The following is a 55,844-nucleotide window of genomic DNA, read 5'->3' as shown; positions in this document are numbered from 1 at the left end:
TCATTACCTAATGATTCTTCTAAACCTAAAAAGAAAAAATCCATAACTACTAAAAATATAAATATCTACGATATCTATATTTTACAAAAGTTCATAAGTTTAATGAAAGATTAAATCAACAGTCTTTTTTATTATATCAATTATCCTTATAATACTTTTCTAATGAGATAACAACAATGAAATCACAAGCAACATTAAAGCTAATAGTGCGTGAAAAAATAATTATAGAGTCTTTTTTATTAACTATATTATTAGGACTAGTCGATCTCATAAGCTATCTTCTTCTACCTAAAGTTTTTGTTAATAGTCTAGTAGGTATTACAGCCTTATGTGCAGCTTCAATCCATGGAGTATATAGAAAAAGTTATCTATATATTGTTATCGCTATTATATCTATAAGTGCAGCTATGATTATTGGAACTGTTGTATCACAATTACCTATAGTTGTACCTTTTTGTACACTCATAATGGGCGGCTTGACTTTTTATCTACCAACAAAGTTTAGAATAATGCCAGAGATACTTACGAAGTTTTGTTTTATTGGATATGTTTCAAGTGCTTTCGGATATAGCCATGTAAGTATAGGTATAACTCTAATTTGTGTAATAGTAGTAATTGTATTACTTGTATTCTATTATGCTTTGATAAATATACTGCTATATAGAGATCAGCCATACTCTAACCGCGAGAGGATTCAAGATAAGTATCATCATGTGATGATTATTGCTCTTGCGTCACTTGCTATAGGATACTTGGTAACGAAATTTATGACCATATACCTACCAAATACTAATCCATGGTGGATTATGATGACTATAGTTTTAGTTCTTGGCTACTCTTATGAAAAAGTAAAGATAACTGCACTTAAAAGAGGTTTTGCCAATATACTAGGCCCTCTCATAATCGCGATAGTAATGATTCCATTAAAAAATCATTACTATTTACAAATAGCTCTACTTCTGGTTCTTTTTTTCTTAGTTAACTGTTCTATATCATATTATCTACTATTGGCTCTTTTTATTTCATGCATGATTATTAGTTGGGATATAATCACCTTATCGTCAGCAACCCCATACACAATAGCACTAGACAGAGCCTTTGAAACATTTGTAGCTGTATTTATAGTTTTAATAATTAATGAGATATATAAAAGACTACTTTCTAAATATATAAAGAAAATAATAAACTAGGCTTCTCTAATACCAAAAAGGCTACTTCCTATCCTAACATCTGTACTGCCATACTGTATAGCTAATTTATAATCAGCGCTCATTCCCATTGACAGTCTCGATAATTTTAACTCATTAGCCAAACTAGCATTAATAGTGTCAAAAAATACCTTCATTTTTGCAAAGCTCTTTTCTGGAGAGTCTGATTTTGCAGGTATACACATTAGTCCAACCACCTTTAGATTACTGAATTTTTTCGCTTTAACTATAGCTTCAATAACATCATCTAACTGAATTGATTTAAAACCAGATTTACTGACATCATCATCTATATTTATTTGTAAGAAAACATCTATATGCTTATTTTCATTAATAGCAGCTTTACTTATTTTCTCAAGATGCTCTATTTTCTCTACACTTTGAATTGAATCAGCATACTTAACAATATGCTTTATCTTACGTGATTGCAGTGAACCAATAAAGTGCCATTTTAGATTTGGTAATTGCTGAGCTTTCTGCTCTAATTCTTGAAAATAATTCTCACCAAAATCTAATTGCCCAAGACTTGCTAAATATTCTATTTTGTCGATAGACTGATACTTACTGACAGCTAATAGCCTAGCCTTTGAGTCTATATTTTTGATGATACTACTATATGAGCTTTGAATAAATTCTTTATCAATCATTATTTTTTTCTCATTACAATAAGGTTTCTCTGAGCATTCAAGAAAGGAACTTTTATGCTATGCTTTTCAATATCCAGCGGCAAAGATACTAAGTTCTGCTCCTCAAGATCTGGACCTTTCATGGCTAGCATTTGATTATCTTTAGTTAAGAAATGCTTACATAATTCATAAAATGTATCAACTGAGCTAAATGCACGCGAGATAATATTATCAAAGCTACCATCTAAGTTTTCAATGCGTATATTTAATGGATTAATATTATCCAAGCTCAAGCTTTTTTTAACATTTTTGAGAAACATGATTTTTTTGCCAACACTATCAACCAGAGCAAACTGATGTTGCGGATATAGTATCGCCAAAACCACTCCTGGCAAACCTCCCCCAGTACCAACATCGACAGTTGAGCTACCTTTGATATACTTAGCTACAGCGAGACTATCAAATAAGTGCTTGACTAGCATATCATCAATCTTCTTAATAGCAGTCATATTATAAACTTTATTCCATTTCTCAAGAAGTTTTAAATACTCTAGCCATTGTTCAACCTGCTCTTCTGTTGCTAGAATATCAAGCTCAACCAAAGCTTGCCTAATTTTATCCTTCATACTATCCATTTTGTAGAAATAACAATCTTATCGGCTATAATAAATATATTATAAGCTTTAAATGGTAGAGTTGGGATTTAAAATTCCAGTTTTTTATACAATCTAATATGTTTTTATCAAGAAAATTTGGCGCAGCAATGATTATATCTGGCACATGTATTGGTGCTGGGATGTTAGCAATTCCTGCAACTGTAGCGAGCTGTGGCTTTTTTATAGGTTCTATTTTAATTATCAGTATATGGGCTTTGATGACATTTACAGCTCTGATATTAGCAGAAGTTAACCTAAAAATGGAAGATGGCGCTAATTTTGTAGAAATGACAAAACAGACCTTAGGTCCTGTTGGTGTCGGTATAGTTTGGATTTGTTATGTTCTTTTACTCTACTCTTTAGTAGCCGCATATACTGTCGGTGGTGGATACTTAATTTCAACAACACTAGGAAGTCTTGGTTTTAATATCTCAGAAAAACTCACAGGCATTATTTTTATACTGATACTAGGAGTTTTTATATATATCAGTACAAGGCTAGTTGATCATGTTAACAAAATTATGTTTACAGGCAAACTTTTAGCATTTCTACTACTAGTTGTTGTTCTTATTCCACACATTTCTACTGATCATCTAAATTATCAAATCAAGAATCCTAATTTTATTTGGGCAGCATTTCCCATACTTCTAACCTCATTTGGATTTCATCATATAATCCCCACATTAAGAACCTATGTGGGATCGAATAGAAGATCTCTACGCCAAGCTATTGTAATTGGTAGCACAATACCGCTGATTGTTTATATATTGTGGATTTTTGCAACTCTTGGTTCACTTCCAGTTGCAACGCCCACTGGTATCTTAGGTAAGCAATCTGGTGAAATCACATCAGTTATTATTGATCACTTCAGTACTAGCTCTGGATATATCTCGACAATATCTTTTCTATTTGGCTTCTTTGCCTTAGCAACATCTTTTCTTGGTGTTGCACTAGGGCTTTTTGATTTTAATAGGAATACTTATAAAATAGCTAAGAACTTACACAAACATAAAACGCTTGCTTTTGTAATAACATTCTTACCGGCTTATATTTATGCGATTGCCTACCCAGATGGCTTTAAAACAGCTCTTGGCTATGCAAGTATTTTTGTAGCGATACTTCAGGTTGCTTTACCTGTTATAATGCTATGGGTTATAAACTACCGTAAACAAAAAGCTCTAACTAGCTCTTCTCTAATAACTATGCTAATTGTGGTTATTGCAATTATTATTATTGCTCTCCAGATTCTAAACTCTTTTGGCTTACTACCAACTTTAAACTAGAGACTATGATTTTTAACCTTCATATTATAGGTTAGTAGAATCACGATACCAACAAAAATTGGTAATATGACTGATGGGAATAACATCAGGGTGAAGTAATCTCCTGTAATCTCAACCCAAATCACACCTACAGCATTACCAACGACAAACATTGTCATACATACAGCAAAAAATGGTATTTTCCATAAATTATCTGTTTTGCCTCGTAAGGCTCTACCAATTTCTATTCCCAGATCAGTAGTTGTACCCGTCATATGAGTTGTTCGGGCAAAACCTCCAAAAAATAGTGTAGTAAAACTATTTTGCATACCCATTGCCATAGCTAAAAATAAATCATCAATAACACGATGATTACTAAAAATATCTATCAATAAAGTACCTGTAAGCATTACAGCACTTTGTAGGACTAGTGTCTTAGTATGATCTTCAGAGATAACATAGGCATCTGTTTTCATAATGACCCCATTAACAGCAGCACCTACAACAAAGCCAAAAACAAGCACAGCTACTTTATACATAAATACCCAGTCACCACCAGCAATACTATGCCCTAAAATCCTCAAGTTACCCGACATAACTGCCACACTGGCACCAAAAGAATTATATAAGACTATACTATCAATCCAGCCAGAATTAAAAATCAATATAACTGTAATAAAATAAGTGAAAGCCATTTTTTTAGTAAACACTCTCTTATCTCCTTTTCTAGTGTTTAGAAACTATTATATAGCTTTGATAGTAAAAATCATTTTTTAATTTTCTTTTCTTCAGCATTCTTTGTACTAGCTTGAAAACCTTGTGGTTTCGAGCTAAGAGTTTTCGCTAGAGAAACTTTTTTTGTAAATACTCGCGCTAACTTCATACTTACCCTCCTTTTTATATACATTCATTGCCTTTTTCAGATTTGAAAATAGGGAACCAATGAATATATCAAATAATAATTTCTTTTGTCAAGTGTTTACAATAGTATCCTGCCTAACAACATTTGACTTTTTAGGTATTAAAAAATAAAGTATCATCAAAGCTTATGGTCTAAATTATAGATATAACAATTAATAGGTAAAACTTATGCAAATATCTGAAGCTATAAAAAATCGTAAGTGCGTTAGAGAGTTTCTTGACAAGCCTATAGACAAGAAAATACTAGAAAATCTTTTTGATACCACAAGGTGGACACCTTCTAGCAAAAACACTCAACCATGGAAAATTGCTATAGTAAGCGGTGAAAAGAAGATGGCCTTGATGAGTAAGATACTATCTGCATGTGATAACCGCGAACTTCCAAGAATGGAGTATGATTATGATAGCGATATTCCATTAGATGGAGAACTTAAAGAACGTGCTGTTAAGTGTGGTCATGACTTATATAATGCGTTAAATATAGCGAGAGAAGATAAAGAAAGACGTATTGAGCAATGGAAAAAAAACTATTTATCGTTTAATTCACCTTCAGCCATATTCATATTTAAGCACCCCAATACAGGAATTAGTGGCTATATGGACTGTGGTATGCTTATCCAATCAATAATGCTAGCTGCTCTAGACTTAGGACTTGCAACATGTCCTCAAGCCTCTCTAGGACATTATCCAGATATAGTCAAAAAAGAGCTACAAGGATTTGACGACTATACTTTGCTATGTGGTATAGCAATTGGTTATGAAGATACTAACGCTGCTGTAAATAACTATCGTACCGAAAGAGAGTCTATAGATAGTTTTGTTACATTCTTTTAGTGCTTTTGTAATACTTCTCATAATGATATTATAAATAGTAGGATTGACAAGTTTTTCTAATAAGATGAGTGGTATTAACAAAGATATTATTGAAGCTACACGCTACTTTCTAAAGTTAGTGGAGTTAGGGTCTTATAGCTCAGTTAAAAAGTGCTACTCTGTAGAACTGAATACTATAAAAAATAAGATAGATGTACTAGAAAAATACCTAGATCTAAAACTTATTAGAAATGTACAAAATCGTATATCTCCAACTAGTGATGGCATGAAATATTTTCACTCTTGCAATAAAATTGTGACAGATCTGGAAAATACTATCCAAAATGTAAAACAAAGTGGCTTTAGACAGCGTCAATCTATAAAAGTACTTGGTACTCCCCTATTTATCAAAATCATTATTGATTTAGCATTACCACAGATACAACAGATTAATAACGAAGCATTTAATTTTGCACTAGATAGTTACCAAGTAGATAATATTAATGGCAGCCAGTTCCAGTTTGATTCATACAATGTCATACAAATATTTAACAAGCATCTTGAGTTTCTTGATTTAGATGATTGGATAGTTTGTACATCTGTAGATGCCGTTAAGCTTCCTGCACACTTATACGGAAACAAAGAGTTTGTAAAAGATCTACATAACAAACCTGAAAAAGTTCTTGAAGCTCCTCTAGTATTTAATAGATATGACTTTTCTCAAGGCACAAATGAGTTTAAACACGATAATAAAAGCTACAAATTTAATCTTGATAAAATTAAATTTACGGTTGATAACGAGATTCAAAAAGCTAACTTATTGATGAGTGAAAATACTATAGGATTTATGCCAAAATTTTATTATGATGCTGTCCTCAAGGAGTGTGAGGATGTTGTCAAAATAGAAGGCTTTGAAATAGATTTTCCATTAGAGTCTCACTTAATACTTATATACAAGCACTCTAAATATAAAGACGAGCTTCTAAAAATTGTTAGAGAAGGTATCAAAAAAATACAAGTCCAATATCAGTAGCTTTTAAGCTCTTCTACTACGAATGATATAATACTCAGTAATTGCTACTATTGCATGTATAAATATTACAGCTAGCCCAACATATGCAAAAACTTCATGGATTTCTTTAAGTCTGACGACACTAGCTCTTGAGAGCACATCTGTAATAGCTGGCAAACCAAAAGGAATAACATAGGTTCCTTTTGCACTTATCAAGCACCAACCTAATATTGGCATAGTAATTAACCAAAAATATAAAAATATATGTACCAAATTAGCTACTATAGTTCTAAATCTATTATATTCAAGACGTCGTCCCATAAATGGAAAACTTACAAACTTTCTTATAGCCAACCTTAGAATAGTAATAAACAGAATCAAAAAACCAATATATAAATGAGATGTTTTCATTACATCATGAAATAGAGAATATTTACCAAATATACTTCTAAACTCTATTGATATAAAAGCTAGAAATATCAAGATAACCGTGGCCCAATGAAGATAAACCATAAACTTATTGATCTTTGTTTGCATTTAAGTATTAGGTAGTAAATTTAATTGCTTTGAATTATAGGCTTTTTATTTATTAAAAAAAGAGATTTATAGTAATTAACTTTTAGAAAGTACCAAAAATTTTAAAAAGAATAGTATATATAACACTAGTAACAATGATACACGCTGGAATTGTCAAAACCCATGCTGTTACCATTTTCTTAACAACTTTCCAGTTTACACCAGAATCGGCATAACCTGCCCCCATAATAGAACCCGATGCGACTTGAGTAGTACTAACTGGCAAACCTATGTGTGAAGCTCCTAAAACCAATATACCTGAACTTAATTCTGCAGAAACAGCATTTACCGGCTCTAGTTTTGATAGCTTTGCACTTAAAGTTTTAATTATCTTTTTACCTCCTGATAATGTCCCTAGCCCCATTGCAACACCACATAAAACGATAACCCAATTAGGAACCTGAGTAGTTTGCACAACTCCTGCACTTAGTAGCGCAAGTGTTATTATTGACATTGTTTTTTGAGCATCATTAGAGCCGTGAGAAAAAGACAATAAGCTGGTAGATAACACCTGCATTTCTCTTATGTATTTATTTGTAGTTCTAACCATAAAGAACCTCATAAAAATATTAAGCAGAATAATACATATTATAAGTGCTAAGAAGAATGCCATAATAGGTGAGCTTATCATTGGTATAATGACCTTATGAATTACTGTCACATAGTTAACATCTTGGTAACTAGAACTAATAATCACAGCACCAACTAATGATCCGATCAGAGCATGTGATGAGCTCGACGGTATACCAAAACTCCAAGTAAAAAAGTTCCAGCTAATAGCTCCTAATAAAGCAGATATTAGAACAATATCGGTAACAACACTTGTATCTACTAAGCCTTTTGATATTGTTGCAGCAACAGCTGTTCCAAAGAAAGCACCCAAAAAGTTAAAAAATGCTGCCAGACCAATAGCTTGATATGGTGTTAGAGATCTGGTTGCGATAGGTGTTGCAACTACATTTGCAGCATCGTGGAAACCATTTGTAAACTCAAAAAACAACGCTACTACAATGATGGCTATAAGCACTGATGTAATCATCTTTATTTACCTTGTTCGTTAAACTTCTTTTACATACAATCTCATAATTGATTCTGCTACGGATGTACACGTAGAGATAGCACTCTCTATAGCCTTATAAATATCTTTAACTTTCATGATAAATATTACATCCCCCTCATCATAGTGAGAGAATTTCTTAAGCGCATGACCTAGTTCTTCAAGTACATTCTCATCTAACGCTGTAATTCTAATATAGAAGTTTTTAAGTTCTTTATTATCTCCTTTGACAAAAGCTTTCATCATATCATCAAGTACTTTTGTCATTTTACGTAAAGTCTCGACACTAGTTGCTAGATATATATTTACATTACCACGCTCTTCTTCCATCAGTATCTGCATATATCTGTGGATTTTAACAATTCTTCTATTTAACTTTAGAAGTAAAGTAGTAATGTTATGTAACTCTACTCTATCAACAGGGGTTACAAAATAGCGAGCTAACTCATGATCCATTTTATTAGCTACTTCAACTGTTACAGTTCTTGTTAATCTCAGCTCTTCTGATAGCTCAGATATCGTTAGGTTATCTTCCTCTTTAACAAGTTTGTCAAGAATTCTAGCCGAATCTTCTACCGACTCAGTTGCTTCTATCATTAAATCAAAAAAAATTTTATCCTGACTTGGTATTAAAGTTTTAACCAGTTTACGTAGCATTTATGTGATCTCCCTAACTACAATGTTTCAACATCTATTTTAACATCACAAAGTCTACAATAAAAAAACAAAGAATAGCAATAAGAAATCACTTTAAAAAATATATCTAAATAAGCATTGCTTTTGCAACAACTCTAAAATAAAATATTGATCCCTTGATTCTAAAAACCAAGCTTTTTTATAAAAAGGCTAATATTATATAATAAAAATTCAAAAATATAAACACTTCACTTCTGAGCATTTATACAACTTCAATAACATAGATTCAGATAAATAACCATAATCCAAACAATTAGCTCTATTACAAAAGATACAAAAACCAAAGCTGAACCTGCATCTTTAGCCTGCTTTGCTAATATATGATAGTCAGTTGTCACTAAATCAACTACCCTTTCAATAGCACTATTTATAATCTCTGCATAAATTGGCAACATTGATACAATCTGTAAAACAAACTTTGAGACTATACTAAAAGGTAGTACCCAAATAGCTATTGTCAAAATCACAAAAAGAAGTAACTGCAGACGAAAAGATTTTTCATTTTTAAAAATATCTACTAAGCCATTTAGTGCATATGAAGTATTTTTAAAAAGCGTATATTTAGGCTTATTTAACATCTAATCTACCCGCGTTTCGACAATTTGCAAAAATATCTAGTTTTGGACTATATGCAGCTGTCTTGATATTCATAAGTCCTAAGAATGAGTCAAAAACATTGTCTTGAGAGAAAGTGTCTTCCCTCTTAGCTTCTTTAACTAAACAAGCTTTATTAAGCTTATTATCTTTTAAAAAATCTTTAGAGAACCACATAATCCACGGCACTCTTTTTTGATATAATGGAGCTATACCATAAGGTGCAGCATGAAGATATAAGCCGTCCTCTCCTAAAGACTCTCCATGATCAGATATGTAGACCATTGCACTATCATATTTAGTAGTTACTTCTTTGCTATCTAAAGTATCAATAACTTTTGATAATATATAGTCAGTATAACGTATAGTATTGTCATAAGTATTTACTAGTTTTTCTCTGCTACAGGCATTTATATCACCCTGGTCACATGTCGGAGTAAACTTCTTGAACTCTGCAGGATAACGCTGATAATAAGTTGGTCCATGACTTCCAACTAGATGTAAAACAATTACCTTACTTTTACCATCATCATTTTTTGCAAGATTCTCTTTTAGCTCTTTTAGTAACACTGAGTCATGACAGAATCCACCTGCACTATTACCCTTACAATCACTAGTATTGATATAGATATTTTCTATTCGCTTACATACCCCAGTATATCTACAATCATAACCATTATTATTATACCAAGTGACATCTAAACCTGCTTTTTTCATAATATCTAAGACATTATCTCTAGCAGCAGCTTGCCTTGCATTGTAGTCAACTCTTGGCATATTAGATAGCATACAAGGTACTGACAATGCTGTATAAGTACCACATGATGCTACATCTTGTAACGCAATAACTCCAAGATTTTTAGTATAAGGATTTGTGTCTCTATTATATCCATTATACTGATAATTCTGCATTCTCGCTGTCTCGCCTAAGACAAAAACCATTAGATTCGGCTTATCAGTATTTCTAACTTCTTTTGCACCATCACCAATTGGCTGGTACGGTAAAGGTGGAATAAACTTCTCTGCAATAATTGCTGAAGTGATACCTACGTAAATTATTGGATTAGGATAATCTCCTAATTCATTATGATTTCTAAAGAATGGGAAAATAGTTTTTACATTTGTAATTAAAATCATTATAACTAATATTAGGGTCCCTATGATATTAGCGATTCTAATCAAAGCGCTTTTACTAAATTTTGGGTATACTATTTTAACTCTGAGAAGTATAACAATTGGTAAAACACCAAAAAATATAAAACTAGCGACACTCCCAATAGATAAATAGGATAGTGCCTCATGTGTATTTGTATCAAAAATACTCTCTACCACACCATAGGTAAAAGTAATTCCTAAAAACATCTCCGAGTAAAAAACAATTGCTCCAATTGCAATCAAAACAATCATTAATGGCTTAAATATATAACGAAAATTAATCAGATTAAAAATCAGAAAAAAAGCTAAGAAACAAACTGCAAAACAGCTAATCACAAACCATAAACTAAATGTACTATCTTGAGCAACATCTTGGAAAAATTTTATAATAAGTGGGATATTATATACATAGCCAAACAGAAGACTTAATATAACTGTCGCTTTATAAACACCTATTTGCTTCGGGAATATTTTTTTTATCACGAGCACAATACCTTATATATTTTGACTTCTCTAAGAATAATATACTTGAATATGGAATCTTTAAAGGTTACTATATCAGTTTATACCCTACTAATAAGGCCTTTGAGAATATTATTTACTTCACAAGCCTCTTCTAAACTAACCAACTTAAACCTTACCTTAGATCCAGGAGCATACTGTGATAATTTATTAATATCTGCTTCTATAACATTTGCAATCCGAGGATATCCTCCTACCGTTTGTCGATGTCGTAACAATACTATCGGACCACTTGGGGCTAGCTGTATTGTACCATCTGTTACAGGCTGGGATATCATTTCAATTTTTTGTGTATCAAGAGAAACTCCATCTAAAGGTAACCCCATCTGACTTGAGTTTGTTGAAATAGTCCAACTACTCTCAAAAAAAGCACAATCTTTTAAAATATCATACTCAGGTCCCTTGATTACTCTTATGAAGCTATGACGATAGTTTTGACTTATATAGTCTTCTAATTCTAACGATCTCTGTTTGCCAACCAATCCGATAGTTTGTGATTGTTTTTTTATAGCAAAAACTATTGTGCGAAAGCCTTTTTTTGAACCTTTAAACTCTAATTTTTGACCTCTATTAAGCTCAAAAACTTGATTATAGTTTGCACAGATACTTTCATCAATAAAAGTATTTGGATAGCTAGCCCCACATAAATAAACCAATATATCATCAGTAGCTACAATCTCGCTGGGATAAATCATTTCAATAGCTTGAAAATCTACAGGCTGATTAAAAATATTATAAGCTGTCATAAAGCTTAATTGATCTTGAGCCCCTTTAGGAGATACTCCTTTATCTTGCTTACCATATTCCCGCAATGAAATTGGAAAAAGTAACCCTCCTTTAGTCGAAAAGATATTCTCCATAATTTTAGCCTCTAATATCGTACATCTGCTGCGCTAACTCTAAAGCTATCTCACTATCTGAATGTATACATACAGTTTGTGACTCAAATAAGATATCTTGATCATCTATCTTAATAAATCCTTGTTTAAGCTGATTATATTGCTCAACTGCCTCCATTACATTATGTATTTCAGCATTTGGTTGGCCTCGTGGTATTAGCATAGGGTTATTAACACTATCAAGCATGTAGCCTCTCTCTGCAAAACTCTCTTTAACTATTTTTATACCATTTTCTTTGGCATACTCAGCAACTATACCAAAAGGGCTAACAACCAACTCTTGAATATCGTTTTCAATACACCAGTCTATAAAAACCTTTGCTAGCTCTTGATTAACATTTAGCTCATTATATAAGGCTCCATGAGGTTTAACAGCCTTGATATCTTTATCAAAAAGTACAAACTGCTCATCAAAAGATGAACATAAAGTATCATAATCAATGTCTATAACTTTTCTACCAAAGTTTTCTTTATCTGGGTAGGAAATATGTGCTGTAATTTTGACATTGTGATCTCGACATAGACTCACATAGTAATCAACACTTTCTTTATTACCTGCATGACCACCACAAGCAATATTAGCAATATCTATATATTCAACTAACTTATCATCAATAGGATGAGCAACACCCCTCTCTCCTAAATCACAGTTTATCAAAAGCATCACTTCTCCCTAAAAATTATCTTATCACCAGCACTAAAGTTAGAGAAATCTCTAAAATTAGATACTCCTATAATATTCCAACCACTCGGCGATTGCTCAGGAAAAATAGTTGTTTGAGAACCTCCAATTGCAACAGATCCAGCAGGTATTCTATTTCGTGGTGTTGCTAAGCGAGGTGCACTTAAACTTTTGTCTAAACCAAGTAGGTATGGGAAATATGGCTTAAAACCTAACATCGCAATATGGTATTCAACTTGAGTATGTCTTTTTATAATCTCAGATATTTCTATTCCTAAAATCTCAGATATTTTGGGTAAATCCTCACCACTATAGTCAACCTCTATATAATGTGTTTTTGAATCAATAATGGCACTAAAATCTATAGATTCAGTTTTGGCTAGAATAGCTTCCTGCAAACAATCAAGATCTTTATAATCAAAATGAAACGCTATTGAATTATAAGATGGAACAATATCATAGATACCAAACTTTTGACAAAATGCTCTATTTCTAACAAAAGACTTATAGATATTTAAAATTTTGAGATTATCATCTAAAGATAATTTATTACTGATTTTGTAAATAAAGCAGTTTTCACTCAAAAAATAATAACTCATTAGCAACTACCTTAAAAAAACTCTTTGAGTACTAGTTATCGTTTATTATAGACTTTTTAAGGTTTTCTGGCTCGAATTTATATAGCGTTATCAAACCAACAAGCGCACTTATACAAATCATGCCCACAGCCATATAATCAGATATAGAGTAAGCTAAGAAGAAACATAAGAATGGCAATAAACCACCAAACACACCAAAACCAATATTATAAGCTAAAGCAAATCCAGTATAACGAATCTCTCTAGGCAAACATTCTGTAAACAACACCATAATATTGCCATAGAATATTCCAAATATTGCTCCCATAGTCACAAAGAAGACTATCAATAAGTCACTATTAGCCTTATATAGCGCATACATTGGTAATGACAATATAAGCATCAAAACAAGACCAAATGCAGTAATCGTTTTTATTTTAAAGTACTTAGTAAGTCTTGCAGCAATATTACATGTAATAATAAACATAATAATACTAATAGTTGTCAATACAGCGACATTAACGTCTGCTTGACCCAAAATCTTCTTAATTATATTAGGTAAAATTGTAATCTGGAAATAAGCAACAACTGCACCAGGAAAGCATAATAAAATCATATATATTAAGCTTTTATAATTTTTGAGTATTACTTTTGTTAAGCTCACATTTGATTTTTCAGGTTCTTTTTCATCACCACTATGCTTGATAAAGAATGACAGTACAACCAGTATAATTGCTATACCAAAAAGTATTCTCCAGCCACCATTTGCCATAGTCTCATCTGGAATTAAGTACCTAATAACTTGGAAAGTTACAATAGCTAACAATATCCCACCAAAGGCACTAGTAATAACATTTACACCAGCTTTAGCTTTACCAAATAGAGTTGATTCAGCTTCGACAAGAATAACAACTGAACCGCTATATTGACCACCTATAGCTATACCTTGTAAAATTCTAAATGCAACTAAAAGTAAGGGAGCAAAAACACCTATAGTTGCATACGACGGTAATAATGCCATCCCAACAGTAGGCACCCCCATAAAAAATGCTGCTAGTGCTAAAGCTGTAGAGCGACTTTTTTTGTCCCCAATATAGCCAAATATTATTCCACCAAGAGGTCTCGCTAAAAATCCTGCAGCAAATGCCCCAAAGGCAGCTAAAAATTTTATAAAATGATCACCTGGGAAAAATGCTGCACCAATATATCCTGCACAGAATGAATATACAGTAAACTCATACCACTCTGCTGAGCTTGCTAAAAGTACTAATAATTTTTTCATAAAAAGTATTTATTTTTTTGTCCGATTCTTTTATTTAAATATATTTTTCAAAAGAAATACACTTTTTTGAGTCTTTTTATGAGTTTTTTTAGAATTTAATTATTATGAAAAAAGAGAAAAACGGTAATTACTTAAGTCTTACAACCAAGACATCAACATTAGCTTCATGTAAGATACTATTTGCTGTAGAGCCTAAGAAAAATCTACCAATAGCACTTCTTCTGTGACTTCCCACAACTATCAAATCATTTTTATTTTCAGCTGCTTTTTCTAATAAACTGTTAGCGATACCACCAATCATCACAGACTTCTCTCCAGTGATACCATTTTTATCTGCAAACTTCTCTATTGCATGCTCAACCTTCTCTGTTTCATATGTCATTAAAGAAATACTATCATTTGGTATAACAAACGCAGTATCAATTTTTGAACCATACAGCTTTGCAACATCTTTTGCCTTTTCAACAACGGAACATGAGTCATTTTCAAGATCAGTAGGTACAAGAAGCCTTTGATAGTTATGCGCTTTACTTGCTTTTTTTTCATTCTCACTAACTCTCACCGTTAACACATCACATTTTGCTTTATGTAGAACAGCATTCGCTACTGAACCTAGAAGTAAATTTATACCATGAGTTGCATGAGAACCTAAAACTATCACATCGCAACTGCTCTCTTCAGCATAATCAACGATTTCAACTGCAGGGTTACCAACAAGTACTTCATGCTCAACCTTGATACCTGAAATCTTAGCTACAAGCTTATCTAAAGCTTCTTTTGCTTCTTGCTCTATAGAGTGTTGAAAATCAACTATAGATGGTGCAAATGGAGCTACACAATCAATAACTGTAACAACCTTTAAAACTTCTGTATTATTCTTTTTAGCGAAGTCTACTGCAGAGTTAATAACGATGTCTGCATTTTCATAAACATTCACAGCTAATAAAACTTTTTTGTATGCCATTAGGATTCTCCAAATTTGTTCTTCCTTCAATTTCCATTATAACAAACAAAAATAAAAAATCATTTAATTACGCATCAAATCTTGGTTTTATAAACAGCTTTAAAATAATGCCAAATCTCATTTGTTAGAGGCTTCTCTAACTCAAAGATATACTCAACAAACTTTTTTTCAGCAATTATTTCTTTAGCAACTAGACACTTAGCAACTATACCAAGATAAATATAACTATTATCTTTATTTACTCGTGCAAAAACATAGCTTTTATATCGATTTTGGCTAAGAGCATTTTCTAAACGATCACCAAGAGTCTTACTTTTTTTTGAGTAATATGAAAAGGCCTGTTTTGAGAGAAACTTATTATCATATATATCAAATTTTTTATTCTCATCAAATGTCATAAACAGTAGTACTTTATCTTCAAAAGATCTATATCCAGCAAGATTAACTCCTCCATTGGCATAATCTTGATTAAATAGATAGGCAATTTCTTTTTTAGAGTATTTTGCATATAACGATAATCCATGAGACTTATTTAGATTATATTTCTGAAAATAAACTAACTTGTTATACTCTATTAGATCCTTAATTTGCTCATACAAGAATCTGCTTTCATCGATAGCATCTGATATCAGTAGCCTAATCTCTTGTTCATCCACAGATATTAGAGGCTCATAATCTGCTCTACCGGCATTTACTGTAAATATTTTTAGAGACAAATGCTCTAGTGCATTTGCAAAACTTATAATATCAAAATCACCTAAACTATTACGTAACACTTTCTCTAAATAAGCCTTACTCATAGTTTTCGATTTCAAAAGCTCCTCTAAAATTAAAATTTCATAAAGCCTTTTTGCTGGGGTAAACTCTCTAGAAATAAACTTTATAATATTGTAGTGTCGTTGATTTAAACTCACTACACTTTCTTTAAAAGCCAACAAAATATCATAATAAGTATCTTTAGTCGATAGAATAACCTCTGGTGAGATAAAGTTATATTCCTGAAAGTCTACTAATCTAGGAATTCTACCTAGTTCTTTCTTTAACTGAACATAATCTTTTTTTATATTTTTTAGTTGCGAGAAGTTTGTCCTTTGAATATTTTTATAGATTATTTCCTTAGCAATATTACTAAAGGTAATTGTGCTTTCACCAGCTAAATAATTATATGGTGAGACTACAAACTTTTTAAGCTCGTCCTTGTCATAACTATTATCTCCACTTAATGCCACAGGAATGAGAAAATTGTTGTTATAATTTGCGATAAAGTCCAAAATCACAACAAAGTCTTTAGACTTATACTTACGCAGTCCACGCCCTAATTGCTGTATATAAACTATAGCGCTTTGAGTAGGCCTTAGAAGGATAACCTGATTAACACATGGAATATCAATACCCTCATTAAAAATATCTACTGTAACAATAATCTCAAGTAACCCACTCTCAAGTTCACCAATAGTTTCTTGTCTTACACGCTCTGAGTCTTGACTTGATAAAGCTTTAGCTTTGATACCTCTTTGACTGAGCTTAGTCGCAAGCTGTACTGCCTCATCAACATTACTAACAAACATTAAAGCTGATCGCGATTTGCCACTATAACCATAAAAATTAGCCTTATCAATAATATGCTCAACTCGTTGGTCACTAATTAATTTAGAAAAATCCTTCGCAAAAACCTGCTCTGATTCTAAATAAAAATCCTCTATAGCAAAATAGTGAAATGGACAAAGAAAATTATATTCTAATGCCTGATGAAGCCTAATTTCATAAGCAATGTTATAATCAAAAAGCTTAAAGATATCAGCATTATCACTCCGCTCTGGAGTAGCAGTCATCCCAAGTAAAAACTTTGGCTTAAAGTGTGATAAAACTTTTTTATAACTTTGTGCTTCTGCATGATGAACTTCATCAACTATAATATAGTCAAACTCATTTGTCTCAAAGCTTGCTAATGTTTTAAGGTTTTTTAGCGTTTGTACCGTAGCAAATAGATAATCTGCAGGACCTTTAACTTCTCCTGTATAAAGACCAAGTGTTTTATCTTTTATTACTTTTTCAAAAGTCTCTTTTGCCTTTATTGCAATATTAGTACGATGCACTATAAACAAACACCTTTTCGGCTTTACTTTTGCTACATCAAAAGCACTCAAAAAAGTTTTTCCAGTCCCAGTGGCACTAATTATTAATGCTTTATTTTTGCCTTTCTGTCTTAATTGATCCAGATTCTCAAGTGCATCTTGTTGAACCTTATTGGGAGATATTTTAGTGTCGATAGATCTATAGCTAGCAATATCACTACTTATTTGTTGATATATTTGACTGTATTCCTGAATGATATCTCTAGCATATTCTGCTTTAGCAAAAAGATAATCAAATTCTGCTAAAATTTGCTCCGTTGTTGAGTCATTATTAGAAGTTTCAAAAAGCAGATTCCATTCATTATTCACTGTAAGTGCTGACTGAGTAAGGTTTGAGCTACCAAGAATTATTCGCCAATTCTCCTTATTACGAAAAAAGAAACCTTTGGCATGAAAATTATCATCGCTAAGAACTTTTAGCTCGATGTTATCAAATTCCATAAGCTTCTCAAGGGCTTTAGGTTCTGTAAAATTCAGATAACATCCTGTTAAGATTTTTCCCTTTACGCCTTGAGTGTTTAATTGACGCAAAGTCTCTAAAATACAAATAACTCCACCTAAAGTCACAAAAGCAACACTTATAACAAACTCTTCACAATCTTCAAGTTGATTAATAATTTCAGTAAGTATCTTAGAACTTTTAGAGTTTGTAAGAAAGCGCTTTGTATCGTGAGGCATTTGTGGCTACATTTTTACAGGTACAGTTGAATCGAGATTTTTTTGACCATTTTGACTTTTACCCCAACAATATAGATCATTTGTATCTTTTTCAATACCACAGGTATAAGTAGTCGCCATGCTTAATCTGCTAAATTCGATATCTGTCTGGACTTTCTGTGGTTTATCAAAAAGATCTTTTTTACCATTACCAACCTCACCATTACTTCCATCACCCCAACAATATGCATGACCCTCTTCATCTAAAGCGCACGCATAGTGAGCTTTTGTATACACCTTCTTGAAGTTAATACTATTATCTATGTCTACTCTTAAAGGCTTTTTGACTTTTTTCGCACCAGTATCACTTCCTAGCTGTCCTCTCTTATTATCACCCCAGCAATAGACATCGTTATTATCATCAAGAGCACAGTTAAAGTCATCACCCTTACTCACACCTTTGACATCCTGAAGTTTTTTATAATGTCGAGATATCTTTTTAGCCACATCTTTGTCTTTAAATTTAGGGGTTTTAATCTGATAATCTCCGCATCTTACTTCTCCAGAGCTGGTAAAAGAACAATTATAATTTTCTGAATCATCCTTACTAAAATCATGATTATATATTTTTATTTTCGCATCATTTCGATAGCCCTGATTCTTGACCGCAAAGTTTCCTTCAGTCGAGTAATCATGGTCATCAAAAAAAGTTTGAGTAAATGTAGGATTAGAAAAGCCAATACTCCAAAAGAGCATTGAAGCCAACCAGAAAATTCTTTTTGTCATAAGTAAATTTTAATTTAAAGCTACTAATATAATATTAAGTAATAATCAAACAAAATACTAGTAATTACGCTTTAGGCGGAAATATTTTTTGCTCGCAATAGCGAAGAAAACCAAAGAATCTCTCTTCTTTTGTGTAATTATCTCTATCAACATAGGGACTAGTTATCAGTATCGGATAACAACCTGCTATCAAGCAAGCAAGACATCCTGTTAACAACCTATCATCAACAAGCGCTAACTCGCCAGGCTGGCAACCAACCAATTCTAGTATTTTATTAAGACCATCTGGATAAGGTTTTTTTGCAACACCAGATATAAATCTTATCTGAGGAAAATGTTTGTTAAAATATTTTAGTCGTTCTTGAGTAGGCTTATTAGAAAGAATAAAAACTCTATCTTCTGAAAATTTAGTAACAAATTTCGTAAGCCAACCCATAACTTCAGGATGCATTTCAGGCTTACCGTGACTTGCTAAAACCCCATCAAAATCTAAAGCAAGATATTTTACTCGATTCTTAACTAGCATCTCTGGAGTTAAATTTATTATAGTCTCCAAATGATTAGTATCTGATAGCCTAAGAGCTTTTCGCCATTTAAACATCTGACCTAAAGTATAAAACACGCGCTGTAGCATAATATTTTATTTTTATAGTTTTATATTTATAGTATAGCAACAAAACAATCTATTAGCACAAATGTGTTTTTGAATTTATGCTAACCAAAATTCTTAAAAATTTATATATATATCTAATTTGTATACTAAGCGTCTCCTTAGGTATCAGCTCACAAATAGAAAATACAAGCTCTCAAAACTATTTCAATAACGCTGTCAGTCTTGCAAAAGAACTCAAAGATAAAAACATCTGTGGTACGGATGAAAAATACTCTTTAGAAGACTTCTATAAAGGTCTAAGAGATAGAATAAATAATCAAGATAGTATTTCCTTAAAAGATTATGATACAGAAAAAGTTAGTTTCTCGATGGGGTATAGAACTGGTGAAAGTAGCCTTAAAAAAGGCTTCCTGTTTACTCCCAAACCGAAAAATGATCTATACAATCCACAAGCGGTTATAGCTGGAATATCTGATCATTATAATAGCGCTAAACCAAAATTTAAGCTTATAGAAAACACAAAACTCAGAGAAATACTAAAAAGCAATACTCAAGCTCTTCCTAAAGATATCAGCAAAGATCAGTTTAGCTATAGCTTAGGTTTTAATTTGTTTAAAATACCTAAAAATCATAATCCATCAACTCTAGATGAAAAATCATTTATTAGTGGCATGAAGGCAGGTTTAAATAACAAAAAATATACTCTTTCAAAACAGCAAGTAGCTGAGTTTAGTTATATCATGGGCGCATTCTATAGCACTAATCTAGAAAACCAGCAAGATAAAGACTCTTTTTTAAAAGGCTTTGAAAGCCAGCTTCCGAAGAATATTCAGAATCAACATGCTAAGAGTACAAATACAGAACTTCAAAACTAGTAAATAAACTAACCAGTTACTTCTTTTTTTATGACTAATGCCCTTTCGTATATATCATTCTTTTTTGCACCAGTTAGTTTAACTACCAGCTTCACTGCTTTTTTGACGGGAATATCTTCAAGCAGATCTTTTAGTAGGTCATCAATATCAACTTTTAAATTGCTTTGCTCGTCAACCTCGCCATTATTACAATCAATAATAACGACAAACTCACCTCTTACGACATCTTGATTATCCTTAAAAAACTTATGCACTTCTTCTACTGAACCAGCAACAAATTTTTCAAACTGCTTGGTAAGTTCCTTAGCAACAACGATATTATTATGAGGCATTATCTCTAACAAATCATTCAAAAGATATGTAATTCTATGTACAGACTCATATATTACTACTGTTGTATTTGCTTGTTGGAAGTCACGGATTTGCTGTTGCCTTTTAGCTTGTTTTGCTGACAAAAATCCTTTAAACATAAAACTATCAGACGGTATGCCTGCAGCAGATAGTGCTGTAATAACAGCACTAACACCTGGTATTGGAATTACTTTATAACCGTCCTTGCGTAAGCTCGCAACTATTTTATAACCAGGATCTGAAATTAATGGTGTACCTGCATCACTAACCAGAGCTACTCTATTATCTTCACTCAAAAGCTCTTTGACATAATCAACTCGTGACCCTTCATTAAAATCATGGCAAGAAATTAACTTCTGATTACCACGAATATTAAGGCTCGCCAATAGTTTAGCTGTCATTCGTGTATCTTCTGCTAGAATCACATCAACATCACTCAGAATGTTCATAGCTCTGTAAGTTATATCTTGTAAATTACCAATAGGCGTTGATACAACATAAAGAGCTCCTTTTTCTATACTATTCACCTATCATACCCACCAAATTTGTAATATCTCCCGCTCCTTGAATTAACACAACCGTATTATCATCCACAAGCTTCTCTAAGAGAGAAAGCACATGATCAAAACTATCAGCCATAAGCGCTTTTGGGATATTTCTGATAAGATCTTGGCTCTCAGCTCCCTGTATAACCTGCTCTCCCGCTGAATATGTTGGAAGTATTATTAGCTGATCGGCTAAAGATAAGGCTTTTGACCAGTCCGTTAACAAATCCCTATTGCGCGTGTATCTATGTGGCTGAAAGACATGTATTATTTTTTTATCCGGATACCTATCTCTCACAGCTCCAATGCTACTTACAACTTCTACAGGATGGTGTCCATAATCATCAACAACAGGAATCTCATGACCCAATATTCGCTTAGCATATATATCAAACCTTCTCACAACACCTTTCACAGTAATTAATGCTTTATAAATATCCTCATACCTAAACCCCAGGTCTAGACATGTTATTACACATGCTGCAGCATTTTGAACATTATATTTGCCAGGCAACTCTAATTTAAAATCATATTTGCTAGACTTATATTCAATAGAGAACGAGGTTAAGCTTCCATTTACCCTGTAGTCATATATTTGAGCACTTGCGTTTGTAGCAAACCCATAAGATACAATATTTCCTATTACTTGTGAACGATACCTCTCTAGCAAATCATTGCAACCATAATCATCAACACACAAATATATATTTTCGATACTTTCTTTCATCAAAAAATTTGCAAAGTTCTCAAGTAAATTGTCATAGCTATTTTTATATGTCGACATATGATCAAGATCAATATTCGTAACTATTGCGACATTTGGGTTTAGATATAAAAATGAAGCATCACTTTCATCTGCTTCTATGACTAATCTGTCGGTACCATTAACCTGAATATTAGAGTCAGCATATTTAACTACACCACCAACAACAAAACTACTAGTTGTATCAAGCTTACATAGCAATGTAGCTAAAATACTTGATGTTGTAGTCTTACCGTGAGTTCCGGTGACTGCTATGCTATATCTAAAATCTTTCATTAACAACGCCAGAAACATAGCTCTTTGTAAACACTGTACACCTAAAGCACGTGCCTTTGACAACAATGGATGGCTATCAAGAATTGCACTTGAGTATACTACAGTATCATAGACTGAAACATCAATACTAGTGGGACTTGAAAATATTGAAATACCTGAAGATTCTAGCTTAGCAGTTAGCTTATTCGGTACACTATCATAACCAGCAACATCTGCACCTAACCTTTTGGCTGCAATAGCCAGCGCTGAAACTCCAATACCACCGACTCCAAGGAATAATATCTTTTTTTTCAACTTAACCTTCAGAAGCAGTTATGCTAGTAGATACCACATAGAAATATTTTAGCACAATGACTACATTAGTCATAATCCTCGCCAATACTTAAATACTGCAAGACTAAGCTCTTTTAACATTCCTTTACCATCTGCAGCCTTAATACCGTTATCTTCGCACCATTTTGTAAAAATAGTCCCACCATCTGAACTATACATCAAATCATAAGCAAATGCGTTTCTATTAAAATTTGTTTTCTGTAAAGGAAGCAATTCACCATAAATACTTGATGATGTTGAATTAATCACGATATCAAATGATTCTTTGATATCATCAAAATCAATCACATCTATTTTATCATCTAACCCGAATAGACCTTTTACTGCATCTGCCTTTACTTTGGTTCTATTAGTAATACTCACAGATAATGGGAACTCTTTGATAACTGCTGCAATAACTGCTTTGGCAGCTCCTCCGGCACCCACAACAAGAACCTTTTTACCTACAAAACCTATTTTGTAGTTATTCTTAATATCATTAACTATGCCCAAACCATCATAGTTTAGAGCTATCATTTTACGATCTTCGGTAAAAACAACATTACTAGCAGCTTTAACAGCCTTAGCAGTATCATCTGCATCATCTGCCAAATCGTATACTTTTTCCTTATGTGGTACAGTTACACTTAACCCTTTAATTTGAGAATTATCACGGAACTCTTTAATCTTTGTTTCTAGATTCTCTGGCTTAATTTCAACAGCTGTAAAAAGTATATCTTGATGATATTGCTCAGCTAATTCCATCTGAATTTTGGGAGATAAACTATGTTTAACCGGATAACCAATTACATGATACAAATCTTGCATAAAATTAAAAAAACCTTGTAAATTTTGTATGAATTATATCATAGCAAGAATCATTAACTTGAATACTGGAAAGAAAATAAATATTATATGAGTTATATAAATTGACATACTTGTTATAAGAAAATGAAAAAAATATGTACTTTCTTTGTGGCTGCGCTGTATGTTTCTATTGGTTTTTCTGCAAATACCACAATAGACAATAGCTTAGCTAGTAGTGGCTCTAATGTTAACGTTAATCCTGCCTTAACGGAGGCTAACTCAGTCAAACCCAATGATCATGCAACACCTATGGCAATGAATGCTACACCATCTCCTTTAAGTAAGGAAGCTAAAGAGGGTAACATACCAGCCATAGACCAACCTAAGCAACAAGAACAACTAGTTGGCTCAAACTCCGCAACTTGGACACCTGCATACCTCAGCGTCAAAAAGTTCAAAAAATGTTTAGAGGTTGAAAACTATAGAGGATGGCAAGGTTACTGCTTCCCCTCTGAAAAACCTAAAAACTGTCCTGATAAATCTTGGAAACAATTATCAGAGATGAATCTAATACCATGCTCCAACTCTAGCAATTAGTATTTGACTAACTAAGGTTTTTTCTATAGAATACCGAAACTATTTCTGTAATGTATTAAATAAAGATTAGAATTTTAAAGAGGAAATTAAAATGAAAAGAACATTCCAACCTTCAAACTTAAAAAGAAAAAGAACTCATGGCTTCCGTGCTCGCATGAAAACATTAAGCGGAAGAAAAGTTATTAGAAACAGAAGAGCTAAAGGTAGAGCAAAGCTTGCAGCGTAACTTTTGCCTAACAAAGCAAAATATACTCGATAAAAGTGAGATTAAACAAGCCTTTGGTAATGTAGATAAAAAACTCAGCACACTACATTTCACATTCCTTTTAAGTCACAGAACTCATAAAGAGCCAGGTATTTGTGCAATCTTACCAAAAAAAAGCATCAAAAAGGCTACTAAAAGAAATCTTTGTAGAAGACTTATTAAAGAATCTTTTCGCTTACACAAAGATATCTTAGAACACAAATGCTTGATAGTTTTAAGTAAAAAACCAGCTGCTCAAGCGACTAAGGAAGAATTGTGGCACTCGATAAAAAATTTCGAAAATTTTTTAAAAGAATTACACTAGTTCCTTTTATAGCTCTAATCAATTTATACCGCTATTGTATAAGCCCCTTTATACCTGCTAGATGCAGATATTATCCTACTTGTTCAGAATATGCTCTAGAAGCTCTAAAAACTCATGGTATACTAAAGGGATTATATTTAAGTACCCGTAGGCTCTTAAGATGTCATCCGTTTGCAAAAAGAGACTACTACGATCCGGTTCCTTGTAAAAATAAAAAGGTTAATAATAAACAATGAAAGCTAATCATATAAGAATACTACTATTAGTCACGATAGCTATAATGCTTATCTCATTGATGGGTAGATGGGAGCAAACTTTCCCATCAAAAAGCAGTCAATCACAAACGACTCAAACTCAACAAGACAATAGTCACTATAATAGTGATACTCCTGCCACAACGAACGTGTCAACATCTGATGCAAAAGCATCATTAACGAAAACTACAAGTTTCTCAAAATATGATGATGCTAAAAGCGTAACTATTAACACAGATGTATTCAAAAATCTTAAGGTCAGCTTACTTGATGGTGCTATTATTTCAGCATCATTAGAAGATTATAGCATTAGTCTTGATGATAAAACCCCAATGTCTCTACTTACAAATAAGCAAGGTTCAGAATATATTGCCAAAAGTACTATTGTTATCAACAAAAAGCCTATTGATGTCAATTTTGAAAGCCAGGGAATCAAAAAAGAAAATGGAAAACAGGTACTAACTCTTACTGGAAATGTTGATGGGTTAGAAATAACTAGAACATATACTTTTGATGATGCTAAATACAATATATCTGTATCTCAGAATATTAAAAATACAACTTCAGCGCCTGTAAATGTTATTATTGATGACTCATTAGCTAGAGACTTTAATCCAGCGGGCGATAGCTTTAGCCTATTAAATGCTCACAGCTATACTTTTACTGGTGTCGCTTACTCAACAGCTAATGACTCTTTCAGAAAAGAATCTTTCAAAGACATTTCAAAAACTAACGGTCAGCCAACGGTTATAAGTAGTCAAGGTCTAGGTTGGGTTGCTTTCATACAGCATTACTTTATGAGCGCTTGGATTCCACAATCAAATGACTCAAAAATTTACTATAAAAACCTAAACAATGATGTATTTGAAGCAGGTGCTTACACTGGACTTTCGATCGCACCTGGTCAATCAGAAAATATAGACTCAGTACTATATAGTGGACCAATTATTAAAGCCAACTTAGTAGATTTAGCTCCTAGCCTAGAAAAAACTCTAGATTACGGAATGTTATCATTCTTCTCAGAAATAATTTTCTGGGTGATGAATCACATACATTCACTAGTAGGTAACTGGGGCTTAGCTATTATCCTTGTAACCTGCCTGATTAAGCTCATATTCTATCCTCTTTCTGCTAAGAGTTATCGCTCTATGGCAAAAATGAGAATGTTACAACCTAGAATCAAACGCTTACAAGAAACATATAAAGATGATCGTCAGGCTCTAGGTAAGAAAATGATGGAAATGTATAAAGAAGAGAAGGTAAACCCTCTAAGTGGTTGTTTGCCTATGCTTATACAGATTCCTATTTTCATTTCACTGTACTGGGTATTGCTAGAATCCGTAGAGTTAAGACAAGCTCCATTTATCTTCTGGATTCACGACTTATCTATGAAGGATCCTTACTTTGTGTTACCTATACTTATGGGTATATCAATGTTCTTACAACAAAAACTATCTCCAGCTCCTGCAGATCCTATGCAAGCTAAGATAATGATGTTCTTACCTGTAATATTCACATTCTTATTTGCTTCATTCCCATCTGGTCTAGTACTATACTGGTTAACTAACAACGTAATCAGTATCTTACAACAATGGATTATTACAAGACATTACCAAGCTACTCATAAAAAGTAATATGGATAAATCTCTACTTAAACCAAAATATTGGGGTTTATGGATTATAATCTGGATCGCTAAGGTTTTAGTAAACGCACTCCCTTACAGTGTGTTGATGCGAATTGCGTTAGGTATAGGTTTTTTGGCAAAACCTCTATTAAAAAAACGTCAACAGATTGCTATAACAAATCTTAAAATCGCATTCCCCGACAAATCGGATCAAGAGATAAAGAAACTGGCTAATGAGAGTTACAAATCTGCAAGTATGGCAGGGTTTGAAAGTCTAATATCCTGGTTTATGACTAAAAAAAACTTTAACAAAATTCCTTTTAACAATGACCTAAAAACATTTGATCAAATTCATTATGATAAAGATAAAACATTGTTAGTACTGGGTTTTCACTTCCATTGTCTTGAAATAGCTGGTAGATATATTGGTGAACACTATAGTCCATTTACCGTAATGTATCAATATCACAAAAATCCCCTAATGGAACACATAATCACCTCATCCCGAAAGAGATATGTAACTGAATGCTTCCAAAGGAAAAATATTATTTCTGTTATAAAAAGTTTGAAGAGAAAAGTGTCAATGTGGTATGCACCAGATCAAGACTTTAAAGAGCATGTAGTTTTTGCTCCATTTTTTGGTAAACTTTGCACCACTCTAACTGTAACACCGTGGTTAGCAAAAAAGACTGGCTCAACAGTAATCCCTGCATACTATATCAGAAAGCCAAATTTCTCTGGCTACAGTATTATAACAGGTGACCCAATCACATTTACTGGTGATGATTTTGAAGATGCAAAACTGACAAATAAAATTCTTGAAGATATCATAAAAAAACATCCTGAGCAGTATCTATGGCAACATCGTCGCTATAAGACAAGACCTCCAGGAGAAGAAAAGATTTATTAATGTTTATGATTAAAAAAGTGTATGTTAAAATAGGTTTAAGATTTTAATTTAAAGATACTGATGAATAGTAACAAGCTTAAACCGAAGAACTGGGGTATTTGGGTTATTGTAGGTATAATGAACTTTGGCTCCAAGTTACCTCTTTTTACTCATAAGTATATAGTGCTTGCTATTGGTATTGTTATTAAACCATTCTTAAAAAGCAGAAATCGAATTGCTCGAGAAAATCTAAAGATTGCATTCCCAGAAAAGTCTTTGAAAGAAATAAATAAACTTGTTGATAAAAGCTATTATTCTATGGTTCTATCAGGAGCTGAAACTACTGCCGCTTGGTTTTTATCAAAAAAAAGGTTCAGTGAAATAGAGTTTGAATGGGAAGAAAACTCATTAGAGATTTTTAAAAGATATCATGAAAACCCGAATACAAATGTTATATTCCTAGGTTTTCACTTTCACTGTATAGAAATAGTTGGACGTTATGTAGCAGAAAATCATCCTCCTCTTACAGTTATGTACCAAAAGAACACTAATGATCTTCTTGAAGAGCTAATCAAAAAATACCGTGAAAAAAACATCTATAGATGTCTAGATAGTAAAAACTTAATAAGTGTTATTAAAAGCTTAAAAAGAGGCTACTCTATGTGGTACGCCCCAGATCAAGACTTTGGTTTAGAAAGCACTGGGCTTGAAAACTCTATTTTTGCTCCATTTTTTGGAACTTTATGTTCAACTTTGACAGTAACTCCATGGTTAGCTGAAAAAACAGACTCTGTAGTATTACCTGTATATTATGTTAGGGAAAAGTGCCTAAAAAAATATAAAATAGTAATGGGAGAACCTCTAGAGTTCACAGGAGATGCATATAAAGATGCTGAAATAACAAATAAGTTTTTAGAGGATGCTATAAGTAAATACCCAGAGCAATACTTATGGCAACATCGTCGCTATAGAACTAGACCAAATGGCGAACCTCAAATATATTAAAGTAGTGTTGATATGCCGATAAATAATAAAAAAAAAGGATTTTCATTAGTTGAGTTAATGGTTGTAATCGCGATAATAGCAATTCTCGCATCAATTGGCATACCAATGTATAACAACTATATACTGAGAAATCACCGAACTGAAGCAACCTCTGAGCTGCTTTCAGCAGCTAGTGCGGCTGATAATTTTGAAATCCGTTTTGGGTCTTTTCCTTCTGGTAGTACGATAAGTAGCTTTTATCATGAAAATACTCAAAATAATTACTATCGCCTTACATACTGCTCTGGTGAGCCGGAGTGCCCAGAAGTTAGCTATGTATTAACGGCAATTGCTCAGAATTCACAAACAGCTGATACTCCATGCAGAAATATAGAACTTGAAGTTGATGGGGGTATTGTAAATAAGACTCCTCAAGAATGTTGGAATTAGAATGTTGGAATTAGAATCTTACTAAACTAAATAAGGATTTAAAAATGGCTAGTTATAGTACTAATGAGTTTAAGGGTGGCCTGAAAGTTTTAATTGATGGCAACCCAATGGTTATTATTGAAAATGAATTTGTAAAACCAGGTAAAGGTCAGGCATTTAATAGGGTTAAACTAAAAAACCTATTAAATGACAGAGTAGTTGAAAAAACTTTTAAATCTGGCGAATCTGTTGAGGCTGCAGATGTTGAAGAATTATCTGCTGTTTACTCATACTTTGATGGTGAGTGCTATGTCTTTATGCATCCAGAAACTTTTGAGCAATATATGGTTTCCCAAGATGCTCTTGGTGAAACAAAAAAATGGCTCAAGGATCAAGATGAATATCAAGTAATTCTTTTTAATGGCCAACCCATCTCCATCATCCCTCCGAACTTTGTTAACTTAGAAATTATTGAGACAGATCCTGGTCTTAAAGGTGATACTGCAGGCACAGGTGGCAAACCAGCAACACTATCTACTGGTGCGGTAGTTAGAGTACCTCTTTTTGTACAAACTGGTGAAATCATAAAAGTTGACACTAGAACTTCGACCTATGTATCAAGAGTAAAGGATTAAGTAAATGCAATCTACAGATAACTTGATCTGGATTGACCTTGAAATGACGGGGTTAGATGTTGATAGTTGCGCAATTATTGAAATAGCTACAATTATTACAGATAAAGACCTAAATATCATTGCAGAAGCAGAGCCAATAGCAATCCACCAATCAGATGAAATTCTAAATACAATGAATGAGTGGTGTATAAAGGTTCATGGAGAAACAGGTCTAACTCAGAGAGTAAAAGATAGTAAGACTTCATTAAAAGAAGCTGAGCGAAAAACCTTAGATTTTATAAAACAATATGTCCCTTATCAAAGTTCTCCTCTATGTGGTAATTCAATATGGCAGGATAGAAGATTCTTAGCAAAGTATATGCCTGATATAGACGACTACTGCCATTATAGAATGCTTGATGTTACAAGCTTAAAGCTTCTCAATGAATATTGGGGTGATGGCGAGAGCTTCTATAAAAAATCTACACACCAAGCTCTAGATGACATTAGAGAGTCTATTTCTGAGTTAAAGTTCTATAGACAAAAACTTTTATCTGTTTAATAGTCCATTACTGAATTTCTAAAAGTTTTTTAAATACATCACAAAAAATCTTTAACCTAGCTCAGCAAATGTGCTATGATGAAGATTAGGTATACTTGAGAGTATGCTTAGTTTCAAATTAATTTTATGAAAAACTTGAGAGGAGTTTTTATGTCGAAATTTGTCTATGCCTTTAGCGAAGGTAATAAGTCTATGCGTGATTTGTTAGGTGGTAAAGGAGCTAATCTTAGTGAGATGCTTAATAGTGGATTGCCTGTACCAGATGGCTTTACAGTAACTACAGAAGCATGCCTAAAATACTATGATGACCGTCAAAAACTGAATGATCAGGTTAAAGAACAAATTTTTGCAAATGTTGCAAATTTAGAAAAAAGAACAGGCAAAACTTTTGGTGGAGGAAGTAATCCACTACTTGTATCCGTGCGTTCTGGTGCTAGAGTTTCTATGCCAGGTATGATGGACACAGTTCTAAACCTTGGTCTAAATGATGAAGTTGCAAGAGCTATGGTAGCAAAGACAAATAACGAGCAGTTTGTTTATGACAGCTACAGAAGATTCATAATGATGTTTGCAGATGTTGTTATGGACTGTGAGAAAAAACCTTTCGATAAAATACTTGATGATAAAAAAGAAAAGAGAAATGTCAAAAATGACTGCGATCTAAGTGCTCAAGACTATAAAGATATTGTTGCAGAATATAAGAAAGTCTACAAAGATCTAGTTGGCAAAGAATTCCCGATAGATCCTGTTGAACAACTTCTAGCAGCTGTAGAGGCTGTATTTAGATCATGGAATGCTGAAAGAGCAATCATATATAGAGAAATCAATAATATCTCGAATAACTGGGGTACGGCTGTTAACGTCCAAGAAATGGTCTATGGTAACTCTGGAAATAACTCTGGTACAGGTGTTGCTTTTACAAGAAACCCTTCCACTGGAGAGAATGAACTTTTTGGTGAATATTTGATCAATGCTCAAGGTGAAGATGTAGTTGCGGGTACCAGAACTCCTGCACATATCTCAACTTTGAAAGACAAAATGCCAGAAGTGTTTAATGACTTTGTAAAAATTGCTAAAAATTTAGAAAATGTCTACAAAGATATGCAAGATATGGAGTTTACTATCGAAGATGGTAAGCTTTTCATGCTGCAAACAAGAAATGGTAAAAGAACTGCAAAAGCAGCTTTGAAAATAGCTGTTGATATGGCTAAAGAAGGCCTAATCACAAACGAAGAGGCTGTGATGATGGTTGAACCTCACTTGCTAGAGCAACTACTACATCCTAAATTTGATGAAAAAGCTCTTGCTTCTAAGCGCCCTCTTGGTTCTGCATTAGGTGCTTCACCGGGTGCTGCAAGTGGTAGAATATATTTTGATGTTGAATCTTTGCTAGCAGCTAAGGCTCGTGGTGAGGAAAAAACTATCCTAGTTAGAATTGAAACTTCTCCTGAAGATATAGCAGGTATGAATGCTTGTAATGGTATCTTAACTCTACGTGGTGGTATGACATCTCACGCTGCTGTAGTAGCTCGTGGAATGGGTAAATGTTGCGTATCTGGATTAGAAGCAGCTAGAATCGATGAAGATAAAAAAACTATTACTTTTGAGAGAGGTCAAGTTTTCTCTGAGGGTGATTATTTATCTCTTGACGGTACAAAAGGTACTGTATACAGAGGTATTATCAAAACTGTTGATCCTGAAGTTACTCAAGACTTTGAAGAGTTTATGAAATTTGTTGACAATGTTCGTAAGCTTCGTGTTAGATGTAATGCTGATACATTCAAAGATGCTTCTGTTGCTAGAGCGTATGGTGCTGAAGGTATCGGACTATGCCGTACAGAACACATGTTTTTTGAAGAGGATCGCATATCTTATGTTAGACAAATGATCTTAGCTAAAGATAAAAAAGAAAGACAAAAGGCTTTGGATAAGTTGCTTCCAGTACAGCAACAAGACTTTGAAGAGCTTTTTGAGGCTATGGATAATCTAGCTGTAACTATCAGATTTATAGATCCTCCTCTACATGAATTCTTACCTCATGAAGTTGATGAGATTGATGATCTAGCCCGCGAATTTAATATTAGCTACAGTGAGTTAGAAGCTCGTATAGAAGCTTTAAATGAAATGAATCCTATGATGGGTCATAGAGGCTGTAGACTCGCTGTGACATATCCAGAAATCATCGAGATGCAAACTAAAGCTATCATCTATGCGGCAATTTCAAGCAAACGTATGGGAATTGAAGTTAAACCTGAGCTTATGATTCCATTAGTTAGTACTCTTGGAGAGTTCAAATTACTAAGCGGTATAGTTAGAGAAGTTGCTAACACAATTCTTAAACGTGAAAAAATAGATATCGACTATAAAGTTGGTGTAATGCTAGAAACTCCTCGTGGAGCTATTGGTGCAGGCCTGCTTGCTGAAGCTGGCAGTGAGTTCTTCTCATTTGGTACAAATGATTTAACTCAGATGACTTTTGGCTTTAGCAGAGACGATGCTAATAAATTCATTAAAGACTACCTTGAAAAGGGTATTTTAAGCTTCGATCCATTTGCTAGACTAGATCCTAAAGGTGTAGGTAAACTGATGGAAATAGCTAAAGAAGGTGTCAAAGCTGTTAATCCAAATGCTAAAATGGGTATATGTGGCGAGCATGGTGGTGAGCCATACTCTGTTGGTTTCTGTCATGATTTGGATCTTGACTATGTATCTTGCTCTCCTTTTAGAGTTCCTATAGCAAGATTATCAGCTGCTCAAGCAAAAATTTATGCTGATCGCAGATAATTAACTCTCTTTTAAATTCTTCCCTTTCAAAAAATTTCACTAGTTAAGCTAAATCAAGGTTTACTCTAAAATATTATATGGCTACAATAACTATATTGAGTTTTATATAGTGGTATTTTAAATAAAATATCCTTTAATCAAAAGCTAAGGGAAAATGCATAAAAAAGTAGATTCATGTATGCAGATACGAAGACAAAAAGGGAGTAATTTCTCTATAGTCGAAGCAGTTGGTAGTGGTAAAACAGCCACTGCTATGTTTTCTCAAAAAATCAAATCTCAAAGTAACTCTTCTCAAGCACTCCTCTCCCTCAGCACAAAACTCCTCTGTCTATAATTTTAGACATTGTTGCATAAAAATATATTTTAAATAATTACAAAATATCGAGGGTCAATATGATAGATAAAATTTGGAAAAATGGCGAGATAATCTCCTATGAAAAGGCAAAAGTTGGTATAGATACTCACTCTTTGCATTACGGGTCATCTGTATTTGAAGGTATAAGAGCCTATGATACTCCTAATGGTGTAGGTGTTTTAAAACTAAAAGAGCATATGCAAAGATTTATGTACTCGATGAGTGTCCTAGGCATGACGTGTAAATATACCCTTGATGAACTATGCCAAGCTGTATTAGATACTATCAGAGCTAGTGGTAAAAAATCTTGCTATATAAGACCGTTGGCATATTTTGCTGAAGGAGGAGTTAGTGTTTTACCAGCGAAAGATCACCCTGTTGATATCACTATCTATTGCATAGATATGGGTAAATATATGGCTGCTGATAAAGTAGATATCAAAGTTAGTAAATATATAAGAATTCATCCTCGCTCTACTGTCTGTGATGCGAAAATTGGTGGTCACTATGTCAACAGTATATTAGCTTCTAGAGAGACTCTTGGTACGCATTACCATGAATCTCTGCTTCTAGATGCTGATGGCAATGTGGCTGAAGGTGCTGCCATGAATGTATTTTTTGTCAAAGATAATGAAGTTATAACAACTCCATTAGGAACTATACTAGATGGGATAACTCGTAAGCTTATAATCCAAATTGCTAAAGATTTGGGCTATAAAGTTACAGAACGCTTGTTTAAAGTTGATAAGCTAATAAATGCAGATGAGGCTTTCTTCTGTGGAACTGCTGCTGAAATCACTCCTGTGGCAAGTATAGATGATAATAAGTTAAAAAGTAATGACCACACAATAACCAATCAAATAAAAGAAGTCTTTGAAAAACTTAAAAAAGGCGAAGCTTATAAAGATGCTTTAACTTATGTATAGGAGCCAGTGAAATGGATAAAAAGAAAATTTATATTTTTGATACAACTCTTAGAGATGGGCAACAGTCTCCTGGAGCTGGAATGTCTTTTGAAGATAATATTGCGTATGCAGATCTTGCAGATAAGCTAAATATCGATGTCCTAGAAGCAGGTTTCCCTTCAGCAAGTAATACAGATTTTGAAATAGTAAATACTATCTCAAAAAGAATGGCTGAGAAAAACTCTAATATGGTTATTGCTGGACTATGTCAGTTAAGAAAAAACCAAGTAGAGATCACAATGGATGCATTACGTCCATCATTAGCAATAGGTAAAGCTAGAGTTCATATGTATTTGCCTGTAGATCCAAATCTAGCTCAAGCTAGTCTTGGTAGCAAAAATGATAACAAGCAGAATATCAAAAATGTTTATGAGTTAATTAAGCTAGCTAGTGATCAAGGCTTTGAAGTCGAGTTTAGTGCAGAAGGATATTCAAGACTAGGTGATACTTTTGACTATGTTACTGATGTTTTTAGGGCTGCAGTATCTGCTGGTGTTACAGTTATCAACTGTCCTGACACTATTGGTGGAGCTTGTGAGCGTGAAAATGATAACTACTTTGTCAAAAATATGACTAAACATGCTGAAATCATCAAAAAAGAATTCCCTGATAAAAATATAATCTGGTCAGCACATTGTCATAATGATTTGGGATTAGCATTAGAGAACTCTATGAACGCTGTATTTGATGGTCCTGCAACACAAGTAGAGGGCTGTATCAATGGTGTTGGTGAAAGAGCTGGTAACGCATCATTAGAACAATGTGTGATGTTTATAAACCTTTTTGGTAAACAAAAAAATTGTCATTATTATAATGATATTAATATTGCTAATTTTAAAACTATTTCAGATTTTATTGGCAAAAGAATGTTATCAAGACAACCTCACCACCCTATCACAGGTCTAAACTCAGCACGACACACTTCTGGTGGGCACACCAATGCGATACTAAAAAATCCTCTAGCATATCAGCCATTCCACCCAGAATCTGTCGGTAATGAAATTAGCTTTATTTTTGGTCCATTATCAGGTGGTAACCATGCTAAGAAAATTATCGAAGAAAATGGTTATATTTGTGATGATAAAGAAAAAGCAGCTATAGCTCAGCAAATAAAAGATATTTATCATGAGCGTAGAAAAGGTATCACAGATGAAGAACTAATACAGGCTTATAAACAGATTAAATCTCCTATTAATGTATCAGCTATAGACTACGGTAAATCTAATGGTGAAACCTATGTTGAGCTTAAAGGAAAATTCTTTGGAAATATAGACTATAGAATTACTGATAATGGCGATAACTCAGCTCTTTCAGCACTATTAAAAGGTATACAGGAGCATATACCAGAGATAAATATTTCAGATTACTTCTCTAGGTCATTAAAAGATGCTGGGATTAACTCCAAATCTGAAACCACCATTATAATCAAAACTGGTGAAAATAGTCCGGTCGTTGAAGGGATTGCTGTAGATCAAGATATTGAGATATCCTCACTTAAAGCATTAATAACAGCAACTAATAAGCTATATATAGAAACAAACTATAGGAAATAAAATGGCAAAAAATATTATTGATAAAATCTGGGATGCTCACGTTGTAAAACATATACCTGACTTTCCTGATATTTTATATATAGATAGAATGCTTATGCATGAAGTAACATCTGCTCAAGCTTTTGATAAAATTAGAGAGTTAAATATACCTATCAATAATCCGAAATCGATTATTGCGACTGTAGATCATAGTATATCAACATCACCAATCAATAGATTAGAGATGAAAGATAAAACTGCTCAAGCTCAAGTTGAGAAATTACGGAGCAATGTTAAAGAATTTGGTATTGATTTTTATGATTTTGAAAGCCAACACCAGGGGATTGTCCATGTCATAGGTCCAGAGCTTGGCTTTACATTACCAGGTATAACTCTTGTATGTGGCGACTCACACACCTCAACTCATGGGGCATTTGGTGCTTTGGCATTTGGGGTGGGAACATCTGAAGTTGGACATGTACTTGCTACTAACTGTATTTTGCAATATAGACCAAAGACAATGAAAGTAGAGTTTGTTGGTAAGCCGTCAAAATCAGCTACGGCTAAAGATATTATCATGAAGCTAATCGCTAATATTGGTATTGGTGGTGCTGGTGGTTATGTCATCGAGTATGTTGGTCAAGCGATCAAAGATATGACTATGGAAGAGCGTATGACGCTATGTAATATGTCGATAGAATGTGGTGCAAGAGCTGGTTTAGTTTCTCCTGATGAGAAAACCTTTAGCTATCTAAAAGGTAAAAAATATGCGCCTCAAGGCAATGATTTTGACAAGTCTGTAGAATATTGGAATAGCTTCATCAGTGATGAAAATGCTCACTATGACAAAACTATCAAGGTCGACATTGAAGGACTTGAGCCAATGGTTACATGGGGAATAAACCCTCAACATGCTATCAGTATCTCAGCTAAGATTCCAAGCTTGAAGGATATACCTACTCATCAACACAAGCTAGCTCAACAAGCTTATGATTATACTAAATTTAATGCCGATGAAAATATCTTTGGTAAAGAGATTCAATGGGCATTTGTTGGTAGTTGTACCAATGGCCGCATTGAAGATATGCGTGCTGTAGCTAATGTTCTAAAAGGCAGACAAGTTGCTAAAAATGTAACTATGTATATAGTTCCCGGCTCAGAACAAGTGCGAAATATCGCCATAGCCGAGGGTCTAGATAAGATCTTTGCTGATGCTGGTGCTGAATTCAGAATGCCTGGTTGCTCAATGTGCTTGGCAATGAATGATGATAAAGTTCCTGAAGGTCAAAGGTGTATTAGTACTTCAAATAGAAACTTCATCGGTCGTCAAGGTAAAGGAAGTATAACCCATCTTGCTTCACCACAAACAGTTGCTGCTAGTGCTGTTATGGGTAAAATTTGCAGTGTTGATAAACTATAAGGAGTCGTAAGAAATGCAAGCTTTTAAAAAACTAACATCTAGCGCAATTCCTTTATGGCTAAGCGATATTGATACAGATATGATTATTCCTGCTAACTTTCTAACTCAAACGACAAAAGATGGTTATGGTAAAAGTTTATTCCATAACTTAAAGGAAAAAGATAGTAGTTTTGTTTTTAATAACCCTGACTATTCTAATTCTGAAATTTTGATTGCTGGAGATAATTTTGGCTGCGGTTCATCGAGAGAGCATGCTGTTTGGGCATTAACTCAAGCAGGTATCAAAGTTATAATTGCGCCATCATTTTCTGACATATTTTTCAATAATGCTGCTAAAAATGGCTTATTGTTAATCTCATTAGACAAAGATACTGTCAAAGAATTATGTGATAAGGCTGAAGATCCAAAATTTAGTATAACTATTGACTTACAAGAGCAAACGGTTAGTGCAGATGGTGATACTTATAATTTTGATTATGACCCTTTCCGTAAAGATTGCCTTATCAAAGGACTTGATGACATGACTTATCTTATTGAACATCTAGATATAATCAAACAATTTGAACAATCACAAAGAGGCTAAAATGGAAAAAAATATTGCTATATTAGCAGGTGATGGAATCGGACCTGAAGTAATGGAATCAGCAATCAAAGTTCTTGATTCTATTGCTAAAAAATATAATCATAGATTTAACTATATAGAAGCTCTTGTTGGTGGTGCTGCTTATGATAAATATAAAAGCCACTGTCCAGAAGAAACATTAGAAATATGTAAAAACTCTGATGCAATACTTTTTGGCTCTGTTGGCGGACCTGTTGAAGCTCAAAATGAAGAAAAATGGCAAGGCTGTGAGGCTAATAGTATCCTAGCTCTTAGAAAACACTTTGGTTTTAATATAAACATCCGTCCTAGCCAGATTTTTCCAGCACTCAAAGAAGCTTGTCCACTAAAGGATAGTCGTATTGCAAATGGTGCAGATATTGAAATCTTTAGAGAGTTATCTAGAGATATCTACTTTGGTGAGCATAGAACTTTTACAGATGAACATGGTGTAAGATGTGCAACTGATATTGCTGAATATGATGAACATACGATTAGAAATATTGTCGTACAAGCATTTGAAAGAGCCACTCAACGCTCAAATAGACTTACATCTGTAGATAAGGCTAATGTCTTAGATACATCAAGGCTATGGAGAAATATTGTCAATGAAGTGGCTAAAAATTATCCAAACGTAAATGTTAATCATATGTATGTTGATAATTGTGCTATGCAGATGGTTCTAAATCCAAGCCAATTTGATGTTATGGTTACTGGTAACCTTTTTGGCGATATTATTTCAGATTTAGCTTCTGTATTACCAGGTTCTATCGGCTTAGTACCATCTATAAGCCTAAATAAAGATGGTTTTGGGTTATATGAGCCTTCTGGTGGTTCTGCTTACGATATCAAAGGTCTGGGCAAAGCCAATCCAATTGCACAGATTTTATCTGCATCATTAATGCTTTCTTATTCATTTGGCTTAGTAACAGAAGCTGAAGCTATTGCAAGTGCTATCAATAAGACTCTTGAAGATGGCTTTAGAACTTCAGATATATACACTCAAGGAACTAATTTAGCTTCTACGATAGAGTTTACCGATGAGATTATAAATAGACTATAAAACTATTATTATTTTATCCTAAAGAAATGTTATTCTTCTTGGCTATACTAGTAGCTAGTCTAGCTACCAAAGCATATACGATACCTAAAATGATAGTTATTACACCTAACCATAAAAAGTAATTTTGATAGATATTTAAACTCATAACAGGATCAATCTTACCTTCTGGCATAGCTACAAGCTGACCTAGTTTACCAGATAATGCGCCGCCAAAAGCTAATGCAAGCATAAAAAAGCCCATGCCTAGCGTAACTATCTCTTTTCTAAAATAAATCGCTATCAAAGAAAAACCTAAAGCAGCAACTAACAATTCAGCTAATGCTCCAAAGAAGAAGTAGATAATCATCCAATTACCATCAATAAAGCCATTTTTCTGCGTTAGCATAATCACTAAGTATAATGTTAATGGGGCTATCCCAGCTATCACTGTACCTATAGAATATTTATAAGGGATTGATAAATGACTCACACTCTTCTTATACAGTATTGCCAAAATAGGACTTAGAACTACTAACCAAAAAGAGTCTAGTGCCGCATAAGTTGCTGGAGAAACATTAAATCCAATCAAATTAAGATTTACATTATGGTCAGCAAACAAAACTAGTGTAGAAAACATTTGGTTATAAATAATAAAATAGATAACTGCTTCAATTACTAAAATCACACCGATTATCTGTAGTATTTTTTCTTTTTTACTCGAAGTATTTTTTGCGTCATTCAGCATGTACAAAAAAGTTAATAAACAGACAACTATTATCAAATACAGAGATATATCGGTCATCTGAAATAAAGCATAACAAATAGCTATTTGTAATAAACATACCAATGAGACTAAAGCTTTAGTTTTATTGGTTATTTTTTTATTCTCTGGTTCAATATCTTTTAATAATCTTGCACGCCAAGCATAATTTGATAATGCTAAAATCATACCAATAACACAAATTATAAAAGCATATGAATAACTAGTATATTTTGCAATAATAGGAGTAAATGCTATTGCTAAAAAACTCCCTATATTTACACCCATATAATAAAGTGTAAATGCTGAATGTGACTGTGAAGGATTGTCATTAAAAATCTTTGAAATTAACGCTGTTGGAGCAGGCTTAAATAAACCATTACCAACAATAATTAATGATAACGCCCAGCTAATATGCTTAAGATCATTAGACATTGCTAATACAACATAACCTAATAACAGTAGAATTGCACCAGTAACTAAAGCATTTTTTATGCCGATAACTTTATCAGATATATATCCACCTATGGTTGGCGTAATATAAATTAATGAAGCAAATATCCCAAAAATTAGATACCCTTGTGACTCACTAATATGACTAGCTGTTATAAAAAGCATAAATAAAGCTTGGAAGCTATAAAAAGCATATCTCTCCCATAACTCTATAAACCACAATACCGAAAACTGCCTTACCTTTATATCTTTTATCAAAATCAATTCTCTTTACTAAATTTATAACAATATAATCTATAACACATTGTGCAAAATAGTAAGCCTAATTTTGTTTTAATGATTATAAATTGACTATAGATATTTAGTCACTTAAACTTTTCTTATATACTTCTTTATTGTTTTGAAAATGCTTATAACAAAACTCAATGAAAATTCTTTTAGCCTAAATGTCAAAACTAACTGTGTAATATCTTTTGACTATAATACCAATCAGCATGGGCAATTTAAGCTCTATCACAATGACATAGTTGTAGAATGTCATCCAATCCAAACAACCACACTAAAAACTAAGTATTATCATATTGAGTGGTTACTAGAAGCTGATAAAGAATACACTCTAAAAATTGTTTGTGATACTCAAAATGTAAGTATAGAGAACGGTTGGCTGTATGATGATTCTTTGCTTGAGCAGGGAGGTATCTGCTTTAGTCTAAAACACGGTAAATGGCAATCATGTCATTCTCATGATAATTCAAATATAAGAAATACTGAGCGTCTACAATATCACTTCACTGCAAAAGAAGCTTGGTTAAATGATCCAAATGGCTTAGTTTACTTCAAAGGTAAATATCATATGTTTTATCAACATTATCCTTATGGTAAGCATACACCAATGCTACACTGGGGACATGCAGTATCTGAAGATATGATACATTGGCAACATCTACCTATTGCTATTTACCCACAAAACGATCTTGATGATAGATATATTGGTGGCGCCTTCTCAGGAAGTGCTACAGTTGTCAATAATGAGCTTTTTCTGACTTACACAGAGCATTTTGAAGATTTAGACAACACTCCAAATGTTTTTATAGAAAAACAAAATCTCATCAAAAGCAAAGATGCTATTCACTTCTCAAAACCCAAAACAGTAATAAATCATAAGCCAGATTTTTGTTCTTATGATTTTAGAGATACTAAAGTATGGTTTGATGAAAAATTTGGCTGTTACTACCTAATTATTGGCACCTATGCAAATGGATATCCAAGCGTTGTACTGTATAGATCTGATGATGGTGAGAGCTGGGTTTATCATAGTATCTTATTTCAAGAGAAAACTCTCTCGGGTAGAACATTAGAGTGTCCAGATCTATTTTACCTTGATGGTAAATATGTTCTTATTTTGTCAATATTTGAAACTAAAGATAAAAAGGATTTTAATTATCAATCGTATTACTATATTGGTGATTTTGATGGCAAACATTTCATACCTAAGACTCCTCTTAGATATATAGACTCAGCGAAGGAATTTTATGCTCCACAAACTTTCGAAGCTAATGGTAATAGATATGCCATAGGCTGGATGAACTGTTGGGAAGATTTTAAAAATCGAGCAAAAGAAGATTCTGCAGGTGCTATGAGCTTAATGAGACAGCTTAGAGTGAACAAAGGTAAGCTTTTATCTTATCCTATAGATAATTATAAAAACCTTAGAAATAAAACTATAGAAATCAGAAACTTCGATCAAGATATTACTCTGCCTTCAAATCTAATAGAACTAAATTTAGATTTTAGCTCTAAAGAGCAATGGCAACTAAATCTTCTAAAAACTAATCAAAATCATGTCTTTAATATTAGCTATCAAAATAATCAGTTAACTATAAAAAATAACTTCTCGGAGATTATGACAGAGGCTTCTATAGTAGATATATCATCTCAAAATGTAAGTGTAGATATTTTCTTAGATACAACTAGTATAGAGCTTTTTGTTAATAAAGGTGAAGAGTCTATTACGATGCGATTTGATCCTTCTAATATAATAGAAAATACATTACAGATAAATGTAGCTAATAAAAGTGATATAACTGTCAAGCTACATGAGCTTAGTTCAATATGGGAATAAAAAAACAGAGAGTATAGTAATGGCATCAATTAATACAAGTAATCAATTATCAACTTTTATAGTCCCAGAAAACTTAAAAATAAAAGCCGTAAGTATTTGTTTCATAGCCGCTTTTATTACAGGTGGTTTTGGAGCTATATTAGGACTAGTATCACCCCAGATTTCTAGTCATTATCATGTAAATGTATCACATATTGTCTATATTGATGTGTTGAATATATTAGGTCTCTTGATAGGTAACGCCTTAAGCTCAAAAACAATGAGCTCTTTAGGTTGCAGAAATACCTTATTAATTGCCTTGATAATAGGCCTTATCGCTCAATTTACCATAGCAGCAGGATTTCCTTTATATATCTATGCTTTGTGCGCTCTTTTAAATGGTACTTGTGTAGGCTTTTTAGTTCCTGCTGTTAGTCAGACTATTCATGCAGCATACTCTAAAAGTGGCAAAAGTGAATCGCGCCTAAATGTTCTAAATTTCTTCTTTGGCGCAGGATCTGCATTTGTACCCTTTATTGGTGGTCATATAGTTGAACACTTCTCATGGCGTGCAGTATTTATAGGCATGGGATGCTTATACTTAGTGTTATTAGTAATTATATTTTTGACTAAATTTGAAGATAAAAGTTCTATCAAAATTGATAACGTAGATAACAAGCTCGAATCATCTAAACCAAAACTTCTAAATCTTAGTGTAGTGCTGATTGCATTAGCGATAATGATTTATGTATATATCGAATATATTGTTTCATATTGGTTCTCACCATATTTACAAGAAGCTAAGCATCTAAAAGTCACAGATGTCGGTCTTATTATCGGCTTATTTTGGGGTATTATTGCCATTTCAAGACTGATTGTAGGACTATTCGTACTTACAAGAATTAAGCCTGCTGTTTATATTATGATAAGTTCATTTATTACTTTGATAGGATTTATAATATTCTTGATTGCTGATAGTCTTTATGGATTTATATTAGGTGGTGTAGTGTTAGGATTTGGATGTGCGGCGATGTTCCCTACACTTCTAGGCTATGGTATAAATAATGCTAATTACTCAAGTCCTAAAGTGTCTTCTTTCTTGATAATGTCTGGCTCAATCGGCGCTTCAATCTGCTTATTTATTTCTGGATTCTTAGGTCAACATATAGACAAACAGGTTCCTATTATACTTGGACCAATTTTATGTGTAATTATTATAGTTATAATTTTTATGGTGCATATAAGAAAGCTTACTTCTCAACAAAATAGAACGTAAAAGGTTTCTCTTGAGGTTTTATTTTATCTACTAATTGCACATTTTGGCACTTCTTATATATAACCTTATAGCCGAGTGTTTTGATATCATTATCTATATAACCATATTCACCACCACAGCCAGGGAAAACCATAACCATAGGGCCTTTAGAGCTTAACTTGTACCACTCTCTTACAAAGTTAGGATGCTTACTCATAAATGCTGTCAGATAAAGTCCATAATCCCAGCTTCCTGATGCATACTCTGGGTAAGCTAAATGATTATCTTTAATTAAATTATCGGCTACTACGGCAATACCATTGCCAATGTTATTATGCTCTATCTTATTATTTGTGAAGGTACTAATATTAAATGCAATAAAATAAATTAAATTCACAACTAAACCAAATACCGCTATCTTGTATAGAGAAATATTAATAGTTTTTAGTCTAAATAATATATATATAGCTGGAATAAATAATGCTGTAGCACACACCAACCACTCTGTTGGTAATGCTCCATTAAACATCTCTAATAAACAAAAGATTATATATGGCGTTACTCCTATATAAACTATAGCTTTTTGGTTATTGGATAATTTAGAGTAGACTCTTATTATATTTTTTCTAAAAGCTAAATATACAAGAATAACTATAGCAACAGCAAAATTAAGTAGCTGAAATATACTATCAAATAAGCCATTAAATATGTTAAAAAGCATACTAGAATTAGGCTCAGCAACTCTAGCTGCCGCATAATGTATAGTGATAAAGTTAAGTTCATACAAAGAAACCATACCTGGTATTAGTAATACAAAACCAAATATAGCTGATAACAAAATATTCTTAGAGTAACAAGCTTTATAATTAAATATTAAATACGCCAGCATTGCTACTGCTACTATAGCTATTTGAAACTTAGCATACACTGCTAAAGCAACTATTAAAGCAGTTAAAAGCCAATAGATAGTTCTATTAGAATCTATAGCTTTTATAAAAAAATAAGCACTTGCTGTCCAAAATGGTAGCAGTATTATATTTTGATTATATTGAAGAAAAAATTCTCCCATATAAAAAAAGCTTAATAATGATAGCAAGGTAACAAAGATAGCTTCTTTATACTCAAGATATAGCCTCATTATCTTATATACATAGAGCCATGTAACAACTATACAAATAGATGTTGCCAATAGATTCGCTAATAATGGTGAAAAAAGTAATACAAATGGCTTGAGGAATAGTGCTCCTAAACCAGGATGCTTATCATACATTAAACTTGGATGCATACCCCACATAATATTTTCTGCAGTATCAGGAGAAATACTATAGGGAGAATGAATCAAAAGAGTTAGTCCATCCCATATCAAAAGATACAAAACGACAAAAAGAACCAGAGGAAATATTTTTTTCATTTAGAGATTTTATTTAACAAATATTTTTGTAAGAGTATACAGATGTTTTTGATACAATTTAAGGATTGATTTAACAAAAACAATATATTGATATGCTTAGTATCATACAAAGAGTAAACTGCGCAAATGTAGTAGTTGATGGTCAAAAAGTTGCTGATATAAATAAAGGTATCTTAGCACTAGTGTGTGTTGAGAAAGAAGATACCTGCCAAAACTTCGAAAAAATGACTGATAAAATCATCAAGTATCGTATATTTGAAGATGAGGCAGGCAAGATGAACTTATCTCTAGCAGATATTGATGGAGAGATAATTCTTGTACCACAGTTTACACTTGCTGCTGATACAAAGAAAGGTAATAGGCCAAGCTTTAGTAGTGGTTGTCCTCCTGAAATAGCAAAAGAAAAATTCAAAGAGTTTGTTGATATATTCAAGAATAAATATGATAAAGTCCAAACAGGAATATTTGGTACTGATATGAAAGTGTCTTTGACAAATGATGGTCCTGTAACTTTTAGTTTTAAGGTATAAAATGCAAAAGTCACATAAAGTTAATAGATATTTTTTTTCAAAATGTGGTGCTGGTAATCGTGATTTCAAAAAATATGTGTTAGATTCTAATTCACCTAGTATTTTTATAAATTATGAGGTTGAATCAAAAGATAGAGAAAGCTTTCTAGCAAAAAATAGCGCAAAATCTCAAGGAAAATATTTTTTTGAATGTTCAGATAACTTAGATACTTCTTTTATCATATCTATTTATGAGCAAAAAATATATATTATGAAACCTATATCAGAAGTTCAATTTGTTTATAACGAAGATGTAAAAGGATATTTAAAGCATTTACCTATAAAGATTATCGAAGAATTAGAATTAGCTAAAATACCATCAATTCTTGCTGGTATAATGTGTAATAGACACTACTCTTCTGGCACATTTAGAGAAATTAAAAATTTTGGAAATATTCAAGCAATAAAAAAGATACTTGGTCAAGATATTGATAAAAGCTGTTATAACTATCTAGATTGTCTGGGCAGCGTAGAATTTGAAACATTAATAGCAAAAATTTTTGAGGAAAAAGGATTTTATGTTCCTGCATATAGGGGTGGTTATATAAAAGACTACGATTTAATCGCTAAAAATATTAGCAACAATGTGATTTCTATATTTAATAAAAAAATTAAACCAAATGATTTTTCATATATACAAGTAAAGTTAAAAACTAATAAGCTTTGTGGTGAAGATCAAAAAAATATATTAAACATATCTTTATATGACCATAAAAAAATACTGAAAGAATTACAGAGTCTTAAAAACACATATGAATGGCTAAAAAGAGCCTTATCATGGATAGAAAAATAATTTATCTCAAATTTAAAGGATAATTAAATGCAAAAAAGAATTTGTATAATTGGTGGTAGTGGTGAAATGGGTCAGATGACTCAAAATATCTTTAGCAAATTCCTACCTGAGTATGCACTAACTATTTTTGATGAAAGTGATTGGCAAACCCCCGAGCAAAAACTTGTTAATCAAGACATTGTTATATTATCTGTACCAATATATTTAACTGATGAAATTATCAAAAAAACAATACCCTATCTTTCTGAAGGCACTATATTAGCTGACTATACTAGTATCAAAAAAGAACCTTTAGATAGTATGTTAGCTAATTATGATGGTCCTGTGGTGGGTCTACATCCCATATTTGGTCCAACTATTAGCTCTCCCGACAATCAAGTAATTGTAGTCTGTGATGGTAAACAGCAAGATAAGTATCAATACTTTATCGATGATCTAGCAAGAATTGGCTTTAGTATCGAAAAAATGACTGCCGAAGAGCATGATGAAGCTATGACTTTTATCCAAGGTATTGAGCATTTTAGTGTCTACTGTCTAGGTCTATTTCTTAAACATAAGAATGTTGATATCCAAAAAATGCTAAAGCTAGCAAGCCCTGTATATAAAATGGAACTCAATATTGTTGGTAGACTTTTTAGCCAAGGTCCAGGCTTATATGCTGATATTATTATGTCAGATAAGCAAAGACAACAAACTATCGCCGAATTTGCTGAATTTGTAAACTCTAATGCTGAAAAAGTATCTGATGGTGATAAACAAACATTTATCGAGAACTTCAAAGCAGTTAAAGAATGGATGGGAGATTTTGCCCCGCAATCATATAAAAATACAGATAAGCTACTGCTTAAAAAGAAAGGTTATGAATAAGTATTCAGAGCACTATATATAATAGGTATCTGCCAAATTAGTAACCCTAAGATCAATACTCCTCTCATAGCATTTTTTCTAGTTAAATTCTTAGATGTCAAAAACTCCCAAGTATGGATAACTGCCGATAGAGTAAAAAAGGTTAAGCAACATAGTAGTACAGTAGCATCAGCATAGATTCCCCATTGCATATACCAAACAAAACTAGCAACTAAAGCTACAGATAAATTATTAACACCAGATTGTAGTTGGTAAGGTCGATTTGTTTGCCTACCTAAAGATTTTGCTGATTGTTTACTAAAAAATATACCCTCTAATCCAGAGAGTCCTGATAGTGATATAACAATAATCAATGTATTATAGTGCAGTAGCTCTATAGAGTTTTGGTTAAACAGAAAGGAGACCACAAAGCCACCAACAACTATTATACCAATCCTTGTAAACTCTATAACTTTTGAAATCATAAATTAAAAGCCAAACTTCCTGACAATCTCTTTTACTAGCTTTTTACCTCTAATAGGATTAAACATTATAGAGCTTAGAGATAAGTGATCTGCCCCTGCATCTATATATTTTTTAGCATCTTCAAGAGTATAAATACCGCCTCCACCAATTATAGTAATACTATCACCAAATTCTTCTTTAGCTTTCTTGATAGCCGGCAAACTGTATTCATGTAAGGGATAACCTGAGATACCGCCCTTATCTGTAGGGATAGTATTACATAGATGAAAAGTTGTAATACCTACTGCAAGATACTCTCTAATCTTAGCATTATGATCTACAGTTGGTGGCATTTTGATACTGATATTTCTACCAGCAAATATCGGAGCTAGCTCAGCTGGAAAATCAACAATACTAGCGTTAGGACAACCTATATTTATCTCAATATTCTTATGATTGGCAAACTTTGGTAACTTTAAAGTCTCTGCAAAACTATGCCAGTCTGACATTTCTAATGCTGCCAAAGATATAATATCTTGCGACCTTTTCGGTGGCTTTGCATTTGCCAACCCAGGATTACGCAAACCAATCTTATTACGCCAAGCATTTTTATCTATTTTACGGATAGTTTTGAGAGCTTGTTTGATAAGCCCCCAGCGTCTATTAACTGTAAAAGAACCATAAACATTAGAGGTTTCGGTAAATTTAAGATATTTGCCAAATGGTGGCGAGATTATTATTCTTTTAAGATCTTGATTTTGCATCTTAACACTCAAATTCTTTTAGCTTCTCAACAATATCATCTGCACGTAGAAGAGGTCTACCTACGATAATGTAGTCAACACCTAGCTCTTTAGCTTTTTTAGGTGTCAAAGCATTAAAGTGATCATCACTTAAGTCACTTTCAAGTCGTACACCGGGTACATACAATTTGATTTTATCCCCAAATTTTGCTCTAACATCTGCAACTAAGTGTGGATGACATATAAAGTTTTCCACACCTAAATCCACACATCTCTGAAATTTTGCTAGACTCTCTGTCTTATCAAAATTAGCATCACTACTAAGAGTAATCACAGCTAATGGTATTGCTTGAGTATCTGCTATAAGTGCTGCCTTGACCATTTCATCACTAGCAGTACCGTGAAATGTGAAGTATTTAAAATTTGGGATAGCTTTTGAGTAGTTTTCTATTGCGGTTTTAACTGTATTAGGAATATCGTGTAATTTAAAATCCAAAAAGATATCTTTATCGCCAACTAATTGATGAATTTCTTTAAATGATAGAGTTGAACATAAAATATGACCAATTTTAACACAGTCAACATACTTTGAAACAGCGGCTGTTTTCTCTAAATCTGATTTAGAGATACCATCTGCTGAGAACATTATTTTCATTAAATTTTTCAAATGATTAATCGATGTTGAAACTATATATTAGTTTAATTTACGGTGATAGTAAACCATATTTTAACTTTGTTATTTCAACATATATCCAATCATGACAATTGAATATGAAAGCTTATAGTAAATTAGGTTTTCATATTTTTTATTTTGATACTATCTATTTTTTTATCTCTAGAAACCAACTTACTTTTCATAAAATCCTTAAAATTATGTATTATTAGATTATATAGATGATTATTTTTATCTATGTATCTCATTACAGAAGCATAAAAGGTAGGTTTATTATGGCTTTAAAAGTAGTTATTTCTCATAAAACTCAATATAAGTACGATAAGAAAATTTCATTATCTCCTCATATAATAAGATTAAGACCAGCTCCGCATAGCAGAACACCGATAGAATCTTACTCACTTAAAATTAAGCCAAATAGCCATTTTATTAATTGGCAACAAGACCCTTTTGGAAACTATCTAGCAAGATTAGTCTTTCCTGAACGAACTGATGAGTTTAGTATTGATGTTGAGATTATTGCTGACATGATTACCATTAATCCTTTTGATTTTTTTGTTGAAGAAGGAGCAAAGGACTACCCTTTCCAGTACAAAAAAGATTTGAAAAAAGAGTTAGCACCATATCTAGAGTTAGAAGATGATTCAAAAGAATTAAGAGACTTTGTTGCATCAGTAGATAAGTCTAAGAAACCTATAATAGACTTCTTAGTGGAAATAAATCAAAAAATATACGACACTCTTGATTATACTATCCGCCTTGAGCCAGGTGTACAAACACCTAAAGAAACACTTGATAAGAAACTAGGTAGCTGTCGAGACTTCTCTTGGTTATTTGTACAAGTTCTAAGGCATCTTGGACTTGCAGCAAGATTTGTATCTGGTTATTTAGTACAACTAAAGGCTGATGTTGAATCATTAGATGGACCTAATGGACCAGAAGAAGACTTTACAGACTTACATGCTTGGACAGAGGTTTATGTACCTGGAGCTGGCTGGATTGGTCTAGATTCTACTAGTGGGCTGTTTGCTGGAGAGGGTCATATTCCACTAGCTTGTACACCTCACTACAATAGTGCTCATGCTATCGAGGGTGCTACTGATGTCTGTGAAACAGAGTTCTTTTATGAGAACAAGGTCACAAGAATATTTGAGTCTCCAAGAGTTACCAAACCATACACAGAAAACCAATGGCAAGATATCTACAATTTGGGCTTCAAAGTTGATAGAGATCTAGTTGAAAATGATGTACGACTAACAATGGGCGGTGAGCCAACTTTCGTATCTATAGATGATATGGAATCAGCTCAATGGAATACAGAGGCCGATGGTCCACACAAAAGAGAACTAGCTAATAAATTAGCTAGAAAATTATTATCATCTACAACTAATGGTGGATTGTTACATCATGCTCAGGGTAAATGGTACCCAGGAGAACCTCTTCCAAGATGGCAAACTACTGTTTATTGGCGAAAAGATGGCAATCCAGTATGGAAAAATCCTGAACTATTGGCAGATATGAGCAAATCATATCCATATAAAACTGCTGATGCTAAAAAATTTCTATCTACACTATCTTTGATTTTGGGAGTTAGCGATCAAAATATCATAGCTGCTTATGAAGATCCTATCTACTACATAATGAAAGAAGCTGAGCTTCCTGTAGATGTCGACCCAATGAAATATAATCTCAAAGATCCTTTAGAAAGACGTACTATAGCTGAGAAGTTGAGTTTTGGATTAGATGAAGAAGTTGGTTATGCCTTACCCTTAGATTTTGGTAAAACAAAATGGATAAGCTCCAAATGGGAGTTTAGAAGAGGAAATATGTTCTTATTAGCAGGTAATTCTCCGCTTGGCTTTAGACTTCCTCTAGACTCATTAATCCTTAAACCTCATGTCGAAATTGAGAAATCTGTCGAAACAGACTTGTTTGCATCATACCCTAACCTTGGCGACTATATAACACCGGTTGAGCAAAGAGCAAAAGAGATTAACTCAAATACTACACCTCATAATACTTACAGTGCATTTGTAAGAACTGCTATTTCTACAGAAATTAGAAATAATAAGCTATGTATATTCTTACCACCAATAAATGATACTGAAGTATTCTTAGATCTGATAGCCTCTATAGAAGCAACGGCTAAAAAGCTAAATATGGCTGTTATTATAGAAGGTTATGAGCCTCCTCAAGATAATAGAACAGATAGAATAAAAGTAACCCCAGACCCGGGTGTTATCGAAGTAAATATCCAACCAGCACACTCATGGAAAGAGCTAAGTGATAATATACTTGGATTATATGAAGATGCTAGACAGTGCAGACTTGGCACAGAGAAATTTGCAATTGATGGTAAACACACAGGTACCGGAGGTGGTAACCATGTCACTCTAGGAGCTGCTAAGCCAAGTGACTCGCCACTATTAAGAAGACCTAATTTGCTTAGAAGTTTGATAACTTTTTGGCAACATCATCCTGGTTTATCATACCTATTTAGTGGTGCATTTATTGGTCCTACTTCTCAAGCACCAAGAGTTGATGAGGGAAGACTAGAAAATCTATATGAATTAGAAATAGCCTTCTCACAGATACCAGATGATGACTCAAATGTACCATTCTGGTTAGTTGATAGATTGTTTAGACATATGTTGACTGATATTACTGGTAACACACACAGAAGTGAGTTTTGTATCGATAAACTTTACTCTCCAGATAGTAGCTCAGGTAGGCTAGGTATTTTGGAGCTTAGAGCATTTGATATGCCTCCTCACTCTCAGATGGCACTGCTACAAATGCTATTAGTAAGAGCATTGGTATCTTGTTTTTGGAAAAAACCATACAAGCATGACTTAGTACGCTGGGGGACAAGACTACATGATAAGTTCTTATTAGAGCATTATGTAAAAGAAGATATTAGAGAAGTTGTACAGTTCCTAAATGATGAAGGCTATGAGTTTAAACTTGAATGGTTTGATCCATTCTTTGAATTTAGATTCCCTCTATACGGTATGACTACTATCAACAATATGCACTGCGAAATAAGAGCTGCGATAGAGCCATGGCATGTATTAGGCGAAGAGTCTAGCTCTCAAGGAACTGCAAGATATGTTGACTCTTCTGTAGAGAGATTACAGCTGAAAATCGAAAACTTTAACGATGAAAGATATGCTGTAACATGCAATGGTGTACAAATCCCATTATCAAAGACAAATGTTGAAGGCGAGTATGTCAGTGGTGTTCGATACAAAGCATGGCAGCCTTGGTCAGCATTACATCCAACTATTGGTGTTGATACTCCATTAACTTTTGATATCGTTGATAAATGGAATAATAGATCTATAGGTGGCTTTAACTACTTTGTTTCTCATCCAGGCGGTAGAAGTTATGAGACATTCCCTGTTAACTCATACGAAGCAGAATCACGTAGAATTAATAGATACTGGGATTTCAATCATTCACAAGGCGATCTTGTTGAAAATGATCCTGTTGTATCAGCTACTGGTAATACTGCTTACAGTAATGAGACTAATAGAGTTATTGTAGATAAAAAAGGTAGCTCTAAACAGTTCAAGTACCATCAAATGCCTAAGAATAAAGAATATCCATTTACTCTAGATTTAAGACAAAAATGGATAAAAAATAACTAACCTTAAAAAAGATATTCTTAGCGTTTTGACTTATTCTATACTTTTGCTACCAAAGCAACTCATTCTTCGATGCCACCTAAAAATTATACCAACCAAACTGTTTTCCAGATAACCCATCCTTCATGAGACTTTTTATCTATATAAAGATCATAGTATGGTTTATCTACAACTAATAAAAGCTCATGCTTTTTTTTATCAAATATTGCTCGTTGAGATTCTGGACTATCTTGAAACTTTAAAGAAACCTTATTATTACCATATTCCAAAAGTCTTGTTTTAGTATCTCCTTCATACCTTGTCATATAGCCGTAAAAAGGAGTTGAACTTAACTCATTTGAGACAAAAGCAGAATATGGAACTTGGCCTAAAGAATAAAATTTCTCAATCTTATACTTATTTTCGATACTATAAATATCAACTGTCAATCCATAGAATATTGGCTTTTCAAACTCAGTTTGTAACTGTTGTATATTACCAACTCTTGCACTAAATATAAAACATACAAATAATATAGGTATCAAAACCATTTTAGCTAAGTTACTAAAGCTATATTTAGTAATAAGATAAATAAACATTACTACTATTGGAAAATACATATAAACTCTAACCTGAAAAAAATCAAGTTGATATTTTAGTAATACCATCCCTCCAAGCGAAGAGATAATGATAAATAGCAAAGCAATAATAAAGCCAACTATTAGTCTCATATTTCTATCATAAAACATAATTTTGAATAAAGATACAATCATCAAAATAAGCGCAGGTAATATAAATATAAAATTTATCTCCCAAAATGATAAAAATGGCTCGAATGCATGAATATAGTTTTTAAGCAAATTATATGGAAGCGACCATGATATATCTAGAATGCTAGTCCTTCCAGATGTGACATGAAGAAACAAAGCCTTCTCAAAAAGATAGATAACTGAAGCAAAAATAAATATAACTAAATTACTAACAATACTCTGTCTAATAATCTTTGTATGATATTTACAATGGAACATTAATACTATTTCAATCGCCATTAATCCTAAAAACAAATTGCTCGCAGGCTGATAAAAGTTTATGCAAATAAGTAACAATAGTATTCGTAAAATAAAAAATTCTCTCTTTACACAGAAGCTAGAAATACAGAACAATATAGCTAATGACATTCCTATACTATCAAACCTATAAAGCATATTTTGAATAAAAAAAGGATTAATTATAAATATGCTTGCTAACAAGAATGATGATTCTTTATATTTACTTTCAAAATATATATAAATGATTTTTGCAGACACCCCAATCACTGTAATGGCAAAAATCCAATTAAAAGGAGTAGGATCAATAATATACGTATGTGTTAAAGTATAAATTTTTGCAATTAAATATGCTAAAGGTCTTCCATCAGCTAGCCATAGAAATTGTCCTGTTTTTAATCTATATAAATCATCTGCATAAATTGCATGAGCATATAAAATAGGATAGAAAAAAAGCAATGATATTAAAATAAAGATAGCCGTTTTTTTTACACTAAACTCACTCCAGTCGAAAATATTCTTTATATAGTTTTGTAATTTAGTTTTTATACACATAAGTTTTACCGTTACTAAGCATAGTGATATTATTACGCAAAATAATGCTAACAGTAAATACTTTAATTAAGAATATCCATTTACTCTAGATTTAAGACAAAAATGGATAAAAAATAACTAATATCTTAAGATTTTCTCTTTTTAATTCTTTAAATCAACTTATTGAACTTTTAATACTTTGCAAACTATTTGCTAGTAATTCTATATAGTTTGGATTTTGAGGAATGCCTTTGATATTTTGTTTTTTCACAAGCTCACTAAGCTTTTTAGTTAAGTCTTTATCTTTATTAATTTCATTAATATTTTGACTTATCGACGGATAGAGTTGCTCATCAACTTTTTTAATCTTATCTCGATAAATAGACAAACAATCTAAGCTTTGTTGCTCAAGCTGTTGCTGAGTTGCATTTTTTGCATAATAATCTTCTATTTGCTTAGATAAATCCATTTGTAATTGGATAAAAATCAGAAATGAGTTAGATTCTAAATGATTCTTTTTTGCTAAAGCTTGAGCATTTTGTAGTACTCTAAGCTCTTGATCTGCATCATATAGAGGACTATTAAGCTTATGCTTACATATTCCGACACCTTGCATCAAAGAAGCTCTTTCGACCAAAAGATTAAGTGGCTGTTCAACTGAAGCATAAGAGGCTCCTACCATAACAGCAAGTAGCGCTATTATTTTGAGTAATTTAGTCATATTTAAACCTTATTCTATTTAAGTTTTGCACAATTATAACAACTTAACCTTACAAAACTTTAACTCTTAGATAACCATATTGTGATTTATAATGATAAGTATAGATATCTTTTACAGCAAATTCTAAGGAGTGTAAGATATGTTAAAAAAATCTTTATCGGTACTATCCGCTTTAGCATTATCATCTTGTAGCATAGTTGGAATTAATAATACTCCTCAAGCTGAATATACAAATATTAAGACAGATGATAATTTCTCTGTTAGAGTTTATGCTCCTCTTACTGAAGCTCAAGTAACTGTCGAAGACTCTGACTATAAGTCTGCTGTCAACAAAGGTTTTGGCTACTTGTTTAGATACATAACTGGTGCAAACATTGCTAAACAAGATATACAAATGACTGCTCCTGTCAAAATAGAACAATCTTCACGAAAAATTCAGATGACAGCTCCAGTAATGATAGCTGGAGACGATAAATCATGGACTATAGCTTTTGTACTACCGGCTCAATATACTCTACAAAATGCTCCAAAACCAACTAGTGATAAAATCAAATTGGTTGAGAAACCTGAAACTAAAATGGCGGTAGTTACATTTAGTGGTTTCCTAGACAAAGACTCTATAGATAGCAATATGACTAAACTTAAAACATGGATAAAAGCCAACAGCTACGAGATAGACGGTCAACCTGAGGCAGCTGGGTATAATCCACCATGGACAATACCATTCTTACGTACTAATGAAGTTATGATACCGATAAAATAGTCTCTTATATTTCAGATATAGTTAGTCCGAAAGAAAATATGTCATTCTACGACTTGATCGTAGAATCCAAGTTTAAAGCTCATAATAAGTGGATCCTATGGTCAAGCCATAGGATTGTAAGTTAAATCCCTAGTATAATTTTACCTAAGGAGTCAAATTAAAGTGAAAAGCTTTAGTTATAAGCTAAGCGACCGTCGTAGGATAGATTTACACAATCGTCGTCATCAAGGTACTTAGGTT

Annotated in this window: 54 protein-coding genes; 28 read left to right on the top strand and 26 right to left on the bottom strand. The window is 32.9% G+C overall.

Going from position 1 to position 55,844, the window contains the following annotated elements:
* Positions 1–176: 176 nt before the first annotated feature.
* Positions 177–1,190, top strand: a complete 1,014-nt coding sequence (locus tag F3D57_RS04705) for an FUSC family protein (protein WP_150465379.1) — start codon at positions 177–179, stop codon at positions 1,188–1,190.
* On the opposite strand, the gene F3D57_RS04700 is transcribed toward F3D57_RS04705, so the two are convergent.
* A complete protein-coding gene (locus F3D57_RS04700) occupies positions 1,187–1,855 on the bottom strand; it encodes a YggS family pyridoxal phosphate-dependent enzyme (RefSeq protein ID WP_150465378.1) in 669 nt (222 codons plus the stop codon). The two genes, F3D57_RS04705 and F3D57_RS04700, sit on opposite strands and share 4 nt — an antisense overlap.
* Positions 1,855–2,469 (bottom strand): 16S rRNA (guanine(527)-N(7))-methyltransferase RsmG, encoded by a 615-nt coding sequence (gene rsmG / locus F3D57_RS04695; protein ID WP_150465377.1) that lies wholly within the window; start codon positions 2,467–2,469, stop codon positions 1,855–1,857. Before rsmG ends, F3D57_RS04700 begins: the two co-directional genes overlap by 1 nt.
* A 98-nt stretch (positions 2,470–2,567) precedes the next feature.
* Here rsmG and F3D57_RS04690 point away from each other — a divergent pair, with 98 nt between their 5' ends.
* Complete coding sequence (locus tag F3D57_RS04690) at positions 2,568–3,773, top strand: amino acid permease (protein ID WP_150465376.1); 1,206 nt, start codon at positions 2,568–2,570, stop codon at positions 3,771–3,773.
* Here the strand turns inward: F3D57_RS04690 and F3D57_RS04685 are convergent.
* Positions 3,770–4,462, bottom strand: coding sequence for a YoaK family protein (locus tag F3D57_RS04685; protein ID WP_146421616.1), 693 nt, complete (start codon positions 4,460–4,462; stop codon positions 3,770–3,772). The two genes, F3D57_RS04690 and F3D57_RS04685, sit on opposite strands and share 4 nt — an antisense overlap.
* A 379-nt stretch (positions 4,463–4,841) precedes the next feature.
* On the opposite strand from F3D57_RS04685, the gene F3D57_RS04680 reads away from it, so the two are divergent.
* Entirely contained in the window at positions 4,842–5,507 is a 666-nt protein-coding gene (locus F3D57_RS04680; protein ID WP_150465375.1) for a nitroreductase, read from the top strand.
* Positions 5,508–5,571: 64 nt separating this feature from the next.
* Positions 5,572–6,519 carry a LysR family transcriptional regulator gene (locus tag F3D57_RS04675; RefSeq protein WP_150465374.1) on the top strand — a complete coding sequence of 316 codons (948 nt, stop codon included), beginning with the start codon at positions 5,572–5,574 and terminating at the stop codon, positions 6,517–6,519.
* A gap of 3 nt (positions 6,520–6,522) precedes the next feature.
* On the opposite strand, the gene F3D57_RS04670 is transcribed toward F3D57_RS04675, so the two are convergent.
* The 13 genes from F3D57_RS04670 to F3D57_RS04610 all read right to left on the bottom strand — a co-directional run bounded on the left by F3D57_RS04670 (position 6,523) and on the right by F3D57_RS04610 (position 19,715).
* Entirely contained in the window at positions 6,523–7,035 is a 513-nt protein-coding gene (locus F3D57_RS04670; protein WP_150465373.1) for a cytochrome b, read from the bottom strand.
* Between the two features lie 82 nt (positions 7,036–7,117).
* Positions 7,118–8,113, bottom strand: coding sequence for an inorganic phosphate transporter (locus tag F3D57_RS04665; protein ID WP_150465372.1), 996 nt, complete (start codon positions 8,111–8,113; stop codon positions 7,118–7,120).
* Between the two features lie 18 nt (positions 8,114–8,131).
* Entirely contained in the window at positions 8,132–8,788 is a 657-nt protein-coding gene (locus tag F3D57_RS04660; RefSeq protein WP_013921870.1) for a hypothetical protein, read from the bottom strand.
* Positions 8,789–9,039: 251 nt separating this feature from the next.
* Positions 9,040–9,405 carry a diacylglycerol kinase gene (locus tag F3D57_RS04655; RefSeq protein WP_150465371.1) on the bottom strand — a complete coding sequence of 122 codons (366 nt, stop codon included), beginning with the start codon at positions 9,403–9,405 and terminating at the stop codon, positions 9,040–9,042.
* On the bottom strand, positions 9,395–11,059 hold the full coding sequence (locus F3D57_RS04650; protein ID WP_150465370.1) for a phosphoethanolamine transferase: 1,665 nt from the start codon (positions 11,057–11,059) through the stop codon (positions 9,395–9,397). Before F3D57_RS04650 ends, F3D57_RS04655 begins: the two co-directional genes overlap by 11 nt.
* A gap of 80 nt (positions 11,060–11,139) precedes the next feature.
* The gene (locus F3D57_RS04645) at positions 11,140–11,958 is read right to left on the bottom strand and encodes a hydrolase (RefSeq protein ID WP_150465369.1); all 819 of its coding nucleotides are present in this window, start codon (positions 11,956–11,958) and stop codon (positions 11,140–11,142) included.
* 4 nt (positions 11,959–11,962) lie between these two features.
* Entirely contained in the window at positions 11,963–12,661 is a 699-nt protein-coding gene (locus F3D57_RS04640; RefSeq protein ID WP_150465368.1) for a 5-oxoprolinase subunit PxpA, read from the bottom strand.
* Positions 12,661–13,278 (bottom strand): 5-oxoprolinase subunit B family protein, encoded by a 618-nt coding sequence (locus tag F3D57_RS04635; protein WP_150465367.1) that lies wholly within the window; start codon positions 13,276–13,278, stop codon positions 12,661–12,663. The genes F3D57_RS04640 and F3D57_RS04635 overlap by 1 nt, the downstream gene beginning before the upstream one ends.
* Positions 13,279–13,309: 31 nt before the next feature.
* A complete protein-coding gene (locus F3D57_RS04630) occupies positions 13,310–14,539 on the bottom strand; it encodes an MFS transporter (protein WP_150465366.1) in 1,230 nt (409 codons plus the stop codon).
* A gap of 127 nt (positions 14,540–14,666) precedes the next feature.
* Complete coding sequence (locus tag F3D57_RS04625; protein ID WP_150465365.1) at positions 14,667–15,503, bottom strand: universal stress protein; 837 nt, start codon at positions 15,501–15,503, stop codon at positions 14,667–14,669.
* 74 nt (positions 15,504–15,577) lie between these two features.
* Positions 15,578–18,316 (bottom strand): DUF3427 domain-containing protein, encoded by a 2,739-nt coding sequence (locus F3D57_RS04620; RefSeq protein WP_150465364.1) that lies wholly within the window; start codon positions 18,314–18,316, stop codon positions 15,578–15,580.
* 6 nt (positions 18,317–18,322) lie between these two features.
* Entirely contained in the window at positions 18,323–19,081 is a 759-nt protein-coding gene (locus tag F3D57_RS04615; RefSeq protein WP_150465363.1) for an RCC1 domain-containing protein, read from the bottom strand.
* A 64-nt stretch (positions 19,082–19,145) separates the two neighbouring features.
* The gene (locus tag F3D57_RS04610) at positions 19,146–19,715 is read right to left on the bottom strand and encodes a YqeG family HAD IIIA-type phosphatase (RefSeq protein ID WP_150465362.1); all 570 of its coding nucleotides are present in this window, start codon (positions 19,713–19,715) and stop codon (positions 19,146–19,148) included.
* Between the two features lie 77 nt (positions 19,716–19,792).
* On the opposite strand from F3D57_RS04610, the gene F3D57_RS04605 reads away from it, so the two are divergent.
* Positions 19,793–20,569 (top strand): hypothetical protein, encoded by a 777-nt coding sequence (locus F3D57_RS04605; protein WP_150465361.1) that lies wholly within the window; start codon positions 19,793–19,795, stop codon positions 20,567–20,569.
* Between the two features lie 8 nt (positions 20,570–20,577).
* Here the strand turns inward: F3D57_RS04605 and rsmI are convergent, their stop codons facing one another.
* From rsmI to F3D57_RS04590, 3 genes are all read right to left on the bottom strand, one after another.
* Positions 20,578–21,447 carry a 16S rRNA (cytidine(1402)-2'-O)-methyltransferase gene (rsmI, locus tag F3D57_RS04600; RefSeq protein WP_150465360.1) on the bottom strand — a complete coding sequence of 290 codons (870 nt, stop codon included), beginning with the start codon at positions 21,445–21,447 and terminating at the stop codon, positions 20,578–20,580.
* Positions 21,440–22,798 (bottom strand): UDP-N-acetylmuramate--L-alanine ligase, encoded by a 1,359-nt coding sequence (gene murC / locus F3D57_RS04595; protein ID WP_150465359.1) that lies wholly within the window; start codon positions 22,796–22,798, stop codon positions 21,440–21,442. The genes rsmI and murC overlap by 8 nt, the downstream gene beginning before the upstream one ends.
* 69 nt (positions 22,799–22,867) lie before the next feature.
* On the bottom strand, positions 22,868–23,644 hold the full coding sequence (locus tag F3D57_RS04590; RefSeq protein ID WP_150465358.1) for a shikimate dehydrogenase family protein: 777 nt from the start codon (positions 23,642–23,644) through the stop codon (positions 22,868–22,870).
* A gap of 123 nt (positions 23,645–23,767) precedes the next feature.
* On the opposite strand from F3D57_RS04590, the gene F3D57_RS04585 reads away from it, so the two are divergent.
* The 16 genes from F3D57_RS04585 to leuB all read left to right on the top strand — a co-directional run bounded on the left by F3D57_RS04585 (position 23,768) and on the right by leuB (position 38,866).
* Positions 23,768–24,220, top strand: coding sequence for a hypothetical protein (locus tag F3D57_RS04585; RefSeq protein WP_150465357.1), 453 nt, complete (start codon positions 23,768–23,770; stop codon positions 24,218–24,220).
* 91 nt (positions 24,221–24,311) lie between these two features.
* Positions 24,312–24,446, top strand: coding sequence for a 50S ribosomal protein L34 (gene rpmH, locus F3D57_RS04580; RefSeq protein ID WP_003014180.1), 135 nt, complete (start codon positions 24,312–24,314; stop codon positions 24,444–24,446).
* The gene (rnpA, locus tag F3D57_RS04575) at positions 24,436–24,789 is read left to right on the top strand and encodes a ribonuclease P protein component (protein ID WP_146421596.1); all 354 of its coding nucleotides are present in this window, start codon (positions 24,436–24,438) and stop codon (positions 24,787–24,789) included. The genes rpmH and rnpA overlap by 11 nt, the downstream gene beginning before the upstream one ends.
* Positions 24,741–25,025 (top strand): membrane protein insertion efficiency factor YidD, encoded by a 285-nt coding sequence (yidD, locus tag F3D57_RS04570; protein WP_013921850.1) that lies wholly within the window; start codon positions 24,741–24,743, stop codon positions 25,023–25,025. The genes rnpA and yidD overlap by 49 nt, the downstream gene beginning before the upstream one ends.
* A complete protein-coding gene (yidC, locus tag F3D57_RS04565; protein WP_150465356.1) occupies positions 25,022–26,677 on the top strand; it encodes a membrane protein insertase YidC in 1,656 nt (551 codons plus the stop codon). Before yidD ends, yidC begins: the two co-directional genes overlap by 4 nt.
* 1 nt (position 26,678) lies before the next feature.
* The gene (locus F3D57_RS04560) at positions 26,679–27,578 is read left to right on the top strand and encodes a lysophospholipid acyltransferase family protein (protein ID WP_150465355.1); all 900 of its coding nucleotides are present in this window, start codon (positions 26,679–26,681) and stop codon (positions 27,576–27,578) included.
* Between the two features lie 60 nt (positions 27,579–27,638).
* A complete protein-coding gene (locus tag F3D57_RS04555; protein WP_150465354.1) occupies positions 27,639–28,562 on the top strand; it encodes a lysophospholipid acyltransferase family protein in 924 nt (307 codons plus the stop codon).
* 12 nt (positions 28,563–28,574) lie between these two features.
* Entirely contained in the window at positions 28,575–28,991 is a 417-nt protein-coding gene (locus F3D57_RS04550; protein ID WP_013921846.1) for a type IV pilin protein, read from the top strand.
* Between the two features lie 44 nt (positions 28,992–29,035).
* Positions 29,036–29,605 carry an elongation factor P gene (gene efp / locus F3D57_RS04545; RefSeq protein WP_013921845.1) on the top strand — a complete coding sequence of 190 codons (570 nt, stop codon included), beginning with the start codon at positions 29,036–29,038 and terminating at the stop codon, positions 29,603–29,605.
* Between the two features lie 4 nt (positions 29,606–29,609).
* Positions 29,610–30,146, top strand: coding sequence for an oligoribonuclease (gene orn / locus F3D57_RS04540; RefSeq protein ID WP_150465353.1), 537 nt, complete (start codon positions 29,610–29,612; stop codon positions 30,144–30,146).
* Between the two features lie 150 nt (positions 30,147–30,296).
* Entirely contained in the window at positions 30,297–32,930 is a 2,634-nt protein-coding gene (gene ppdK / locus F3D57_RS04535) for a pyruvate, phosphate dikinase (RefSeq protein WP_150465352.1), read from the top strand.
* A gap of 393 nt (positions 32,931–33,323) precedes the next feature.
* Positions 33,324–34,211 (top strand): branched-chain amino acid transaminase, encoded by an 888-nt coding sequence (locus F3D57_RS04530; RefSeq protein ID WP_150465351.1) that lies wholly within the window; start codon positions 33,324–33,326, stop codon positions 34,209–34,211.
* Positions 34,212–34,222: 11 nt separating this feature from the next.
* Positions 34,223–35,803 (top strand): alpha-isopropylmalate synthase regulatory domain-containing protein, encoded by a 1,581-nt coding sequence (locus F3D57_RS04525; RefSeq protein WP_150465350.1) that lies wholly within the window; start codon positions 34,223–34,225, stop codon positions 35,801–35,803.
* Position 35,804: 1 nt separating this feature from the next.
* Positions 35,805–37,202: a 3-isopropylmalate dehydratase large subunit gene (gene leuC / locus F3D57_RS04520; protein WP_150465349.1), complete on the top strand. Its 1,398-nt coding sequence runs from the start codon at positions 35,805–35,807 to the stop codon at positions 37,200–37,202.
* A 13-nt stretch (positions 37,203–37,215) separates the two neighbouring features.
* Complete coding sequence (gene leuD / locus F3D57_RS04515) at positions 37,216–37,785, top strand: 3-isopropylmalate dehydratase small subunit (protein WP_150465348.1); 570 nt, start codon at positions 37,216–37,218, stop codon at positions 37,783–37,785.
* A gap of 1 nt (position 37,786) precedes the next feature.
* Positions 37,787–38,866 carry a 3-isopropylmalate dehydrogenase gene (gene leuB / locus F3D57_RS04510; protein WP_150465347.1) on the top strand — a complete coding sequence of 360 codons (1,080 nt, stop codon included), beginning with the start codon at positions 37,787–37,789 and terminating at the stop codon, positions 38,864–38,866.
* Between the two features lie 13 nt (positions 38,867–38,879).
* Here leuB and F3D57_RS04505 read toward each other — a convergent pair whose 3' ends face one another.
* Positions 38,880–40,316: a peptide MFS transporter gene (locus F3D57_RS04505; RefSeq protein WP_150465346.1), complete on the bottom strand. Its 1,437-nt coding sequence runs from the start codon at positions 40,314–40,316 to the stop codon at positions 38,880–38,882.
* Positions 40,317–40,464: 148 nt separating this feature from the next.
* On the opposite strand from F3D57_RS04505, the gene F3D57_RS04500 reads away from it, so the two are divergent.
* Positions 40,465–42,180, top strand: a complete 1,716-nt coding sequence (locus tag F3D57_RS04500) for a glycoside hydrolase family 32 protein (RefSeq protein WP_191092350.1) — start codon at positions 40,465–40,467, stop codon at positions 42,178–42,180.
* Positions 42,181–42,199: 19 nt separating this feature from the next.
* Complete coding sequence (locus F3D57_RS04495; protein WP_150465345.1) at positions 42,200–43,435, top strand: MFS transporter; 1,236 nt, start codon at positions 42,200–42,202, stop codon at positions 43,433–43,435.
* Here F3D57_RS04495 and F3D57_RS04490 read toward each other — a convergent pair.
* Positions 43,410–44,825, bottom strand: a complete 1,416-nt coding sequence (locus F3D57_RS04490) for a glycosyltransferase family 39 protein (RefSeq protein ID WP_150465344.1) — start codon at positions 44,823–44,825, stop codon at positions 43,410–43,412. The genes F3D57_RS04495 and F3D57_RS04490 overlap by 26 nt on opposite strands.
* 92 nt (positions 44,826–44,917) lie before the next feature.
* Here F3D57_RS04490 and dtd point away from each other — a divergent pair, with 92 nt between their 5' ends.
* Genes dtd through tyrA form a run of 3 tightly spaced genes read left to right on the top strand, consistent with a single transcriptional unit; the run spans position 44,918 to position 47,054 of the window.
* The gene (dtd, locus tag F3D57_RS04485) at positions 44,918–45,355 is read left to right on the top strand and encodes a D-aminoacyl-tRNA deacylase (protein ID WP_150465343.1); all 438 of its coding nucleotides are present in this window, start codon (positions 44,918–44,920) and stop codon (positions 45,353–45,355) included.
* A 1-nt stretch (position 45,356) separates the two neighbouring features.
* Complete coding sequence (locus F3D57_RS04480) at positions 45,357–46,187, top strand: hypothetical protein (RefSeq protein ID WP_150465342.1); 831 nt, start codon at positions 45,357–45,359, stop codon at positions 46,185–46,187.
* A gap of 27 nt (positions 46,188–46,214) precedes the next feature.
* Positions 46,215–47,054 carry a bifunctional chorismate mutase/prephenate dehydrogenase gene (gene tyrA / locus F3D57_RS04475; RefSeq protein WP_150465341.1) on the top strand — a complete coding sequence of 280 codons (840 nt, stop codon included), beginning with the start codon at positions 46,215–46,217 and terminating at the stop codon, positions 47,052–47,054.
* On the opposite strand, the gene F3D57_RS04470 is transcribed toward tyrA, so the two are convergent.
* The 3 genes from F3D57_RS04470 to pyrF are packed head-to-tail and all read right to left on the bottom strand — an operon-like array spanning position 47,045 to position 48,896.
* The gene (locus F3D57_RS04470; protein ID WP_224728152.1) at positions 47,045–47,518 is read right to left on the bottom strand and encodes a DUF6790 family protein; all 474 of its coding nucleotides are present in this window, start codon (positions 47,516–47,518) and stop codon (positions 47,045–47,047) included. The two genes, tyrA and F3D57_RS04470, sit on opposite strands and share 10 nt — an antisense overlap.
* 3 nt (positions 47,519–47,521) lie before the next feature.
* Complete coding sequence (locus F3D57_RS04465) at positions 47,522–48,262, bottom strand: HisA/HisF-related TIM barrel protein (protein ID WP_150465340.1); 741 nt, start codon at positions 48,260–48,262, stop codon at positions 47,522–47,524.
* Between the two features lies 1 nt (position 48,263).
* Positions 48,264–48,896, bottom strand: a complete 633-nt coding sequence (gene pyrF, locus F3D57_RS04460) for an orotidine-5'-phosphate decarboxylase (protein WP_191092349.1) — start codon at positions 48,894–48,896, stop codon at positions 48,264–48,266.
* Positions 48,897–49,189: 293 nt separating this feature from the next.
* Between pyrF and F3D57_RS04455 the strand changes: the two genes are divergently transcribed.
* Entirely contained in the window at positions 49,190–52,564 is a 3,375-nt protein-coding gene (locus F3D57_RS04455) for a DUF2126 domain-containing protein (RefSeq protein ID WP_150465338.1), read from the top strand.
* Positions 52,565–52,647: 83 nt separating this feature from the next.
* Here the strand turns inward: F3D57_RS04455 and F3D57_RS04450 are convergent, their stop codons facing one another.
* Both F3D57_RS04450 and F3D57_RS04445 read right to left on the bottom strand, forming a co-directional pair.
* Complete coding sequence (locus F3D57_RS04450; RefSeq protein WP_150465337.1) at positions 52,648–54,141, bottom strand: glucosyltransferase domain-containing protein; 1,494 nt, start codon at positions 54,139–54,141, stop codon at positions 52,648–52,650.
* A gap of 154 nt (positions 54,142–54,295) precedes the next feature.
* Positions 54,296–54,841, bottom strand: coding sequence for a chorismate mutase (locus F3D57_RS04445; protein WP_150465336.1), 546 nt, complete (start codon positions 54,839–54,841; stop codon positions 54,296–54,298).
* A gap of 139 nt (positions 54,842–54,980) precedes the next feature.
* On the opposite strand from F3D57_RS04445, the gene F3D57_RS04440 reads away from it, so the two are divergent.
* Positions 54,981–55,604, top strand: a complete 624-nt coding sequence (locus F3D57_RS04440; RefSeq protein ID WP_150465335.1) for an SOUL family heme-binding protein — start codon at positions 54,981–54,983, stop codon at positions 55,602–55,604.
* The last annotated feature ends 240 nt before the right edge of the window (positions 55,605–55,844 follow it).

The sequence above is a fragment of the Francisella sp. SYW-2 genome (assembly GCF_008711475.1).
In the GTDB taxonomy this organism is placed as follows: Bacteria; Pseudomonadota; Gammaproteobacteria; order Francisellales; family Francisellaceae; genus Francisella; species Francisella salimarina.
This window is presented reverse-complemented; position numbering and strand designations above follow the sequence as displayed.

Excerpts from the sequence above, each read along its gene's own strand:
- F3D57_RS04705 (WP_150465379.1), top strand. The coding sequence starts at position 177 with ATGAAATCACAAGCAACATTAAAGCTAATAGTGCGTGAAAAAATAATT.
- F3D57_RS04700 (WP_150465378.1), bottom strand. The coding sequence starts at position 1,855 with ATGATTGATAAAGAATTTATTCAAAGCTCATATAGTAGTATCATCAAA.
- rsmG (WP_150465377.1), bottom strand. The coding sequence starts at position 2,469 with ATGGATAGTATGAAGGATAAAATTAGGCAAGCTTTGGTTGAGCTTGAT.
- F3D57_RS04690 (WP_150465376.1), top strand. The coding sequence starts at position 2,568 with ATGTTTTTATCAAGAAAATTTGGCGCAGCAATGATTATATCTGGCACA.
- F3D57_RS04680 (WP_150465375.1), top strand. The coding sequence starts at position 4,842 with ATGCAAATATCTGAAGCTATAAAAAATCGTAAGTGCGTTAGAGAGTTT.
- F3D57_RS04675 (WP_150465374.1), top strand. The coding sequence starts at position 5,572 with ATGAGTGGTATTAACAAAGATATTATTGAAGCTACACGCTACTTTCTA.
- F3D57_RS04670 (WP_150465373.1), bottom strand. The coding sequence starts at position 7,035 with ATGCAAACAAAGATCAATAAGTTTATGGTTTATCTTCATTGGGCCACG.
- F3D57_RS04665 (WP_150465372.1), bottom strand. The coding sequence starts at position 8,113 with ATGATTACATCAGTGCTTATAGCCATCATTGTAGTAGCGTTGTTTTTT.
- F3D57_RS04660 (WP_013921870.1), bottom strand. The coding sequence starts at position 8,788 with ATGCTACGTAAACTGGTTAAAACTTTAATACCAAGTCAGGATAAAATT.
- F3D57_RS04655 (WP_150465371.1), bottom strand. The coding sequence starts at position 9,405 with ATGTTAAATAAGCCTAAATATACGCTTTTTAAAAATACTTCATATGCA.
- F3D57_RS04645 (WP_150465369.1), bottom strand. The coding sequence starts at position 11,958 with ATGGAGAATATCTTTTCGACTAAAGGAGGGTTACTTTTTCCAATTTCA.
- F3D57_RS04640 (WP_150465368.1), bottom strand. The coding sequence starts at position 12,661 with ATGCTTTTGATAAACTGTGATTTAGGAGAGAGGGGTGTTGCTCATCCT.
- F3D57_RS04635 (WP_150465367.1), bottom strand. The coding sequence starts at position 13,278 with ATGAGTTATTATTTTTTGAGTGAAAACTGCTTTATTTACAAAATCAGT.
- F3D57_RS04630 (WP_150465366.1), bottom strand. The coding sequence starts at position 14,539 with ATGAAAAAATTATTAGTACTTTTAGCAAGCTCAGCAGAGTGGTATGAG.
- F3D57_RS04625 (WP_150465365.1), bottom strand. The coding sequence starts at position 15,503 with ATGGCATACAAAAAAGTTTTATTAGCTGTGAATGTTTATGAAAATGCA.
- F3D57_RS04620 (WP_150465364.1), bottom strand. The coding sequence starts at position 18,316 with ATGCCTCACGATACAAAGCGCTTTCTTACAAACTCTAAAAGTTCTAAG.
- F3D57_RS04615 (WP_150465363.1), bottom strand. The coding sequence starts at position 19,081 with ATGACAAAAAGAATTTTCTGGTTGGCTTCAATGCTCTTTTGGAGTATT.
- F3D57_RS04610 (WP_150465362.1), bottom strand. The coding sequence starts at position 19,715 with ATGCTACAGCGCGTGTTTTATACTTTAGGTCAGATGTTTAAATGGCGA.
- F3D57_RS04605 (WP_150465361.1), top strand. The coding sequence starts at position 19,793 with ATGCTAACCAAAATTCTTAAAAATTTATATATATATCTAATTTGTATA.
- F3D57_RS04590 (WP_150465358.1), bottom strand. The coding sequence starts at position 23,644 with ATGCAAGATTTGTATCATGTAATTGGTTATCCGGTTAAACATAGTTTA.
- F3D57_RS04585 (WP_150465357.1), top strand. The coding sequence starts at position 23,768 with ATGAAAAAAATATGTACTTTCTTTGTGGCTGCGCTGTATGTTTCTATT.
- rpmH (WP_003014180.1), top strand. The coding sequence starts at position 24,312 with ATGAAAAGAACATTCCAACCTTCAAACTTAAAAAGAAAAAGAACTCAT.
- yidC (WP_150465356.1), top strand. The coding sequence starts at position 25,022 with ATGAAAGCTAATCATATAAGAATACTACTATTAGTCACGATAGCTATA.
- F3D57_RS04560 (WP_150465355.1), top strand. The coding sequence starts at position 26,679 with ATGGATAAATCTCTACTTAAACCAAAATATTGGGGTTTATGGATTATA.
- F3D57_RS04555 (WP_150465354.1), top strand. The coding sequence starts at position 27,639 with ATGAATAGTAACAAGCTTAAACCGAAGAACTGGGGTATTTGGGTTATT.
- F3D57_RS04550 (WP_013921846.1), top strand. The coding sequence starts at position 28,575 with ATGCCGATAAATAATAAAAAAAAAGGATTTTCATTAGTTGAGTTAATG.
- efp (WP_013921845.1), top strand. The coding sequence starts at position 29,036 with ATGGCTAGTTATAGTACTAATGAGTTTAAGGGTGGCCTGAAAGTTTTA.
- orn (WP_150465353.1), top strand. The coding sequence starts at position 29,610 with ATGCAATCTACAGATAACTTGATCTGGATTGACCTTGAAATGACGGGG.
- ppdK (WP_150465352.1), top strand. The coding sequence starts at position 30,297 with ATGTCGAAATTTGTCTATGCCTTTAGCGAAGGTAATAAGTCTATGCGT.
- F3D57_RS04530 (WP_150465351.1), top strand. The coding sequence starts at position 33,324 with ATGATAGATAAAATTTGGAAAAATGGCGAGATAATCTCCTATGAAAAG.
- F3D57_RS04525 (WP_150465350.1), top strand. The coding sequence starts at position 34,223 with ATGGATAAAAAGAAAATTTATATTTTTGATACAACTCTTAGAGATGGG.
- leuC (WP_150465349.1), top strand. The coding sequence starts at position 35,805 with ATGGCAAAAAATATTATTGATAAAATCTGGGATGCTCACGTTGTAAAA.
- leuD (WP_150465348.1), top strand. The coding sequence starts at position 37,216 with ATGCAAGCTTTTAAAAAACTAACATCTAGCGCAATTCCTTTATGGCTA.
- leuB (WP_150465347.1), top strand. The coding sequence starts at position 37,787 with ATGGAAAAAAATATTGCTATATTAGCAGGTGATGGAATCGGACCTGAA.
- F3D57_RS04500 (WP_191092350.1), top strand. The coding sequence starts at position 40,465 with ATGCTTATAACAAAACTCAATGAAAATTCTTTTAGCCTAAATGTCAAA.
- F3D57_RS04495 (WP_150465345.1), top strand. The coding sequence starts at position 42,200 with ATGGCATCAATTAATACAAGTAATCAATTATCAACTTTTATAGTCCCA.
- F3D57_RS04490 (WP_150465344.1), bottom strand. The coding sequence starts at position 44,825 with ATGAAAAAAATATTTCCTCTGGTTCTTTTTGTCGTTTTGTATCTTTTG.
- dtd (WP_150465343.1), top strand. The coding sequence starts at position 44,918 with ATGCTTAGTATCATACAAAGAGTAAACTGCGCAAATGTAGTAGTTGAT.
- F3D57_RS04480 (WP_150465342.1), top strand. The coding sequence starts at position 45,357 with ATGCAAAAGTCACATAAAGTTAATAGATATTTTTTTTCAAAATGTGGT.
- tyrA (WP_150465341.1), top strand. The coding sequence starts at position 46,215 with ATGCAAAAAAGAATTTGTATAATTGGTGGTAGTGGTGAAATGGGTCAG.
- F3D57_RS04470 (WP_224728152.1), bottom strand. The coding sequence starts at position 47,518 with ATGATTTCAAAAGTTATAGAGTTTACAAGGATTGGTATAATAGTTGTT.
- F3D57_RS04465 (WP_150465340.1), bottom strand. The coding sequence starts at position 48,262 with ATGCAAAATCAAGATCTTAAAAGAATAATAATCTCGCCACCATTTGGC.
- pyrF (WP_191092349.1), bottom strand. The coding sequence starts at position 48,896 with ATGAAAATAATGTTCTCAGCAGATGGTATCTCTAAATCAGATTTAGAG.
- F3D57_RS04455 (WP_150465338.1), top strand. The coding sequence starts at position 49,190 with ATGGCTTTAAAAGTAGTTATTTCTCATAAAACTCAATATAAGTACGAT.
- F3D57_RS04450 (WP_150465337.1), bottom strand. The coding sequence starts at position 54,141 with ATGTGTATAAAAACTAAATTACAAAACTATATAAAGAATATTTTCGAC.
- F3D57_RS04445 (WP_150465336.1), bottom strand. The coding sequence starts at position 54,841 with ATGACTAAATTACTCAAAATAATAGCGCTACTTGCTGTTATGGTAGGA.
- F3D57_RS04440 (WP_150465335.1), top strand. The coding sequence starts at position 54,981 with ATGTTAAAAAAATCTTTATCGGTACTATCCGCTTTAGCATTATCATCT.